We start from the raw sequence: 57,671 nt of genomic DNA, 5'->3' as shown, positions 1-57,671 counted from the left end.
TGACCGGTGTGCTGCGCAATCAGTGGCGGTTCCGTGGCCTCATTGTCAGTGACTTCAACGCCCTCTGGGAGCTGAGCCAGCACGGCATCGCCGGCGGTCCGACCGACCGGGCACGGCTGGCGTTCAACGCCGGCGTGGACATCGACATGGTCAGCCAGACGTACCGCCAATACCTGCCCACCCTGGTGCGCACTGGCCAGGTTTCCCTGACCGCCGTGGATAATGCGGTGCGCCGTGTACTCCAGGCCAAGCAGCGCCTGGGACTGCTTGACGATCCCTACCGCTACAGCGACGAGGCGCGGCAGCGGACCAATGTCCTGACCCCGCAGCACCGGGCACTGGCACGCGAGGCCGCGCAGAAGTCCATCGTATTGTTGAAAAACACCGACGCCCTGCTGCCGCTGCCCAAGCACCTGCGCAACATGCTGGTGGTCGGCAGCCTGGCCACGGACGCCGAGGCCACGCTCGGCCCCTGGGCCTTGGCGGCTCATCCCCAAGATTCGATCACGGTCTTGCAGGGCATACGCCGTGCCGTCGCCCCTGGCACCGAGGTGGTTTACCTGCCCGGCGCTTCGCCCATCAGCACCGAGACGCAGAACCTCAACGAGGTCCGGCAGGCCGCCCGCCGCGCCGAGGTAGTGGTCGCCGTGCTCGGCGAGCGCGCCGATCAGAGCGGCGAAGCCCGCAGTCGCGCGGACCTGGGCCTGCCGGGTGCCCAGGAAGCACTGTTGCGTGCCCTGCTGGACAGCGGCAAACCCGTGGTCATCCTGTTGATGAATGGCCGCCCGCTGGTGCTCTCGCAGAACGTGCGCCAGGCGCCGGCGCTGCTGGAAACCTGGTTCCTGGGCAGTGAGATGGGCCATGCCGTGGCCGATATCCTGTTCGGTGACGTCAACCCCAGCGGCAAACTGCCGATCACGTTCCCCCGCAACGTGGGGCAGATCCCTCTCTACTACGCGCACAAAAGCACCGGGCGTACGCCCAGCGGCGATGAAAGGTATACCTCCGGCTATATCGATGAACACTGGACGCCGCTGTATCCCTTCGGCTTCGGCCTGAGCTATACCTCGTTCAGTTACTCCGCACCGCGGCTCAGCACACAGCGGCTGGCGTCCACCCAAGTGCTAGCTGTAAAGGTCACCGTCACCAATACCGGAGCGCGCCCAGGCGAAGACATCGTGCAGTTGTACCTGCGCGATGACGTCGCCAGCGTGACCCGCCCGGTTCGCCAATTACGCGGTTTCCGCAAAGTGCAACTGGCGCCCGGCGAGGCTCGGGACTTGACCTTCACCCTTGACCAGGCGGACTTTGCCCTGCTGGACAGCAACTTTTCGCCGGTGATTGAGGCCGGCACGTTCACCGTCTTCGTCGGGGCAGATTCGACCACCGAAAACCAGGCCCGGTTTGAACTGACCGATGGCCGCGCCTTGTCTATTTCGGGCCAGTCCGTCCCATCACCGGGATCAAACTGAGTCCACCTGCAGGTTGTCTGGCGTTTCGTTACTGGCGCAGAATGCCGGATCGACCTGAGAGTCCGAACCCAAGGAAACCGTATGAGCCTGTCCTTGCTAAGCCGCTACGCCTTCTTTGCCGTGTGCGTCATTTTCACCCTCGCCAGCCTGCCCTTTATCCAACACGAATGGCTGTGGCCCATCACCCTGGTCACCGGCGTGTTGAGCCTGATCGGTATTTTCGACCTGTTGCAAAGCCCCCACGCCGTACGCCGCAACTACCCGATCCTGGGCAATATCCGTTACCTGGTGGAAGCCATCCGCCCGGAAATCCGCCAGTACCTGCTGGAGTCCGACAGCGACGCCCTGCCCTTCTCGCGCTCGCAACGATCCCTGGTGTACTCGCGGGCCAAGAACGAAACCGCCGACAAACCCTTCGGCACCCTGATCGATGTGTACCAGCTGGGTTTCGAATTTATCGGCCACTCCATGCGCCCCGCGCCCCTGAGCGACCCCAGCGCCTTTCGCGTGATGGTCGGCGGCCCGCAATGCACCCAGCCGTATTCGGCGTCGGTGTTCAATATCTCGGCGATGAGCTTTGGCTCGTTGAGCGCCAATGCGATCCGCGCGCTCAACCAGGGCGCCAAGCTCGGCAATTTTGCCCATGACACCGGCGAAGGCAGCATCAGCCCCTATCACCGCGAAAACGGCGGCGACCTGACCTGGGAACTGGGCAGCGGCTACTTCGGCTGCCGTACCAGCGATGGCCGCTTCGACCCGGAGCGCTTCGCCGCGCAGGCGCAGAACCCGCAGGTGCGCATGATCGAAATCAAGATGAGCCAGGGCGCCAAACCCGGCCACGGCGGCATCCTGCCCAAGCACAAGGTGACTCAAGAGATTGCCGAAACCCGCGGGATCCTGATGGGCGAAGACTGCATCTCGCCGTCGCGTCACAGCGCGTTCTCCACGCCCATTGAGCTGATGCAATTCATCGCCCAATTGCGCGAACTGTCCGGCGGCAAGCCGGTGGGCTTCAAGTTCTGCCTGGGTCACCCCTGGGAATTCATGGGCATTGCCAAGGCCATGCTCGAAACCGGCATCCTCCCGGACTTTATCGTCGTCGACGGCAAGGAAGGCGGCACCGGCGCCGCGCCCGTGGAGTTCACCGACCATATCGGCGTGCCGCTGCGCGAAGGCCTGCTGTTCGTGCACAACACCCTGGTGGGCCTGAACCTGCGTGACAAGATCAAGCTCGGTGCCAGCGGCAAGATCGTCAGCGCCTTCGACATCGCCAGCGTGCTCGCCATCGGCGCCGACTGGGCCAACTCGGCGCGCGGCTTCATGTTCGCCATCGGTTGCATCCAGTCCCAAAGCTGCCACACCAACAAATGCCCGACCGGCGTCGCCACCCAGGACCCATTGCGCCAACGTGCCCTGGTGGTACCGGACAAGGCCCAGCGCGTATTCAACTTCCACCGCAACACCCTCAAGGCCCTGGCCGAGATGCTCGCGGCGGCAGGCCTGGATCATCCGTCGCAGCTGTCGGCCAAGCATCTGGTACGACGCATGTCGGCCACCGAGATCAAGCTGTTCTCGCAGTTGCATGTATTCCTCAAGCCTGGCGAGTTGCTCACCGGCGAAGTGAATGGCGAGTTCTATTCGCGCATGTGGCAGATGGCGCGGGCGGACAGTTTTGAACCCCATGAAGTCGCCGCTGCTTAAAGGACCCAGATTGTGTTGAAAGTCATCGCCGAAGATTTCATCAAACCCGAATACCTCGACACCGTGCGCCCCTGGTACGCCGAACTGGTGGAAAAAACCCGCCAGGAACCGCTGTGCATCGCCTACGATCTGTTTGTCGATCAGAAAAACCCAGGGCACTTCATTTTCATCGAGCAATGGCCCGACCAGGCCGCGCTCGACACCCATTGCCAGACCGAACACTTCACCCGGCTGGTGCCGCAGATCAATGAGCACCAGGCCAAGCCGTGCAAAGTGCTGCTGATGGATGCGTTCTGACCCACCTCTTCCCCGCTGAACCGGAGCACCGACGGCATCGTAGAAACAAGGAGATTCACATGCCGTTACTGGACTTCGCTGCACTCGCCGGGCAACTGCCTGACAGCTGGAAATCGATACGCCTGGGCCAGGTCGGCCCGGCGCGGATCAAGATGCTGCGCGTGGATGAGCAGGCTTACGAAGCAGAAGTGCACGACTACAACGAAGGGCTACTGGTGATCAGCGGCCATTTGCGCCTGAGCATCGCTGATGAAGAGATCCACGTAGAGACCGGCCAGATGTACCTCGTGGAAGCGGGCACCGCTCATGCCGTACTTCCAGGTAGCCAGGGCACCCTGGTGATCATTGACGTCTAGAGACATTCAGTAATACCCAACCTTTGCAATTGCTTACAAATACCGCCAACCTGCGCCCGCCCGACGTGCGGCGTACGACAACCTGCGCGCTCGCCGGTCATTACTAAACCTTTTGTTCAAGAGCCCGCTGCCATGCTGAACGGACGCGACCCACGCATCGATTTTTTTCGGGGCCTGGCGTTGATCTTCATTTTCTGGGATCACGTCCCCCACAATCCTCTCGGCCAGATCACCCTGCGCAATTTTGGTTTCAGCGATGCGGCCGAGGTCTTCGTATTCCTCGCCGGTTACGCCGCGGTGCTGGCCTACGGCAAGATCCTGCAACGCGACGGCTACTGGATTGCCTCGCTGAAAATCCTGCGTCGCGCCTGGGTGTTGTACGTGGTGCATATCTTTTTGCTGGCGATGCTGATGGGCATCGTGTTCTTCGCCAACAGCCATGTGGAAACCCGCGACCTGGTCGAAGAGATGGGCCTGACGCACTTCGTCACCCACCCGCAACAGGCCCTCACCGACGAGCTGCTGCTACGCTTCAAACCCAACCTGATGGACCCGCTGCCGCTGTATATCGTGCTGCTGGCGGGGTTGCCGCTGGTGTTGCCGCTGCTGCTGCGCAGCACCTGGCTGGTGGTGGCCGCGTCGGCGGCGGTGTATCTGCTGGCGCCGTGGATGGGCTGGAACCTGCGGGCGATTGCCGACGGCGTGTGGTACTTCAACCCGGTGACCTGGCAGTTCCTGTTTATCCTCGGTGGCGCGGCGGCGCTGCAGGCCAGTCAAGGGCGACCGCCGGAACAACGCCCACTCAAGCGCCAGCCGTTGTTCTTGGCGGCGGCGGTGTACACCGTGGTGGCGTGTGTGCTGACCCTGTCATGGCGCTGGCCCGAGGTGCATGACGCGTTGATGCCGTCGTGGCTCAGCGACCTGATCTACCCCATCAGCAAGACCGACCTGTCGCCGCTGCGCCTGCTGCACTTCCTGGCCCTGGCCTATGTCACCGCCAAGCTGTTGCCGGGTCGTGGCTGGACGCAAACCTGGTGGGCGCAACAAAGCTGTCGCATGGGCCGCTACTCCCTGGAGGTGTTCTGCCTCGGCGTGCTGCTGGCACCGCTGGCGGACATGCTCAACGCCCAGGTCGAGGATGCCTGGCCGATGCAGGTTTTCAGTGCATTGCTGGGGCTGGCGCTGATGGCCGGGCTGGCGGCGTGGCTGGAGTTCAACAAGCGCCTGGACCTAGCCCTGCGCGGCGAGGCGCCGGCCTTTAAATAGATAGCCCCAGCGCCGGTATGCGTGATGCTTCCATCTGCCTTCCACTTATCGTGAAAGGTAGAGCGCATGCCGACTCATCAATTACTCAACGGCCTGTCCGGCAATCTGCAATCGAGCACCACCTGGGCCCAGCAACAGGCGCTGGAGCTGATCCAGCGCAATATCCTGCAAGCCCTGGAAGGGCTGGACGCCGAGGAAAAAACCCGCTTCCTGCGCCTGCAACGCAACGCCCTGGCGGCCATGGCGGCGGTTGAAGCCGAAAAGGAACGGGTGGTCCGCAGCTTCAAGGCAGATGGCCTGGCGCAGTTGCGTGACCGGATCGGAGGGCGCGATCCGGAGCAGTATCGCTTCGAAACCACCTACCTGGAAAAGATCGAGCAACCGCTGCCCTGGGACCGGCAGCCGGGCAGTCACGTGCGGGTACCGCGGCGCTCCGACAAGGATCTGCGCTTTATCGAACACATCAAAAGCCTCTCGCTGTGGGAGGCCGCCTGCCTGAATTTCGGCTTCACCGCCTCGGTCCGCCAGGACTCCGGCTACAGCCTGGTGGACGCCAGCCGTGTGGTCGGGCCCGGTGACGATCGCAGCCTCACGGCGCAGGCGTTCATCGCCATTGCCCGCGAGCTTGACCTGGGCCACCAGTTACAGGTGAAGATCAAGGCCAGCCTCGATGAAAACGGCACGCTGCGCCGCTTGATGGGCGAGGCGGCGCTGGCACTGCTGCAGTTCGATGTGCTTGACGCCTGGCGCAATCGCGCCCGCAACGGCCTCACCCGCGAGATGTATGACAGCCTCACCGCATCGATCGACGGCAGCGGGTCGCAACTGCCGGTCGACCGCCTGAGTCTGACCTCGGGCGTCACCCCTGTCATCGCCGTGCCCTTCGTCACCTGGGAGAGTGCCATTCCCGTACCGCTGCTGCTGATCAGGGTCGCCAGCCTCGGGGTGCTGTCCTATTTTCCGTTCCGCCCCGGCGGCGCGCTGCGTTACCACAGCGATGCGCGCGCGGCAGAGGTGGATTTTCGCCAGCAGCTGCTGGACAGCCACCAACAAGGCGACCTGGGCTGGTTTTCCCGGCAACTGCCCCTGGTGGGGTTGTCGGTGTTCCAGTCGTTGCTGACCCGGCAACCCCGCCCCGAGGGCATGAGCTGGCTGGCCGAGCGGCTTTACGATGGCTTTCACGCGGCCTTCCCGGAGCGCACCCTCAACGACATTCGCTTCTCCACCGACCCGCACGCCGGCCCCGCCGCAACCCTGGTGCAAGCCTTGACTTACCGGCAGATCCAACGCTGCCAGGCCGACCTCGACACCCTGGCCAACAGCCGTTCCGAAGCCGACTGGCAGGCGGTCCAGGACGCCACCGCCGCCGTTGCCGCCGAAGTCTTGCAAGTGCTGCTCACGCCCTTGCCCGGCGGGGTCACGGGGATGAACCGGGTGATGCAACTGGCCGTGCTGGGCAGCATGACCTACAGCGTCAGCGTGGGCCTGAATGAAGCGGTCAAGGGCGAGGCCAGCAGCTTCGCCTCGACCCTCAGCGATGTCGCCGACCTGGCCATCAGCGGCCGCTTGATCAGCGTCGCCGGCAGCGCCCATCGCCAGCGCATGCTCGGGCACCTGCAACGGCTGGGCAACCCGCGCAAAGTCACGCGTCCCGACGGGGTGGAAGAGCTGTGGAAACCCGACGCACGTCCCTACGCCCATCGCCAGCAGTACCTGCTCGAGGGTCAACGCGCCGACGCCCTGTGCGTGTTCACCGTGCAAGGCCAGCAATACGTCAAGCTGCACCATGACAGCCAGACCCTGGTGGCCGAGGTCGCCCACGACCAGGCCACCCAGCGCTACGTCCTCAAGAACGGCAGCAGCCCCTATAAGCCACCGATTGTCTTCAACCCGGCGCTGCAAGCCTGGACCTTCGACCTGCACAACACCCAGGCCCTGTCGGATGCCCAGTTGCTGCAACAGATGCTGCCCGATGGCTCATCGCTGATCGCGCGAGCCGACCTGGAGCGGATGCTGCGCAGCACAGCCACCTCCCGCGCCACCCTGGAGGACGTGTGGCGCGGCGAACCGGCCCCGTTGAACCTGATCGAAGGCGTGCGCCGCCTGCAAGCCGACCAGGTGATCGAGCACATCATCAACCGCTTTCATGAAGCCGGCTATCTGCCCCCCTATGGCGACAGCGTGGTGTTATGCCTGCTGACCCAACTGCCCGATTGGCCCGCCGCCACCTTGCTGAGCATCAACGACCCGCAACGCAGCGTGATCGAAACCTTCGGCAAGACCGAGCCGACGGTGCCGCGCCCGACAACGATCACCCTCGTGCGCGGCGCCGACCACCGCTACCAGGCCGAAGGCGACGGCGGCCTGCCGCCTTACCGGGCCGACCCCTTGCTGGGCCTGGTCATCAGCCTGCAACCGAGCACCTCGCTGCTGGGGCTCACGGATCAACTCGACGCCACGCTCGAACAGCGGATCCTGGCAGTACGGCGCGACGTCGCCGCCCTGGCACGGCGCGAACGCCTGGCCCTGTTCGCGGCCCTGGTGAACTACGCCGGCTATGAAAAACATGAGCTATTGCCGCCCGCCAATGTGCGGCGTTTCCTGCCGGTCAAGGCGTCGATGCCCTTGGTGGCGGTTACGCCGCTGCTGAAAAAACTGCGCGACCTCAACAGCCCGCTGTCACCGGCCTTGCTGGAGCGCCTGCTGGCGCAGCATCCCCTCACCCCGCGCCAGCAGCAGGCCTATCTGCGTGAAGGCGGGCTGCCCACGGCCTTTGCCGAACTGTTGGACAACCACCGCACCGCCCTGCGCATCGACGCTGCAATCGATGCGCTGTACCACCCGCGCCAGTTCAACAACGATGCCGATCAATGGGCGCGGGAGTTCGCCTCGGCGTTGATACGCCGAAGCCTCAAGCGCGATTTCCTCATCACCGAAGTGGTCGCGGGACGCATCGCCAAACCCTATCGCTCCAGCGGCCCCGAGGACCTCACCGTGGAGCTGCGTCACTACGGCGAGGGCGTCTATGAAGCCTATGACATGCGCAATGCCGGCACGATTGCGGTGACGCCGGCGGTGGACAGTTTCTACCTGGCCATCGGTTCGGTGCTGCAACCCCATGAGCGGCAACAATTGGGCATGCGCAGTGCCACCGACGCCAGGGGCCTGCGCATCACCCTGGGCGACTACATGAGCAACCAGCGCGGCCCGGAAGGCTTCGTCAGGCTGGCCGACGGTTCGCTGGCCCAGTACGAGCACACCCTGGCGCTGCCGACCAGCCTGCGGCCGGATGCCGAGGGTATTTTCCCCCTAGCCGGCGACCACTATCTGCCCCTGTTCGGTTCCTGGTACCGGATCGTCTATGACAAACGGCTGTTCAAGTGGCGGCTCAAACACCCGCAGAAGATCGGTGTCGACACCCCGACCCTGGAGCACAACGGCGAGGGCGCGTGGCGCCTGTCCAGCGAGAACCCCATGGGCTGGGACGACCACAGCCTGCTCTATCGCCTCGGGGGCGACCATTACACATTCCCCCAGGACACCGCCCGCAGCATTCTCGCCCTGACCGACACCCCGCCCCACGTGCTGCGCCAGATACACCGCAGCGGTCGGGCGTCGCCACCGTTGTTGGCCGATACCTGCAAGCGCTTGCGCATCGATCAGGAAATCAACCACTTCATCGAAGCGATGTATGAGCTCCCCAATAATTCCGCCACCGCTCCAGACCCGAACCTGCAACTGCTGGTGGTCTCCAGCCTGCCCGGCTGGCCCGACAGCCACGTGCTGGAGATTGTCGACCGGGATGCCCCGCTCAGATACCCCGCCCGTCATCGGACCGATGCCAAGGTGGTGAGCGCCACCGATAAAGACCTCGAGTCGGCCGGGCTGCTGGAAAAATTCATCGCTGACGATGACCTGACCCGGGCGCTGCTCGGCACGCTGCCGCAGACCGAGGAACAGCGCCTGTTCCAGCTGATCACCCGGATCGTTGGATACACCGACCGCGAGCGCTCGCAAATCCTCGACTCCTTGTACATGCGCAGCGAGACTGCGGGCAGCGAGCCGGAGCGCCGCTTCAAGACCAAGCACCCGGACCTGTCCACCAGCACGGTCAAGGCGATTCTCGGCCAGGCCTCCAAGCGCGAGCTCAAACAGCTGCATGAGCATGACCGCCTGAGCCTGCGCCTGGCCGAACAGGCGCGCCTGAGCGGCCACGAGTTACGCTTGAACCGGGCGTTCGAAGGCCTGTATGTGGATGCCTGCGCCAACGCCGACAGTGACCGGATCACCCTGTACCTGCTGCACAACCTGCCCGCCTGGCCGAAGACCCTGCGCATCGATGTGCGTGAACGGGACAATCAGGGGCGCCTGCTGGAAACCGCCGGCCATCGGCAGGGCTCCTCGCGCCGGACCGTGGCCAGGACCAATCGCGGTTACCAGGCCTACACCCCGCAGGGCGAGCCGCTGGGCCAGCCCTCGAACCGATTGCTGCGGGTGATTCTCAGCAGCTTGTCCGCCGACGAGCAGGCCTTGCTCGAGGTGGACAGCGAAAGCGGTATCGCCCAACTGCGCACCCAACTGGCCGAACTGGCCTTCGCACGCCGCGTGGAAATCAAGGGCCTGCTGGATATCCCCCATCTGCAACCCTGGATGCAACCGGCCATGGGGGTGGATCGTTCGTTCCTGGTGTATCCGTTCTGGCAGCGTATCTGGCCGTTTCGCGGCCCACGGCCGCCGGATCTGGTGGCCAAGGTCCAGGAGCTTTACCCGCACTTCAACAATGACGATGCACGGCGGATGCTCCAGTCCCTGAACATGACCGACCCGGAAAAACTCATCGAGCTGGAGCGCCGCCAGGCCGAGTACCAGGCCATGGACGTGGAATTGTCACGCTGGAGCGAAACCCTGCTGCCGGCCGACAACGAACTCAATGACCCGCTGGGCATGAACCGTGGCCGACGTCGCCATATCGCCTACCAACTGCGGGGCGCATGGCGGCGCGAAAACGCGACGTTCTACATCGCCGGCCTGTTCAACGTACCGTCACTGGAGTTGCAGCTGGACGACGAAGGCCTGCCGCCCGGCTCGTTCCTGACCGGCACCAGCGGCTTCAGCCACATCGAGTACCTGCGGATTTCCGGGAACGCCTTCCCCGCCACGGGGGCAGAGTTCCTGGGCAAATTCACCCAGCTCAAGGCCCTGCGTATCGACTGTCGCCTCACCGACTTGCCCAGCGCGATCACCGACATGACCTGGCTCACCCACCTTGACTTGAACGACAACGACCTGCGCTTGACCGAAGAGTCGGTACAGCGCCTGGCCACTATGGTCAACCTGCAGAAACTCGACCTGAACGACAACCCGGACCTGACCCTCACCCCGGATATCAGCCGGATGCCGCAGCTCAATACCCTGCGCCTGGCCAACACCGGGATCACCCAATGGCCCATCGGCGCCAGCGCGCTGCCGGTGCTGACCGAGCTGCACTTGCAGTCCAACGGGATCAGCACCATTCCCGACGAAGTCTTCAGCAACCCCTGGTTGCAAATGGCCAATCGCAATACCCTGCTGCACGAAAACCCGCTGTCCGCCGAGACCCTGGCAAGCATCGACGCCTACCGTATCGCCACGGGTATCCGCCTGGGCGGTCAACTGCGCACACCGGCCCATGCCCCCGTGGCGCCGAATGACTTCGATACCTGGCTGACCGGCGTCGCGGCGCAGGACGTGGCGGCCCGCCGACAACTGTGGGAGCAACTGAAGACGAATGAAACAGCAAGTGCCGATGATGTGTTCCGGGTCCTGCGCGACCTGAAGAGGACCCACGCCTACCGCAGCAACACCTCAAGAACGCGGCTGACCGAGCGGGTCTGGAGCCTGCTGATGGCGATGGGCGAGTCGACGCAACTGCGCAACACGATCTGCCTCAATACCTACGGCTCAGGCAATTGCGGCGACAGCGTGCTGCTGGCCTTTACCAACATGGAACTGCATCACCGTATCCACCAGGCCAAGCTGCAACCCAGGAGCTACCTGGCCGACCGGGCCTTGCTGGAACTGGCCAAGAGTTGTTTCTACCTCAATCAGCTCGACCACTTTGCCGACCAGTTCGTGCTGGCGCGCGAACGGGCCGACCTGGACGCCGACCCCGCCGAGGTGACCATCTACCTGCGCAGTAAACTGGCGCGGGAATTCAACTTGCCGTTTTATCCACTGGAGCTGCTGTACAGCGTGGATGACTATGTGACACCGGCGGTGATCGACGACGCGCGCCGGACCCTGCGCAGGCTCGGCCAGTCACCGGCCTTGCAGGAAGCGATCCTGGCCACCGAGTTCTGGGTCGAGTACCTGGCCAGCAGTGAGCCGGAGGCGTTTTTCACCGTCAAGGACACCATCACCTACAAAGTCAGCGTGCTCGATCAGGCATTGTCGGACAGGCGTTCGGATGAATACCTGGAGCGTCGCCAGCAATTGGCCGACGAGGAAGCCAACGAACACAACCGCCTGGTGCGGCAGTTGACCGAGGGCACGCAACGCACGTTGCAGCGGGTCTGAGACCGTGCGGGCCGACCTGTCGTAACACAGGCCGGCCCGCGCTCAAGGGATCACGCCGATGGCTGTGAACCCTGGACGACCGTGGTCGGCTGCAGCTTGAACACGTAGAACAACACGGTCAGCAGCACCAGGAACGCCGGCCCCACATACAGTGCCACGCGGGTATCCGGGAAGTACGCCATCAGGCCCACCACCAGCACCAGGAACGCCAGGGCCAGGTACGAACTGACCGGGTACAGCCACATGCGGTACTTGAGGGCTTTCTGTTCGGCCGGGCTCAGGCTCCTGCGGAACTTGAGCTGGGCCAGCAGGATCATGACCCACGTCCAGATCGCGCCGAAGGTGGCGATGGACGTGACCCAGACGAAGACTTTCTCCGGTACCAGGTAGTTGAGCAGCACGCCCAGCAGCAAGGCGAAGATCGACAACAGCAGCGCCTTGCGCGGTACGCCGTTGCTCGAGGTGGTAGCGAACGTGGCCGGCGCCTGGCCGTTCTGCGCCAGGCTATAGAGCATGCGCCCGGTGCTGAAGATGCCGCCGTTGCACGACGACAGTGCCGCAGTGATCACCACGAAGTTGATGATGCCGGCGGCGGTCTTGATGCCCAGGCGCTCGAAGGTCATCACGAACGGGCTGCCCTGGGTGCCGATTTCATTCCACGGGTAGATCGACAGGATCACGAACAACGCGCCCACGTAGAACAGCAGGATGCGCCAGAACACCGAGCCGATGGCGCGGGGAATGGTCTTCTGCGGGTTCTTCGCTTCACCGGCGGTGAGGCCGATCATCTCCACGCCCAGGTAGGCGAACATCACCATTTGCAGGGACATCAACACGCCCTGGACGCCATTGGGCATGAAGCCGCCGTGGCTCCACAGGTTGGAAATGCCCAGGGCCACGCCGTCGTTGCCGAAGCCGAAGGCAATGATGCCGACGCCGCCGATCACCATGGCAATGATGGTGACGATCTTGATCAGCGCGAACCAGAATTCGAACTCACCGAAGGCCTTCACCGCGATCAGGTTGATGGTGCCCATGCTGATCAGGGCTGCCAGGGCCCAGATCCAGCGCGGCGTATCGGGGAACCACACGCCCATGTACACCGCCACCGCAGTGATCTCCGCCACGCAGGTCACCAGCCACAGGAACCAATAGTTCCAGCCGGTCAGGAAGCCCGCCAACGGGCCGAGGTAGTCCTGGGCATAGCGGCTGAACGAGCCGGCGACCGGGTTGTGCACCGCCATTTCGCCGAGGGCGCGCATGATCACCAGGATGGCCAGGCCACCGATGATGTAGGACAGCATGATGGCCGGGCCGGCCATTTCGATGGCCTTGGCCGAGCCGAGGAACAGGCCGACACCGATACAGGCGCCGAGCGCCATCAGGCGGATATGCCGTTCGCCCAGTTCGCGTTTGAGCGGGCCGCCCGAAGCGGTCTCGCCATGGGGCAGGTGGTTGCCGACTGGCATAGGGATACAACCTCGTCTTGTTATTGGATATGAGCCTCCGAGTCCGGCACGCCACGGCGGGTCAGCCATGGCATGCCGTCTCCGGTGAACCTTATGGGTCAACCGGTCTGGCCGGGCCAGATCAGGGGGGTGCAGTATAAAAAGCTCAACCCAGTGATTTTCACTCTATAAACGGCAATATTCAGCGGGAACTCCCGGAGAACTCCGATTGCGCGGTGGGAGTATCGCACGGCAATGGTGCGCGGCTTAAGCCCATTGCCCTGCGTACTGACCCTGGCGGCGCCCACATCGGCACGTCGAAGAACCACGTGCGGGCCATGGGCAGGCTGATTTCGCCGCGATGAATCGCCAGGGGTTGCACGGGGTCGCCCGCACGCCGACAAATTTCTCGGCGGTGCCCATCAGCGTCTACGCTTGAATCAAGTCCGATCAATCTGCCGGGATGGATCAATCGACTATGGGCGCTTTATGGCAAACCGATTCAACCAAGGCTGCGGCCCCCACCGACAGCATGGACGAACAGCCATTGCCACGACGCTCCCGCAAACGGCTGTACCGGTGGCGAATGGCGTGGCTGTTGCTGGTGATCGGCCTGATCGCCGCAGGGTTCGCCGCCCAGCGCGAAATGCGCACGTCCCATTGGCAGGCCCGGGAACTGAGCCGCCTGGCCGCCACCTTGAACTACCGGCTCGAACCCGGCCCCAGCGATGCCGTGGTCTATCCCGGTGACGGGCCTTTCGACAAACGCCTGGGCTACAGCGACCTGGATGAATTCCTGCCGCGCCTGCTCAAGCGCAACTATCTGGTCCAGAGCCAGGTGCGCTTCTCCCCGCCCCTGATGACCTATGCCGAGCGCGGCCTGTTCGTGCCTTATGGGGAGAAAATCCAGGCCGGCCTGTCGATCAGCGATTGCCGCGCCGAGCCGTTGTACCGGTTCACCTACCCACAGCAGTCCTACCAGCGTTTCGACGCGATCCCGCCGGTGGTGGTCAACAGCCTGCTGTTCATCGAGAACCGCGATTTGCTCGACCCGGCCCAGCCCCAGGCCAACCCGGCGGTGGACTGGCCGCGCTTCGCCAGGGCGGCGTGGTCGCAAGTGGCCAAGCTGTTGCACTTGCCCGGGCAGACCGCCGGCGGCAGTACCCTGGCCACCCAGCTGGAAAAATACCGCCACTCCCCTGACGGGCTGACGCTGTCCGGCGGCGAGAAACTGCGCCAGATGTTTTCCGCCAGCGTGCGCGCCTATCGGGATGGCCCGCAGACCTTGCAGGCGCGCCAGGACATCGTGCGCGACTACCTCAACAGCGTACCGTTGTCCGCCGTGCCCGGTCACGGCGAAGTGCATGGCATGGCCGAAGGGTTGCGTGTGTGGTACGGCGCCGACTTCGACCGCACCAACGCGTTGCTCGCCGACGCCAGCCCGCAGGACCTCGCGCAAAAGGGCCTGGCCCTGCGCGAAGTGTTGTCGTTGATGATTGCCCAGCGCCGGCCTTCCCATTACCTGTCCAAAGGCCACGCGGAACTTTCGAACCTGACCGACAGCCACCTCCGCCTGCTGGAGCGGGACGGGATCATCGACCCTGCCCTGGCAAGGGCCGCCCTGGCCAGCAAAGTAAGTTACCGCGACTGGCAGCAACAGCCGACGCTCCAAGCGATTGACACCAACAAAGGCATCAGCATGGCCCGCAGCCGCCTGGCCGCCCTGCTCAACCGCCCGCTGTATGACCTGGATCGCCTCGACCTGTCCGCCACCAGCACCTTGCACAATGAGCTGCAAACCCAGGCCACGGCCTACCTCAAGCACCTGGCCGATCCGGCCTTCGCCGGGCAACTCGGCCTGCTCGGCCCGCGCCTGCTGACGCCCGCCAGCACCGCCCAGGTGCGCTACAGCTTCACGCTGTACGAGATGACCGGCGACGGCGCGCGGGTCCGGGTGCAGACCGACAACACCGACCAGCCGTTCGATATCAACGAGAGCAGCAAGCTGGAACTGGGCTCCACCGCCAAGCTGCGGGTGCTCACCACCTACCTGCAAATCATCAGCGAACTGCACCAGCGCTACGCCGACCAGACACCGGCTGCACTGAAAAAAGTCGATATCGATGAGCAGGATCGCCTGTCGCGCTGGGCCGTGGACTACCTGGCGCAAAACAGCGACAAGAGCCTGTCGAAGATGCTCGAGGCCGCCCTCGACCGGCCGTATTCCGCCAGCCCCGGCGAGAGTTTCTTTACCGGCGGCGGCCTGCATCGCTTCCATAACTTTCGCAATGAAGACAACGGCCGCAACCCGACGTTGCGCGACGCCCTGCGTGAGTCGATCAACCTGCCATTTATTCGCCTGATGCGTGACCTGGTGCGCTACAGCACCTATCACGCAGACAACAACAGTGCCGAGTTGCTCAAGGACGACAGCAACCCACGGCGCCAGGAATACCTGGCCCAGTTCGCCGACCGCGAAGGCACGACCTTCCTGCTGCGCTTCTGGAAAAAGTACCGCAACAAGGACACCCAGGCGCGGCTCGCCACCTTTCTCGACAGCCTGCACCCTACCGCCATCCGCCTGGCCGCCGTGCACCGCTACCTGTTGCCCCAGGCCAGCCAGGCGAGCTTCAACAGCTTCGTGCGCTCCCACCTGACCGGCGCCAAAGCCGCAGAAAAACTGACCGACGAGCGCCTGGCCAGGCTCTACACCGACTACGGTCCGGGCGCCTATGACCTGCCGGACCAGGGCTATATCGCCAAGGTCCACCCTCTGGACCTGTGGCTGCTCGGCTACCTGTTGAACCACCCCGACGCCACCTTCACCCAGGCCGTCGCCGCCAGCGAGCATGAGCGCCAGGAAGTCTATGGCTGGCTGTTCAAGAGCCGCCACAAGAGCGCCCGCGACAGTCGTATCCGCACCATGCTGGAGGTCGAGGCGTTCCTGGATATTCACCAGCGCTGGCAGGCGGTGGGCTACCCGTTCGACCACCTGGTGCCGTCCCTGGCCACGGCCATCGGCAGCTCGGGGGACCGCCCGGCGGCGCTGGCGGAACTGGTGGGCACGATCCTCAACGACGGCGTGCGCGAGCCGACGCTGCGCATCGACAGCCTGCACTTTGCCGTCGACACCCCCTATGAAACCCGCCTGGTGAACAACCCCGACAAAGGCAAGCGGGTGATGCCCAGCGAAGTCGCCACCGCCTTGCGCGGCGCGTTGTCCCAGGTGGTGGATGCGGGCACGGCCAAACGCGTGTCGGGCAGCTTCAAGTTGCCCGACGGCACACCGCTGGCCATGGGCGGCAAGACCGGCACCGGGGACAATCGCATCGAAGCCATCGGCGCCGGTGGGCGCATCCTCAGCTCCAAGGCGATCAACCGTACCGCGACCTTTGTGTTCTATATCGGCGACCGGCATTTCGGCACGCTGACGGCCTTCGTGCCCGGCAGCGGCGCGCAGAATTTCACCTTTACCTCGGCGCTGCCGGTGCAGGTGCTCAAGGGCATGGCACCGGTGCTGATGCCGTACCTGCAACCGGGCGGCCATACCCTGTGCAACCCGCCTCGTGCCGTGACCTCAACAGACTAACCGTTGATTTCGATGATGCGTTCGGAGGTGCCCTCCACCAGATAGAACCGATACGTCCGCCCGGGCTGTTTTTCAAAGCTGAACACCCGGCCAGGGAAGATATGGTTCTTGGTGGTCGGGGCGCAGGATGTACGGTCCTTTGCCGCGCAATCCTTGAACTCATCCACCACCACCACGGTGTTGCCGGCATTGCGCAAGGTGTAACGCTGCCCGCCGTTTTCGACCCGGGTGTCGAAGCGGCTGTCCTTGGGCCGCACGAAGAACACCGTGCCGTAGCCGGCCATCACCTGCACGCCTCCCACCAAGGTCTCTTCGTAGGCTTTGCGCTCTTCGTCGCTGAGACCAAAGCCGTCTTCGGTCTCGGGCGCGACCGGCAGGTAGCGTACCCGGAAGTAGCGCTCGCGGTCGCGATCGCCGATAAACACAAAACGCGTGCTCTGCATGCCGTCCGCCGGCACGATCAGGCGCGCCGGGCTGGCCACCAGGCCGTTGCGCACGCTGCCATCGGCTTCGAGCTTGAGCGGCACCTCGTCGTAGCTGCCGTCGGGCTTGTAGAGCATCTCGGTGACATTGACCTTGACGAAGGCCGTCTTGGTGCCGCCGTTGAATACCCGCTTGAGGTAGGTGCTTTTATCGCCGCGCAAATAATCGTAGAAGTCACCGACGTTGATGTTCGGCCCGGCCTGGGCATTGAGTGAACACAGCATCAAACCCAGCATTGCATATAAAGCCTTCATAACCACTCCTCTGCCCATCATCACGGCCGTACCGCATCGAACAGCAGCTCGACGCTGCCGTAGTACTCACCAGGGGTAAAACCATCCGCCGGCTCGACCGCCGAGATATCCAGCAGCACGCGCTTGCCCTGGCGCGCCTCGTCGTGCGGCACCACCAGGGTGTCATCGAGGCCCAGCACCTGGCCGTTGAAGGTGACGTTCAAGTCGATATAGGTGCGCCCGCCATTGAACAGCGTGGGCAACGCGCCCAGACGGGCGTTGATGCCGCCGGCGGAACTCTTCACGTCAAAGTGCTCGCGCAGCGGGCGCAGGCGCCCGGGTACCAGGTCCCAGACCATTTTTTGCTCGCGCTCCAGGAACCCGGGGTTGATCGGCAGGACGTAAAAGTCTGCGGTCGGGATGGTCACGGACACATCGAACACCTGTTCTTCACGGATCGCCAAGGCCTGGGTACTCAGCAATGCGCCCACCATCAGCAGCAGCGCCGCCAACACGAGCTTGCAATGTCTGCACGACTGGCGCGCGCCCCCTGGGGCTATTTCACTGACCATCAGCCTTTGACCTCATATGGTTTTTTTTCGCTGCCCTCGATCAGGGTGAAGCGGTAGGTACGCCCGGCCTGCCTGGCAAAGCTGAAGGCACGCCCCGGCAGGATGTGATGCTTGGTGACGGGCAGGCAGTCCTGGCTATCGCCACTGGCGCAGTCCTTGAACTCATCGACCACCACCACGCTGTTGCCGTCGTTATGCAGCCCGTACTCAACGGGTTGCTCATCGATGCGGGTGGCGAAGCGGGTGTCCTTGGGCCGCACGAAAAACACCGTGCCGAACCCCGCCAACACCGTGACCCCGGCTGACAGTTGGTTCTTGTAGGCCTCGCGCTCTTCGCTGGAGACCACGAAATCGTCCTCGGGCTCGGGCATCACGGGCACGAAACGCAGGCGGAAATAGCGCTCGTTTTGCCGCTCGCCCAGGTACAACAGGCGTGTGCCCTGCATGCCATCGGGCGGCACGATCAGGCGGGCCGGCGTGGCCATCAGGCCATCGCGCGCGGCATTCCCGGGGTTGTTCTTGAGCTCGACCTCCTCGGCGCTGCCATCGGCGTTGTAGAGGATCTCCATCACCGAGACCTTGATGAACGCCGTACTGTCGCCACCGTTGAATATCCGTTTCAGGTAGGTACTTTTGTCACCGTCGAGGTAGTCATAGAACACCCCGACGTTGATGTTGGGAGCCGCTGGCGCCGACAACGGCATCCAGCACAGCGCACACAGCGCCAACAGATGTTTCATCGCCATAAATCCCCGTTAGAGTTCCGAATCCCAGACCACCGTGACCTGGCCTGAATAGGTGGTGCCGCCACGGCTGAGCATCTGGTCGGCGTAATCTTTCTTGACTTCGAAATGCAAGGTACCGGGCCGGCGATTGACGTAGAAACCAGGCTTGAACAGCTCGGTGCCGGCACCGCTGAGCAGCAGCGGCTGGCGGTTCACGGCGGCGCCGTCCTCACGGGTCAGGCCGTAGGGCAGGCTGACGCTGACATCCACCGGCACTTGGTGGCCGTCGCTGGTGTTTTTCAACGCGCAGGTGTCACCGATGACCCACTCGCAGGCCATCTGCATCTTGAAACGCGACGATGCGGACATGTTGAAGGTCTGGTCACGGAACAGGCGCGCCGGTTTGCGGCCCTGATTCAGCCAGGCTTGCCAGCCGCCTTTAGGGACCAGTTCAATACGGTTTGCACCGGGAGGAACTTCGACCTTGAGTTCATGCAGCACAGACAGGGTGAAGTTCAGGGTCAGCGTAGGACTGCTGGGCATCATCATGTTGCCCAGGTCAAAGTCCTGTCCGGGCCCCACGGTATATTGATGACTGCCGGTGTACTCCCCTGAAGACATGCCTAAAGGGTTAGGCGTGCTGAGTTCGTAGGCAAATTCCAGATGGCTGAAACGCATCGTGGGGATATCGAACCTGGCCTGCTTGGCACATAGCGAACCAACGGGGGCTCCCCAGAAAAATGCAAACGACACGCCCCAATAGGCGCTCACCCCGGTACCTCGGCAAGGACTCGGCGCGTACACCCAATTAGAACCGGTCCACAAGCGTTCATGCGCCTGCAAAGGAGTAACGCCGCCCCCCACCAGGTTGACCAGATTCGGTACCGAATACGTCGAACCGATCCCCAGGATCCGGACCCTGACCGTTTCCACTTCCTGGGTCTGTCGATGGATAACCGTCAGGTCCTGCCACTCCGTCGGGAGTTTAAACATTGCTCCTTGCCGGGGATCCGTATGAAACGCAGGAATCGTCCCAATGGATTCAGACGAAATACCAGCCCTGAGGCTGAATAGATTCAGGGCGGCACATTGAGCGGGATAAACCACGCAGTAACCCGTGTTCGGGGTTTTATTCTCGAACTTGTTCAAATGCGGATTTGCAGGGTCCGGCCGAAACTCAGCCTGGATGTTCATGTGTACCGCCATTGCGGGCATTGCCAGCAACGCCAATAGCGTACAGGCGGCAACGCTGGAGCAACGTCCTATCCGTTTCCACACCTTCATGTCTTTACTCCAACACTACGTAACTGACGGCGCTTCATACTTGCGAATCCCAGACCACCGTGACCTGGCCCGAGTAGGTGCTGCCTCCCCGTTCGAGCATCTGTTCGGCGTAGTCTTTCCTGACCTCGAAGTGCAAGGTGCCGGGCCGTCGGTTGACATAGAAACCCGGTTGAAACAACTCGGTACCGGCACCGCTCAGCAGCAACGGCTGGCGATTCACCGGCGCACCGTCCCCGTGGCTCAAGCCATGGGGCAGGCTGACGCTGACATCCACCGGCACTGCGTGGCCGTCGGTGGCGTTTCTCAAGGCGCAGGTATCGCCCATCGTTCGCTCGCAGCCCAACTGCATCTTGAAGCGCGACGAGGCGGAGATATTGAAAGTCTGGTCACGGAACAGCCGCGCGGGTTTGCGGCCCTGGTTCAGCCAGGGCTGCCAGCCGCCCTGGGGCACCAGTTCAATGCGATTGCCCCCCGGCGGTACTTCGACCTTGAGGTCGTGCTCCACGCTCAAGGTGAAGTTGAACGTGAGGGCGTTCTTGGAGGGCATCATGACGTCGCCGAAATCGTAATCGCCGCCAGGGCCCATGGTGTAGGTGATGCTGCCGGTGTATTGCCCGCTGGACATGCCCAAGGGGTTGGGCGTGCGCAGTTCGTAGGCATACTCCATGGTGTTGACGTTCATCCTGAGCAGGTCCTGTGACGGTTTCCGGCTGCAAGGGCCGGCCCCTTCAGGCGTCAGCCAGAAGTACGAAGCGGACGCGGTACCCGCTGCAAGATGGCTGGTGCTTTGGCAAGGGGAAGGAGCGTACCGCCACTGTGTTGACCAGGCGATCCCTGGCTGCCCCCATGCCGAAACGCCTGGAGGCCGGGGGACAGACCAATACCCGCCGATGCCAGCGATCCGGACTTGAACGATCTCTGTTTCCTGGGTGGTGGCATGGGTCACGACCAAGTCACGCCAAGCGGACGGCACCTTGACCATGAAGCCCTGACGCTCCTCCTCATGATTGGCAATGATCGGTGCGACGCTGTTAATCCTGAGGGTAGTGTCCCGCAGGCTGAAAATACCCAACGCCTTGCAACGCGCCGGAATATGCGCGGCGCAGATCGAGCTGATCGGCGTGGTGTTTTCGAATTTGTTCACCATGGGGTTGGACGGGTCGGGGCGAAACCGCGCGGTGATGTTCTCGTCGGCCGTTGCGCCAGCGGAACACAGCAGGACGGCCATGCCCAGGGCGAAACGGCGAGGCGGGCGGGCCCTGGGGTTTTTCATAACGTTGTTTAGTCTCGTCATCATGCTCAACCGGCAATCTGTTCGGCGGTGGTGGAGTCGGCCAACGTATCCGGCGTGCAACGCAAGTCACCGATCATCAGCACGCTGTTTTCGCTGCGGGCCTTGGAGGGGTCGAGCCGGAACTGGCAGAGCAACTGGTTGTTACGGCGCACTTCGAGGGTGGGTGAACTGGCGTTCATTTCCAGCGAGAAGAAGCCGTCAACCTCGCTCACCCCACGGGTGGCGTGATTGATCACGTGCAAGCCCTTGAGCGGTTTGCCCTGGGGATCCACCAGGCGACCGAGAACGGTCACGGTTTGCATCACACTGATCTTGCGATACTCCACGCCCCCCTTGTTCAAGTGGTAGCGCGTGCGCGGCGGCTGGATCGTGGCCGAGGGTGCATGGTTGCCTTCGAAGTCGAAGCTCACCGAGCTGCCCTTGTAGGCGGTGATCGGGATGAAGTTGCGGCCGGGGCGCAGGGCCGTGCTGCCGCCGCTCAGGTCGTCGGCGCGCAGGGCGATGTCATCGACGTCGGTCTCCACGTCCACGATCAGGCCGGAACCGGTGCCGTGGTATTGGCTGGTGAGCACCATCTTCTGCTGGCCCAGGGCGAAGGTGCTGTCCAGGTTGAGGCCGCCGGACAACTCGTTGTTGAACGACGAGCGCTGGGCATAGCCATCACCACTGACAAACTCGTTTTCGAAACTGGCCATGCCGGACAAACCGACGCCGTAGGTGTCGGTGGTTGCCGTGGCGGACACGCTTTGCAGCATGTGGTCCTGCAGGTCCTTGCGGTAGGTCAGCGAGGCATTGTTGTCGCGGGTCCCGTCGCGGGAAGTCCGCGTGCCGATACTGGCGGACCATTGCTCGCCCGGCGCGCCAAGGGCCAGGCTGACGCTCAGGTCAATCCCGCGGTTGCGCCGGTCGCCCGTGCTGGCGCTGGCGGGCCGGTCGAACACTGACAGCCGCCAATTGGCGTCGTTGCCGAACAGGTGGGTGCGTTCGGTCCAGCCCAGGTCCAGGCCGACGCCTTCGTTATTGCCCTCGCTGTAGAACAGCCGGCCATTGATCGAACGCAGGTTGCTCAGGCGATGGTTGACCGAAATCGACGAACTGCTGGTCTGGCCGACAAAGATGTCGCGCTGGCGAATACGCGTGCCATCGGGCAGGTTTTCGTAGGTGTTGCGGGTGTCGAGCCAGCTGCGGGTGTGGTTGAACACCACGCTGCCCATGCCGTAGTTGTATAAGCCGTTGAGGTCGAGACCGGTGCCGTACTTTTCCGACCAGTACACGTTGGCGTACAGGCTGGCCTGGTCGGCCAGGGTCCAGTCGATCGAGGAGCCGTACTGCATGTTGTCCTTGACCTGGCGCCCGGATACACCCAGCACCACACGGGGATGCGCCAGGTAATTGAGGGAGACGCCGGCAGTCGGACTGCCGCTGCTTTGTTCGTCGAAGTTACTCAGCAGTTTGCTTTCCTGGCCGGCGAACAGGTTGTAGCGCCAACGCTCGTCGTGGTTGCGCCAGTTGTTGGGCTTGTACACCAGCTCCTGGGTGGTGCTGGTGATCTGGCCGTCTTCCACCAGGCGCACTTCCACTTCATAGATGCCGCCGGGCAGTGGTCGGGTGTCCAGGCTGTGCAGGCCGCTGCCGACCGGCTGGGTGTTGATCAGCAGGCCATTGCGGTAAATCTCCACCGATGCCTGGCGGCTGGCGGTGACATAGATCGGGTAGACCGCCGGTTTGGAGTTGTTGATCACCAGGCTGTCGGAACTGCCGTACATCATACCGACCGCGGTGTCCGGGCTGGCGCCGAAGGTGCGCAGCTGGCGGGTCAGGCCTTCGGCGTTGGGGGTGAAGTAGCCCAGGCGCAGGAAGTTGCCCTGCAACTCGCGCTGGGTATAAAGCGCATACACCGCGTGGTTGAGGTCGTCGTCATCGGGACCGCCGAGGCGCGAGAACTGCATGTTCAGGGTCTGGCTCCACAGGCCCAGGCTGCTGCTGGCGTCGATGCCGAAGCGCCCGCCCAGGTCCTGGCCTTCGCCGCCGCTGAGGTTCAATTGGTTGCGTACGATCAGGCCGGTGCTGCCACCGGTGGGCAGGAAATAGTACCGCTGCGCCTGCTCATCACGCTCGGCGTTCTCGGTCAGCAGCGACACCGTGGAATTTTCCAGGTTGTAGTGCACGGCCATGAGCCCGTCCGGGCAGTTGCTGGCGCAGGCACCCAGGGCCACACCCTGTTTCAGGTAATCGGCCCACTGGTCGCGCTCTTCGTCCTTGATCACGCTGCCGTCGTGGTCGGTAAAGTCGAGCAGGGTCATGCGGTCATCACGGGTCAGGACAATCATCGCTTCGGAGACAAACTCCTGATCCAACTCAACCCTGACCGCCAGCGGCACGTCGAAAAAGTGCTCTTCAAAGTCCGCCGGCAGTCCCTTGGCCTGGGACAGCAAACTACGGGGGGTTGTACCGTCGGCGGTACCTGCCGCCAACGCGCCCGCACAAAACAACAGGGCGAGCGCTGCCGCGATGGGAGTCATCGGGAACATGAACGGAATACTCTGAATTCGGACGTCAAAACAGGGAGACCGATCGACCGACAAACGCTGCCTGCCGACCGGTACCGCTACCCAACAATAAGCCGCGGCTTATTGAGTCAACGGGCTTGGCGTTACGGAGTAACGCGTGGCTCGTGGTCGAACACGATGGTGTAGTTGGTGGTGAAGAGGCCGGAAATGCCATCCGCCGGCTTGGCTGCGGCCACGACCAGATCCGCCTGGGTACCTGGGGTGGAACTGGCGTCGTCGACCACTTCCAGCGGCGAACCGGTCAGCACCACACCGTTGAAGGTGTTCGTCAGTGCGATCGACGAAGTGCCGTTGGTCAACGAAGCAGGACCGCCTTCGATGTAGGCCTTGATCGAGCCATCCGTGTTCTTCACATCGTAGGTAGCGCGCAGCGAACTCAGTTCACCGCTGACGGTGTTGTAGGCCATGGTTTCATCACGACCGAAGTTGGGATCACGCGGCTGGACATGAAACTGCTTGGTAGGAATGGTGGCCTTGATGTTGATGACGCTGGTAGCTTCGCCGGCAGCGAACACGCTGGAAGAGCCAATAGCCAGAGCGATCAGTGGCAGCACGAAAGCGGTCTTTTTAAGCATTTTAAGTACCTGTAGTGACATCAGTCTTTAGTTGAGAAACGGTTTCTCGCGCCGCAAGCAATCGCGTAATGCGTGTCTTGCGACGCCGGTAAATACTCCCTCGAAAACCCATTCAACGATGCCAGCACATTCGTTTAACCGCGTAATTAATCACGACTGGGCAATACAGAAAAAAACAATATTATTCAATACGTTGAATATTAACTGTCATCTATGTATTACCTTTTCAAGCACTCGATACTACTTAGTTTATTCATTTATCTGTAGGACATTAACTACACGCACCGCAGACTCTAACTATTCAAGCGTTTCGCCTAAAGACGTACTTAATAAGTTTATTCCCCATTCATGAAATCGCCATTTAACGGTCAAATAAAGGATGGTAGCGCCGGAACGGATTGTGGGTCGTGACGCTCCTTCAGAAGCAGCTCTCGCCTGCCGGCACCGCTCGTCAGAAGATTTTGCATCGCTCATAAGATATATCTTAAGTTGTATCGAAATCAGACAAGAGAACATCACCATGAGAGACCCTCATCACCACCGAGACCACGGTGAGCGCCACGATGGCTTTGAAAAGCGCGCCGGCCGCGAACGCGGTGGGCGTGGCCCGCGTGTCTTCGCACCGGGTGACCTGAAACTGCTGCTGCCGGCGCTGATTGCCGAGCAGCCGTGCCACGGCTATGACTTGATCCGCCGCATCGAAACCCTGTTCGACGGCGCCTACAGCCCCAGCCCCGGGGTGATCTACCCCACGCTGACCTTCCTGGAAGAAAGCGAATTGATCGCCGGCGACGCCGAAGGTGGAAAAAAACGCTACACAATCACCGAGGCCGGTCGTCTCTTCCTAAGCGAACAGGCAGTGGCTCTCGACGGCATTCGCCTGCGCATGGACGTGAGCAAACGCTCGCTGCGCGGCCATGACCGCCCAGCGGAAATCCACGAGGCCGTGCATAACCTGCGCCATGCCTTGCATTCGCACCACGGGCGCTGGAGCCCGGAAGAAATCGTTCGTGTCGCGGCGCTGCTCAACGGCGCCGCCCAAGCCATTGCCGACGGGACAGCTCAATGAATACGCAAGCCATCCACCGCGTGACCCACGAAATCAAACGGCGCCGCCTCGAAGTCGTGCGGGTAGTCGACCTCACCCCGCGCATGCGCCGCATCACCCTGGGCGGCCCGGAACTGGCGGGCTTTATCAGCCTGGGCAGTGACGATCACATCAAGCTGCTGTTCCCGCAGAACGCTGCCGAACAAGCGGCGCTGGAAAGCCCGACCTTCAACATCAAGGGCGACGGCCCGCAACCGGCGATGCGCGACTACACGCCACGGCGCTTCGACCTGGACATCGGCGAGCTGGACATCGACTTCGTGCTGCACGGCGACGGCCCCGCCTCCACCTGGGCAGAACAGGCCACGGTCGGCCAGCACCTGTACATCGGCGGGCCACGGGGCTCGATGATCGTGCCGGATATGTTCGACAGCTATTTGCTGATCGGCGATGAGACGGCGATCCCGGCCATTGCTCGGCGCCTGGAAGAATTGCCGGCCGGGCGCAAGGTGCTGGCGGTGATCGAAATCGCCAATGCGGCGGAACGGCAGGCACTGGCAAGTGCTGCCGATGTGGAGGTGAAATGGGTCGTGCGCGGCCAGGACGACCTGCTCGACACCGTGCAGAAACTGACGCTGCCGAGCGGTTCGTTGTACAGCTTTGTCGCCACCGAAACCAGGCTGTCGCGCCAGGTACGCCGGGTGCTGCTGGACACCCACAAGGTCAATGAGGCGTTCCTCAAGGCGGTGGGTTACTGGCGTGCGGAAGGCAGCGAAGAGGAGTAAGCCTCAACAAGGACACCGCTGCCGCTGACAACCCCAGCGGCAGGCGCGTATCGAACGACGAGGCAGTACCTTTGCAGGTGATGGTGATCGGCGTGGTGATCCCACCGTCCGGGCATGAATAGGTGAGCCGGCGGTTGCTGCGGTGGATCGTGTCGGCGGATCGGTACCTATTGCTCTTTGGTGCACATTGCCGAATGTTGATATCGATCGGGTTGTTATGTTGATCGTGCAGGTTAAATTCGGGGTGATTTCAAGGTCCTGTCCAGGCCGACCGCCGCCAGGGCAACCAGCACGAACCCCAGCAGGATCCCCCCGGCATTCACAAACACATGTGGATAACCCAGGGTGCCGACATCGATGAACGGGTACTGGTACTGCCCGAGCAAATCCCCACGCAGCAGCACATAGCCGAAGTACACCAACGGGTAGATGACCCACAGGCCAATGTGCTTGAGGCGCAACTGGCCCTTGGGCACGCAGCGCCACCAGTACAGCACGAACAGCAGCGGCATCACGTCGTGCAGCAGCTCATCAGCGATCCATTGAAAACCTTCGGGCTGCCACAGATGCCGCAGCAACAGGCTGTAGGCCAGGCCCACCACCACGATGCTGACGGCGATGCCGCTGCTGACACCGGGGGTGAGGAAAAACCGCCTGGCTGCAGAATCGCGCTTCACCCACGCATAGCTCAGCACCACCGCTGCCAGGGTATTGGTCAGCACCGTGAAGAAACTGAAGAAGTTGATCAGCCCGCCGAGCAGGCTGGCGCCGGACTCCCAGCGCGAATAGAAAATCAGGTATTGCTGAATCGCCAGGCCCACCCAACCGGTCAGCGCCGCTGCCGCCACATACCGCTTCATGAGGTCAATCCAGCGGGCGTTTGGTGCGCATCAGCTTGACGTACAAGCCTTCGACCTTCTCCCGCGCCCATGGGGTCTTGCGCAGGAAGGTCAGGCTCGACTTGATGCTCGGGTCGCTCTTGAAGCAACGGATATCAATGCGTTCGGCCAGGCCTGCCCATTCGTAGTGTTCCACCAGGGTGGTGAGGACGTGTTGCAGGGTCACGCCGTGGAGGGGGTCGTTGTTTGTCGCGGTCATGCCGGGCCTATGAAAAAGTGCTCACGAAGGCGCACACCTTATCACTCCGCCCTGGCAGGTAAAAAAAGTTCCCGCTTCCGGCAAAAAAAGAGATGTTATATTGTAACTATACATCCCAAATCTTTTCGTCGTTTTGCCAAGGAATGTCCGATGTCCCTCTCCTCCCTGTGGCGCTTGTCGCCGCTCGCCGCCGCCCTGTTGATCAGCTCGGAAGCCCACGCCCTGGAACTGCAACCCCAAGTCATCACCGGCAACCCGCTGGGCAGCGAGCAACTCGCCTCGCCGACCACCGTGCTGGAGGGCGATGAGCTGACCCTGCAACAAAAAGGCAGCCTCGGCGAAACCCTGAACAAGCAGCCTGGCGTGTCGTCTTCGTACTTTGGCCCGGGCGCCAGCCGGCCGATCATCCGTGGCCAGGACGGCGACCGCATTCGTATCCTGCGCAATGGCGTGGGGGCGTTGGATGCCTCGTCACTGTCCTACGACCATGCGGTACCGCTGGACCCGGTGAATGTCGAACGCATTGAAATCGTACGCGGCCCGGCAGCGCTGTTGTATGGCGGCAGCGCCATCGGTGGCGTGGTCAACACCTTCGACAACCGCATCCCCACCGAAGCCATCGAGGGCATCCACGGTGCCGGTGAACTGCGTTACGGCGGCGCCGACACCACGCGCAGCAGTGCGGGCAAGCTGGAAGCCGGCAATGGCACCTTCGCCTTGCACCTGGATGCCAACGCGCGGGAATTCAACGACCTGAAAATCCCCGGCCAGGCCCGCAGCCGCCACGCCCCGGACAGCGATGACGCACCCGGCAGGAGCGGCCGCCTGGGCAACAGCGACGGGCGCCAGGACGGCGGCGCGGTAGGCGGCTCCTACACCTGGGACGACGGTTACGCCGGGCTGTCCTACAGCAACTACGACAGCAACTACGGCTCCCCGGCCGAGCAGGATGTGCGCATCCGCATGCAGCAGGATCACTACGGGTTCGCGTCCGAAATCCGCAACCTGCAAGGCCCGTTTACCTCGGTCAAGGTCGACGCCGGCTACACCGACTACGAGCACCGCGAAATCGAAGGCGGCGAAACCGGTACGGTCTTCAAGAACAAGGGCTACGAAGCCCGCGTCGAAGCCCGTCACCAGCCGCTCGGCCCATTCGACGGCGTGGTCGGTGCGCAGGTGACGCGCAACGAGTTCTCGGCCTTGGGCGAAGAAGCCTTCGTGCCGCAGACCGATACCAACGCCGGCGCGCTGTTTATCCTCGAAGAAATGCAAGCCACCGACCGCCTGAAACTCAGCCTCGGCGGGCGCCTGGAACACACCCGCGTCGACCCCGACGCCAAGGGCAACGAACGCTTCGCCGGCGCCGACAGGAGCAACCACTTCACCGCCGGCAGCCTGTCGTCGGGCGCGGTGTATACCCTCACGCCGATCTGGTCCGTGGCCGCGACCCTGGGCTACACCGAGCGCGCACCGACCTTCTACGAGCTGTACGCCAACGGTGCCCACGTCGCCACCGGCACCTATGAGTTGGGCGACGCCAACCTGAAGAAAGAGAAAGCCGTGTCCAGCGACCTGGCCCTGCGCTTTGACACCGGCACCCACAAGGGCAGCTTCGGCGTGTTCTACAGCCACTTCTCCAATTACATCGGTTTGCTGGGCACCGGTCGTACGCTGAACGACGAAGGCGAAGAAGACGCTGGCGGCATCCCCGAGTACGAATACTCCGGTGTGCGCGCACGTTTCGCCGGCTTCGAGGCCCAGGATCACTGGAAGCTCGGCGAAGGCGCCTACGGCAAGTTCGCGCTGGAGCTGTCAGGCGACTACACCCGCGCCACCAACCTGGACACCGGCGAAGCCTTGCCACGCATCGCGCCGCTGCGCTTGAACAGCGGCCTGCTGTGGGAACTGGACCGCTGGCAGGCGCGCATCGACGTCGAGCACGCGGCCGGGCAAGGGCGTGTGCCGGATAACGAGAGCGGTACCGATGGCTACACCACCCTGGGCGCGAGCGCGGGCTATCGCTTCAACGTCGGCGGCAGCCAATGGCTGGCGTTTGTGAACGGTGAAAACCTGACCAACCAGACCGTGCGTTATGCCAGCTCGATCCTGCGTGATATCGCGCCGGCACCAGGGCGCAGCGTGCAATTGGGCATCCGCACCACCTTCTAAATACACTGAAATGCCCCTGTGGGAGGAGGCTTACCCCCTCCCACCGTTATTGGGCAGCGACGATCTGTCACTGTTACCAAATCTGAAATGATGCATCTTGCGATTCGTGCTTTCTCTTGGTGCGCCAGCGCTTTATCCTTGTCGGCAATAACCTGAAACGTTTCACTCCCCCGGCCGACCCCACTTTGCTGATTATTCCTACCCGCCAAGACAGCGCTGTCTTACGCCGACCTGCGCACGGGAATAAATCTCCCACCTGTGGATAAGTCCGTTATCCACAGAAAAACGTAATTAACGCTGAACCAAGCCCGTGTCGAATCGTCATCTACAGTGAAGAAACACGGGGATACATAATTCCAACGTAACGGAGAAACACAACTATGAGCACTGACGGTGCTTCACGTCCGAGCCGCCTGCTGCCGAGGCTGCTAGGCGTCTTGCTGCTGATCATGGGCCTGGCCTTGCTGGCCGGCGGCGTCAAGCTGAGCCTGCTCGGCGGATCGCTGTACTACCTGCTGGCCGGTATCGGCATCACCCTGACCGGCCTGCTGCTGCTGGCCACCCGCCGCGCCGCGCTGGGCCTGTACGCGCTGGTGCTGTTCGCCAGCACCGTATGGGCCCTGTGGGAAGTCGGCCTGGATTGGTGGCAGCTGGTACCGCGCCTGGCGCTGCTGTTCGCCCTGGGCATCGTCATGCTGCTCCCGTGGTTTCGCCGTCCGTTGCTGCGCGGCCAACCTGCCCCGCTGGGCACTGGCGCGCTGAGCGTGGCCGTGGTGCTGGCCGGTGCAACCGCCCTGGCCAGCCAATTCACCAACCCCGGTGAAATGGTCAAGACCGGCCAACTGGACCGCGACGCGGTACCGGGCATGGCCAGCGCTGCACCGTCCCAGGCCGATGGCGACTGGAACTCCTACGGCCGCTCGGCCTACGGTGATCGTTACTCGCCGTTGGCGCAGATCACTCCGGAAAACGCGCACAAGCTGGTACCGGCGTGGACCTATCGCACCGGCGACATCCCCGGCCCGAACGATCCAGGCGAAACCACCGCGGAAAACACCCCGCTGAAAGTCAACGGCATGCTCTACGTGTGCACGCCCCACAGCCAGGTGATTGCGCTGGACCCGGACACCGGCAAGGAAATCTGGCGCTTCGATCCGAAGATCAGCAGCCAGGGTGCCGAGAACTTCAAGGGTTGGGCGCACATGACCTGCCGTGGCGTGTCGTATCACGATGACGCCGCCTACGCTTCCGAGCAGAGCCCGACCGGCAGCGCCAGCCCGGCCGCCGCGCCGAATGCCTGCCCGAAACGCATCTTCGTGCCGACCGCCGACACCCGCCTGATCGCCCTGAACGCCGACACCGGCAAGATGTGCGAAGACTTCGGTGACAAAGGCCAGGTCGACCTGCGTGCCAACATCGGCAGCTTCGCCCCAGGCGGTTACTACTCCACTTCGCCACCGGCCGTGACCAAAAACCTGGTGGTGATCGGTGGCCACGTCACCGATAACGTCTCCACCGACGAGCCCAGCGGCGTGATCCGCGCGTTCGACGTGCACACCGGCAAGCTGGTGTGGAACTGGGACAGCGGCAACCCGGACGACACCACCCCGTTGGCCGAAGGCAAGACCTACACCCGCAACTCGCCGAACATGTGGTCCATGTTCGCCGTGGATGAAAAACTCGGCATGCTCTACCTGCCGATGGGCAACCAGATGCCCGACCAGTACGGCGGCGACCGTACCGACGATTCCGAGAAATACGCTGCGGGCCTGACTGCCCTGGACATCGACAGCGGCCACGTGAAGTGGACCTTCCAGTTCACTCACCATGACCTGTGGGACATGGACGTCGGCGGCCAGCCGTCGCTGATCGACATCAAGACCGAAGCCGGCGTGAAGCAAGCGGTGATGGCGTCGACCAAGCAAGGCAGCATCTACGTGCTGGACCGCGCCACCGGCCAGCCGGTGGTGCCGATCCACGAAGTGGCCGTGCCCCAGGGCGCTGTCGCGGGCGACCGTACTTCCCCGACCCAGCCGAAGTCCGAGCTGAACTTCATGCCACCGCCCCTCAAGGAGCGTGACATGTGGGGCGTGACGCCGTTCGACCAGATGCTGTGCCGCATCGATTTCAAATCCATGCGCTACGACGGTCCGTTCACCCCGCCATCGCTGCAAGGTTCGATCGTTTACCCAGGTAACTTCGGCGTGTTCGACTGGGGTGGCATTTCCGTCGACCCGGTACGCCAGATCGCCTTCGTGAACCCGAGCTACATGGCGTTCAAATCCAAGCTGATCCCGGCGGCCGATATCGCCAAGCAAGGCCCTCGTGTCAGCGAAACCCAGGGCGTGCAGCCGAACAAAGGCGCGCCGTACGGCGTGATCCTCGAAGCACTGCTGTCGCCCCTGGGCCTGCCGTGCCAGGCACCGGCGTGGGGTTACGTGGCCGCGGTCGACCTGACCACCCACCAGACTATCTGGATGCACAAGAACGGTACCGTGCGTGACAGCTCGCCGGTCCCGGTTCCCCTGACCATGGGCGTACCGAGCCTGGGCGGCACCTTCACCACCGCCGGTGGCGTGTCGTTCCTCAGCGGTACCCTCGACCAGTACCTGCGGGCCTATGACGTGAAAAACGGCAAGCAGTTGTGGGAAGGCCGCCTGCCCGCCGGCGCGCAAACCACCCCGATGACCTACACCGGCAAGGACGGCAAGCAGTACGTGCTGGTCATGGCGGGTGGTCATGGATCCCTGGGGACCAAGCAGGGTGACTACGTGATGGCGTTCAAACTGCCGGATTAAGCTTTATCGGCGGCAAAACCAAGGCGGCTCCCCTCACAGGTAGCCGCCTTTTTCATGGGGGGAGCAGGATTCACTGTGGGAGGGGGCTGGCCGGGATCAGTGTTCGATCACTTCGCCACGCATTGCCGCCAGGCGCGCGATCAAGCGATTCTGCACCGGTACTGCGATCCCTTCGCTGTCCATCGCCTTGATCAAATCCTCCACCAATGCGTTGAAGTCACTGCGGCTGAGGTTCTGGCCCTTGTGGCTCTCGGCCATGCTGTCGCCGGTGTAGGTGCACGGCCCACCCGCTTCCACGCAGAACTGTTCGATCAACTTGTTACGCAGGCGCTGGATATCGATGCGCCGGAAGCGCTCGACAATGCGTTCATCGCGGGCAATGTTGAGCAGCATGCCTTCGACGATGCGGGTAATGCCGGGCATGGCGCCAAGGTCGCGATACAGGCTGTCGTCCCTGGGCGGTTGCTGGGCACAGGCGCTGAGCAACAACGCCAGGCATACGGGTAACAGGCGCATCAGAAACTCCCCTGCACAGACAAGTAGGTGCCGTTCTGGTTATCCAGCGTGGCGATCTCCCCGAGGCGCGCGTAGGCCAACACGAAGGACACGTGCTTGTTGGGGAAGTAGCCAATGAACAGGTCCGCCCAGTCGCTTTCACCGGCAAACGAAAGATTGTCGGGCTTCTCGCGATACTCCACGCCCACCGCCCAGCGCGGGTTGAGCAGCAGCGCCACGGAGCCTTCCTTGAGCAGGCTGCGGCTGTCACGACGATCACCGCCAAAACCGAGCAGGCCGGTTTCATTGGCTCGGCTGTAGCGCAGGCTGGCGTTGACCAGCACGTTGTAGCCAAACGCCGCGCCCATGAACAGGCGGCTGGCAGCCAGGTAGCCTTCGACATCACTGTCACGCCTGGCACCGACCAGGCTGGGAATATCAAAATGGGTGTGGTGCTTGTATTCCAGGCCCAGCGCGACCTGGGGCAAGCGGTCGTAGATCACATCGCCGAACAGCCGCACCTTGAGCCCGAGCACGTCCTGGCCGAGCGTGTCCTCGGGCAGGTTGAGCCTGTGCACCAGCGTGCCGAGGTCGAAGCGCTGGCGGGCGAAAGACAGCTCGACCCGGTTGTCATAGGCCAGCGCCAGCCCCGCCACATCAAGGCGATAGTCCGGCAGGTCGACCGTTGTCGCGAACGCCGTGGCGCCCCATTCGTGCTGCTCGCCATAGCCGGCCAGCACCGCCCACGGCGTGATACCGCCGCCCGCCGTGCCCTCGATACTGCTGGCACCGCCCGTAGCGATCAGGCGACCGTTATCGGCCAGGGTCGTTTGCACGGTCAGGGCGGCCAGGCAGCCGATCAAGAGAGAACGTCGCACGTCAGCCATTCAATGCACCAGGGAAGTCTGCACGCCGAGGGGCAACGCCACCCAGGCTTCGAAAGCGTCGGCACTCAAGGGCCGACTGATCAGGTAACCCTGGGCCGTATCGCACTGCCAGCGCTCCAGCAGGCGCAGGCTGTGGACGTACTCGACGCCCTCGGCGACGACCTTGAGGCCCAGGTTATGGCTCATCTCGATGGTGGAGCGCACGATCACCGCGTCTTCACTGGTTTCATCGAGGTTACGCACGAAGGATTGGTCGATCTTCAACTCCTGTACCGGCAGGCGCTTGAGGTGCGCCAGCGACGAGTAACCCGTGCCGAAGTCATCCACCGACAGGCTGATGCCGCAGTCGCGCAGCAGGTGCAGGACCTTGAGGGCTTTTTCCGGCTCGCGCATCACCGCGCTCTCGGTGATCTCGAACACCAGTTGTTCTGCGGGCAAGCCATAACGCCGCAGCAACGCCGAGACCTGGTGCGCCAGTTCATCGCCAAGCAAGTCGTCCGCCGAGATATTCAGCGACAGCTGCAGATACAGCCCACGCCGGTTCCACTCGCACAACTGGCGAATGCCCTCCTCGATCACCCATTGGGTCAGCAAGCGGATACTGCCGGAGCGCTCGGCCAGGGGAATGAATTCTGCCGGCGAGACCATCCCGAACTGCGGATGCTGCCAGCGCAACAACGCTTCGGCCTGGCGCACATGGCCTTGGCGAATGTCCAGCTTAGGCTGGTAATGCAGCAGCAGTTGGCCTTGGCCGGGCGCGTGGCGCAGGTCGCGGATCAAGGTAATTTGCCGACGGTGCGCCAAGTCGCGACCGTGTTCATAGACATGCAGACGGCCGGGCATTTGCGTGGCGTCTTTCATGGCGATCGCCGCGCGCTCAAGCAAGGTGTGGGCACTGTCGCCATCGGCCGGGAAGGCGGCGATGCCCAGGCGGCAGTCCAGCGCCAGGTCATGGCCGTTGATACGCTGGGGCCGCAGCAACAGTTGTTGCAGCTTGTCGGCCAGGCCTACCGCCTCCTCACTGCCCGCCCCTTCGAGCAGCAGCAGGAATTCATCGGCGATCAGGTGCGCCAGGGTATCGCCGGCGCGCAAGGTGGCTTGCAGGCGATTGCTCACGTTGAGCAGCAATTGGTCCACGGCCTCCGGCCCGGCGGTTTCGCTGGCGGCGCGCAGGTTATCGATGCCCAGGTAGATCAACGCCATCGGTCGTTGCAGGGCAATCGCACTGCCCAGGCGCTCCATGGCCAGCGCACGGTTCGGCAGGCCAGTGAGGCGATCGTGCAGGGCGTTATGTGCCAGCTGTCGCTCGCGCTCGGCGATGCCGCTTTGCATGGCGTTGACCGCGTAAGCCAGACGGCCCAGCTCATCGCTGCGCTTGAGCACCACCGGCGTCTGGTAGTCGCCCTGGCCGATGCGTTCGGCCGCCAGCGCCAGCGCCTGGACCGGCCGCGACACGGTGCGGGCCAGCAGCAAGGCACCGAGCAACGAGGCCATCAGCGCCACCAGCGCAATGCCGAGGATCTTTTCATCCAACGGAATAAAGGCCTGCATCGCCGCATCCAGCGGGCTCTGCAGCAGGGCCAGGACCTTGCCGTTCTCATCGCTGGCCAACACCAGTGATTGGCTGAGGAAACGGCGCTCGACGTGGTCGGTGGTGGACACGCCACGGCGCGGCGAGTCGCCCTGCATCAGTTCGATAACGCTGCCATGCAGTGCTTGGGGCTGGGTGCTGACCAATTCGCCGGGGTGGCCATGATCGATCGCCAGGAACGACACTTCCAGGTTACTCAACGAGCGCAACTCTTCGGCAAATGCGCCGTCCATGCTGAAGCCCGTCACCACCCGCGCAATCGGCAGAGGCGCCAGCACCGAGGCTTCCACCAGCAGGTGCGGCTTGCCTTGCAACGGCACCATCAGCGTGGCCTGGCGATTGCGCCGGGCTTCGCGCAGTGCCTGGTCGTAGCGGAACGTCGAGCCTTCGGGCACTTCGTCGAGGGTGCTGGCCAGGACTTTGCCGTCCATGCCGAGCAGGATCATGTCGCTGGCGTTGATGCGCTTGCCATGGTTCAGCAGCACCGAGCGCATCGTCGCCGAATCGCCACTGGCCACTGCGTCGCGAAAACCGAAATCGGCGGCGAGCAGCTGCACACCATCGGCCAGGCGCCGGCCACGTACATCCAGCAAGCGTTCAAACACCCGCGAACCGACGTCCAACTGGGCCATGGCCTGGCCGCGCACCGCCGAACTGGTCACGGCCTTGACGCTGAAATACACCGCGCCGATGACCACCAGTGACAGCAGGATCAGCACGCAGGCGACCCGCGCCTGGAAGCTATTGCGCAGTTTCACGGGCAGCTCGATTGAAGGCATCGCCAAAGGCGGTAGGCGTCGGCGGAAGGTCTTCCGAAACCGGCTCCAGGCTCAGGACCACACGGTGGCTCAGGCCCGCAGCGGGCACGTGCAGGGTGCCGCCATCCACGGGCTGCATATCCGCCAGTTGCGGATGCCACAGGGTGGCGTGGTAATCACCGGGCGGCAGTTGTTCCAGGCGCACCCGGCCCTGGGCATCGCTGACGCCGAAGCGGGGGTCGTCGGTGACGTAGATGTAGCCGAGCATCCAGTCATGGATATTACAGCCCAGCACTACCACGCCGGGCTTGTCGAACAACAGCGGCTCGGTGGGCGTGCCTTCGTAGAGGCGCAGTTCGAAACGCTTGGCGGCGGAAAAGGAATAGACCTGGTGGCGAATATTGTCGCTGTTGGGAAAGCGCACCTGGGTACCGGTGTGCACCGCCAGCACATGGGGGGCAAAACGCTGGCCGCGCTGGTCCATGTCAGCCCTGGGTACGCCGGTGGGCACCCCGGCCGGACCTTGCAACGTCACCACCGCATCGGCGACCGGGCGGCCATCGGCCAGATGCATCAACACCTCGAGCGTCGCCGCCGAGGCCGGGAAAGCCACCGCCAGCAACAAGGCAACGCGCGGTAACAGGTTAACAAGTGAGGCCATGGGGGATCCGGGAAAAAGCGGCCAGCCTTGGCAAAAAATAAAACCAATGAACAGTATGATGCCGCAAATAAGGCAAAACGCCATCACTGAACACCCGTGCAGGCATCACCGTTGGTCGGTAAAAACTATGCAACCGGTCAAGCTCTGTAGAGGTTATCGACGCCAGCCAAAAAAGCTGTAGTCCGCCGGCGCGTTTTCTAGACCAACTGCCGCTCGCGCCGCATCCACATCTCGAACGCCATGGCATTGAGCGGCCGGCTGATCAGGTAGCCCTGGGCCGTATCGCAGTTCCACTGCTTGAGCAGCTTGAGGCTGGGCTCGAATTCCACGCCTTCGGCCACCACCTTGAGCCCCAGGTTGTGGCTCATTTCGATGGTCGAACGCACGATCACGCCGTCGCCGCTGGTGCTGTCGAGGTTGCGCACGAAGGATTGGTCGATCTTCAACTCCTGCACCGGCAGGCGCTGCAGTTGCGCCAGGGAGGAATAGCCGGTGCCGAAGTCATCCACCGACAGGCTGATGCCGCAGCCGCGCAGTTGCTCCAGCACGCTCAAGGCTTGCTGCGGGTTGTGCATGATCGCGCTTTCGGTGATTTCGAAAATCAGCTGCCGGGCCGCCACGCCGTACTGCATCAGCAAGGTGCTGACGCGGATCGCCAGGTCGTCATCGGCCAGGTCATCCACCGAGATGTTCACCGACAACTGAATGTGCATGCCGCGCTGCGACCACTCGCCGATCTGGCGGATGGCTTCTTCGATCACCCACAGGGTCAGGCCGCCCATGCTGCCGGTGCGCTCGGCCAGGGGGATGAACTCGGCGGGCGACACCAGCCCCAGGGTGGGATGCTGCCAGCGCAGCAGGGCTTCGGCCTGGCACACCTCGCCATGCTTGAGGTCGAGCTTGGGCTGGTAGCACAGGTACAACTCGCCTTCGACGACGGCCCGGCGCAGGTCGCGGATCAGGGTGATCTGGCGCTGGTGGGCGAGGTCGCGGTCCTGCTGGTAGATCTGCAGATAGCCCGGCAGCGTCGCCGCATCGTGGCGTGCGATGGCGGCGCGACTGATCAACTCTTCCACCTGCTGGCCATCGGCGGGGTAGGCGGCGATGCCGATGCTGACCTCGTGGCGCACTTCATCATTGCCGATGCGCTGGGGCTCGGTAAGCAGCGCGTAGAGGCGGTCGGCACGGGCCACGGCGCGGTCGATCTCGGTGTTTTCCAGCAACAGCAAGAACTCGCTGCCGGTGATGCGCGCCGCCGTGTCGCTGGCCAGCAGGCTCATGGACAGGCAGCGGCTGGCTTCGCGCAGCATTTCATCCACGCCCTCGGGACCGAAGCCCTCGTTGATCACCCGGTAGTTCTCGATGCCCAGGTACAGCAGCACTACCGGCCGCCGGGCACTGATCGCACTGCCCAGGCGTTCCATGGCCAGGGCTCGGTTAGGCAGGCCAGTGAGCGGATCATGCAGGGCGTTATGGGCCAGTTGCCGTTCGCGCACGGCGATGCCGCTTTGCATGGCGTTGAAGGCGCGGGCCAGCAAACCGAACTCATCGTGGCTGCGCACCCGCACCGGCGTGCGGTAATCACCGGCGCCGATGCGCCCCGCCGCCTCCACGAGGGCGTTGAGCGGGCGCGACACCCGCCGCGCCAGGAACAACGCGCCGGCCAACGACACCAGCAGCACCGCCAGGGCAATCCCGAGAAACTGCCGGTCCAGCGGCGCAAAGGATTCCAGCGCATGGTCCAGCGGGCTTTGCAGCAATACGCGCACGTCATCGCCGTCGCCGGTATTGGCCAATGGAAGCACGCGGCTGAGCACGCGCTGACCGTGGAACCCATGGATCTGTGCCTCAGGGTTGAGCGGAGCGTCGTGCAGCAGGCTGAGGGCGGTGGCCCGGTACGCGTCGGGCTGGGTGCTGAACAGCGGACCGGGCGTGCCGTCCTGCACACTGAGAAACGACACTTCCAGGTTGCTCATGGAGCGCAGTTCATAGGCGAACAGTTGGTCCATGGCAAAGCCCATCACGATGCGCGCGATGGGCAACGGGTCGCGCACTTCATCCTGAACCAGCAGGTAAGGCCGCCCATCCAGGGCCACGATCACCATGTGCAGGCCACTGCGCCGCGCATGGCGCAAGGCGGCGTCATAGGGGAACGGCTGGCCGCGGGTGAGGATAGGGAGTGTGCTGACCATGACCTTGCCATCCAGGCCCAGCACAAACACTTCGCTGGAACGGATGCCGGTGCCGTGGCGACGCAGTGCCGCCAGGATCGGCGCAGGCTTGCCCTCGGCCACGGCCAGCTTGAACGGACCATCGCCGGCGAGCCAGTCGAGCCCGTATTGCAGGCGCCGCCCGCGCAGGTCCAGCAGACGCTCGAATACCTGGGTTCCGGTTTTCAGTTGGACTTGTGCCTGGTTCTCCACGGCACGGCGGGTGGCGCTCTTGACGGCGAAATAGGTCGCGGCGACCACCACCAGCAGCAACAGCGCCAACACCCCGGCAATGCGGGTTTGAAAGGTATGGCGCCATGTCATGGCAGTGCCCTCCGGCAGCGTTCGCCGCTCGCTGCCGCTGCGTCCCTTAGTCATGTGCATTCCTTGCGCTCTGACCCGCCGTCAAAAAAACATCCATTCAGACCGGAAATTTTGTTTTAGCAGATTAGCTGGGACAGAGCAGAAGCGCACCGAATAAAACCGGGGATTTCACTGTCATTTTATTGGCGACAACCGCTTGACCATGCCTCCCTGTCAGCTGCGGGCGCGCATGAAGTCCCCCCAACGCCGCACCAGATAGTTGTGCTCATCCATGACCGAGTTCCACACCGCAATATGCCCCATGCGCTGCTCATAGGAGCCGCCATCGCGCACCTCGCCGATATCGATCAACGGCAACCCATCACTGCCGAGCAGCTCCTCCCGTGCAGGCTTGCCGGCGTACCAGTAATCCCACTCGGCACTGCTCAGGTGATCACGGCTGCGCGCCGGGTTGCCGATGTAGTAACCCTGGCGCGCCATCACCGCGCCCGGCCAGCCGGACAACCACCAATTGAGGTACGCGTAGGCCGCGTCCAGCACCGGCCCCTGGGCATGGCGCGACAATGACAAGCCGCCGAACCAGGCGCGATAGCCTTCGCGGGGGACCGCCAGGCGGTATTTCACCCCGGCGCGGTGCAGGCGCATCAGGGTTGGCGACCACAGGCTCTGAATATCGATGCTCGGGCTGAGCATCAGTTGCGCGGCCTCTTCATCGTCGGACCAGAACGCGGCGAAATGCCCTTCCTTCTGCTTGCGCACCAGAATATCGGCGAGCACGTCGATCTCTTCGATGCTCATATTGCCGATGTCGTTGAAGCGCGCCAGCCCCGCGCCCTGCACCGCCAGCGCAGCATCCAGCGCGCCGATGGCAGCATCGCTCTGCAGCGCCGTGCGGGCGCTCCAGGCCGGGTCCAGCAGCCAGCCCCAGCTTTCGTTACCGTGGCAAAAACCCTCGGGCAGGCGCTCGGGGCGGTAGGCGAAGCTGTCGGCATTGTGGGTCAGGGGCAGCATGCTGATGCGCTCGGTGACGGTGCTGCCGAGGCTGCCGTCGTGCTGCACGAACAGGCGCTCGCTGGGCACGCTGCCGCTGCCCAGGCGGTCGTTGGGCGACAGCCGACCACGCTTGGGCAGGTCGTTGATCTCGTGCCACAGCGCGATGCGCCGCGTGTCGATGGGCTGGATCGCCCGGGCCGGCCACACGAAGTCGACGTTGTGAAACCATTGGTCGTACAGGTCATAGCTGTCGGGCTGCATCACTGCGATGCGCTGGGCCTGCTCCACATCGTGCACCTGGTACACCAGGCGAATCCCCAGTTCCTGTTCGGCGCGCACCCGCAGGCATTCGAGCAAAGTGACCGAGGTGCCGAGCACCCGTAAGGTGATCATCCGGCGAACCGCCGTGAGAACACCTCAAAGGAGCGCCGCAGCAACGTTGGGTCGAGACCGCGCAGGATAAACACCAGGCGCGATTGCCGCTCGGTGCCTGGCCACGCAGGCAGATGGACCGGGGCATGCAGGCAATGCTGCACGCCATGAATGACGATGGGGGCGTTACTGGCGTTCACGTTGAGCAGTCCTTTGACGCGAAGGATTCGTTCGCCGTGGCATCTTAACAGCATCGACAACCACACCCCGAAGCCGACCCAGTCCAGCGGCCGGTCGAAGGTCATACTGCACACCTGGGCCGTACCGTGGGTGGCGCTGGTGGTCTGGTGCAATTGCCAGCGGCTGACTTCCAGGGCGGGTTCGGCACTGCGCAGGCCTTCGCCGAGCAACAGTTGGTCGCCACTGTGGATGGCGTGGGTATCGAGGACCGGCGTACCGGCGTTGAGCGCTTGCAGGTGCGCACGCAGCGGTTCGCAGTCATCCACAAGATCAGTCTTGCTCAGCAGCAAACGGTCTGCCGCCGCGACCTGGGCCAGCCATTCCGGGTGCAGGCGTTCCTGCAACGCGGCGTGGCTGGCGTCGACCAGCGTCACCACCAGGCCGATATGAAAACGCCCGCGCAGTTGCACGTCGTTGTTCAAGGTGGCGAGGATCGGGGCCGGGTCGGCCAGGCCGGTGGTCTCGAGGATCACCCGTTTGAACGCAGGAATTTCGCCACGCTCGCGGCGTTGCAACAGGCCGAGCAACGCGTCCTTGAGCTCGCCACGGATGGAGCAGCAAATGCAGCCGCTGGGCAGCAGCACAGTGTCCGGCGCGACTTCTTCCACCAGCAGATGGTCGATGCCGATATCGCCGAACTCGTTGATCAGCAACGCGGTATCGCCCAGGCTTTCGCCTTGCAGCAGGCGCTGGAGCAAGGTGGTCTTGCCGCTGCCGAGGAAGCCGGTGATCACATTTAGAGCAATGCTCATATTTACCTCCACGCCCAGTAGGAGCGAGCTTGCTCGCGAAAAATCCGAGAGCGCCACGTACATCCAGACAACACGCGTTATCGTTGACGTTTTTCGCGAGCAAGCTCGCTCCTACAGTGGGGTGTTTTCCAGGTGGTCAAGTAGACGCGGGTCAAGGGGATCCAGCGGCCGGCCGAGCATGGTTTCAGCTGCCTGCCACAGTTGATCCAAGCCGCTCGCCAGTGCCTGTTTACCGGTGGCGCCCACCAGCAGATAAGACGCACCCTGGAAGTCTTCGACCTTGAGCCGGAACACCGCCAGCACCTGGTTGATCGCGGCGATACGGCGCAGGCGTTCGCGGCGCCGGGGCAGTTCATCACCCAAGGGGTCGCTCCAGTGCAGGTCTTCGCCGAGCAATCCGCAGAGTCCGCACATGGCTACACCCCGCTCATGGCATGACATCGCCGGAGTTCGGGCCCAGCGTCTGGCCGACGAACAGGTTGCCGCCCGGTTCACTGGCCAGCAGCACGGCGGTGGGCGCCACCTCGTCCGCCAGGCCGAAGCGTCCCAAGGGCAATTCAGCGGCCTTGGCGCGCTTCCAATCGTCGCTGATACCGCCCACTAACGGCGTCTCGATCGGCCCGGGGGCGATGGCGTTGACCAGCACATTGTCCTTGGCCACTTCCAGGGCCAGGGACTTGGTAAAACCGATGACCCCGGCCTTGGCGGCCGCGTAGTGGGTGAGTTCGGCGCCGCCCTTGATGCCCAGTTGCGACGCCACGTTGATGATCCGCCCCCAACGCTGCGCCAACATATGCGGCAAGGCGCGCTGGCTGGCGACGAACACACTGGTGAGGTCGACGCGCAGCATGTCGTTCCACATCTCGATGGACAGGTCGACGCAACGCGCCTGGGTGAGCATCCCGGCATTGTTGACCAGGATATCGATGCCGCCGAAATGTTCGACGCAACGGTCGACACTGGCCTGGGCGCCTTCGACCGTGCCCACATCGGCCACGCACTCGACCACTTCGGCGCCCAGGTGGCGGCAGGCGGTCGCGGTTTCGGCGAGGCTGGCGGCGTGGCGGTCGGCCAATAGCAGACGCGCGCCTTCAACGGCATAGGCGCGGGCAATGGCGGCACCGATGCCGCTGCCGGCGCCGGTGATCACGGCCCGGCGGTTGGTCAGTTGGTTCATGCAAAAACTCCTGAAAAATTTTACTTCCAATGTGGGAGGGGGCTTGCCCCCTCCCACATTTGGATTGAGTACATCAGTCAGTCAGGCCAGCGCACGGTGAGGCCGCCGTCGATGACGATGCTCTGCCCGGTCAAATAACTCGACGCTTCACTGGTCAAGAACTGCACCAGCGACGCCACTTCATCCGCGCGCCCTACCCGCCCCAACGGAATCGCTCGCGCCGCTTTTGCCAGACCTTCCGGCCCCAGCGAGTTCTTCGCATCCAGCGACTGCGGCGTCTCGATCAACCCCGGGATTACTGCATTGCAGCGAATGCCCAGGGGCGCCAGTTCCACCGCCAGCGAACGGCACAACCCCGGCACACCGGCCTTGGCCGCCGCGTAATGGCTGTGGTCCTGCCAGCCATACACGCCGCCGGCAATCGAGGAGATCGCCACCAGCGCGCCGCCTTCGTTCATATGCCGCGTCGCCGCGCGGAAGGTGCGCATCACCCCGGTCAGGTCGACATTGAGCATCTCGTTCCATAACTCGTCGGTCATTTCCAGCAGCGGCGCACGGCGCAGCAAACCGGCGTTGGCCACCGCGTAATCCAGCCGGCCGAAATGCTGCACCGCCTGCTCGGCGAGGGCGTCCACCGAGTCGGTATCGCCCACGTCCAGCGGCAACATCAGGCACTCGCCCCCCGCCTCTTCCACCCACGACACGGTGGTGCCCGGGTCGTGGGGATCGGCCGGGTAATACCCGCCCACCACCGCCACGCCGCTGCGGGCATAGGCCACGGCGAGGGCTTGGCCGATGCCACTGGCGGCACCGGTAATCAGGGCAACTTTACGGCTCATCACATTCTCCTTACTGAACGGTTTCCGGACGCACATGGCGTGCGGCAAACATCAGGGCGCCGGACAAGAAGCATGGCAGCGCGCCGAACCACAGCGCGGCGGTCTGCCAGTCACTGCCGGCGGACAACACCTGGGTCGCACCAAAGCCCGCGACCACGGCACCAATCGGGCCCATGGCATGGATGATCGCGCCGCCGGTGGCGCGGATGCTGGTGGGAAAGCTTTCACTGATAAAGAACAGTGCCGCCGAGTACGGCCCGATCAGGAAGAACAGGCCCAGGCTGTACAGCCCGACCACCATCGGCATATTGCTTGGGCCAAACAGCATGCCGGCAAACGCCAGGCCGCCGAGCATCCAGCCCAGGCCGATCACATTGCGGCGGCCGATCTTGTCGCCCATCCAGCCGTGGCTGAGGTAGCCGCAATAACCCACCAGGTTGGACAGCACGAGGATGATCAGCGAGTTCTCGAACGAGATGTGGTGCACGCTGACGATCACCGAGGTGCCGAGCACACTGAACACCTGGATCGCTGCCCAGTTGAGCAGCAGCGCAGCGCCGATCACCAGGGTGGCGCGACGGGCCGGGCCACGGAAGGCCGCCTTGAGGCCGGCCTTGCTGTGTTCGTCGTAGTCCACGCCGTAGGTCACGGCAACGTTTTGTGCTTCTTTCACCGCGCCGCTTTTACGCAGTTGGCTGATGCGCTGGTGGATCTGGAACTGCGGGCTCTCCTTGAGCTTGCGCGCCATGATCGCGATGACGATGGCCGGGATCGCGGCGAAGATAAAGCAACCCTGCCAGCCGATGATCGGCAGCAACAGCGCGGTCAAGCCGGCGGCGATCAACGCACCGACCGGCCAGCCGCCCTGCACCAGGCTGTAGATGAAGCCGCGGCGCTTGGTCAGGCGCGGGTCTTCCGAGGCGCCATACAGCTCGGTCAAATAGGTGGCGTTGACGGTTTCTTCGGCATACCCCAGGCCGCCCAGCGAACGGATCAGGATCAGCGGCGACTTGCCCCACGCGCCGCCAATGGCGGTCAGCGCCGAGCACAGGGCGGAACCGGCCACGGTGAAAATAATCCCTTTGCGCCGCCCCAGCTTGTCGACGATCGGCCCGATGGCCAAGGCTACCACGGCGGTACCCACCGCCACCCAGGTCGCGATTTCAGCCTGTTCCACTTCACCCCAGCCGAAGTGTCGGCCGATCTCCGGCAGCAAGGTGCCGAACAGGATGAAGTCGTACACCGCAAACACCCAGGCGAAAAACGCGATCCAGGTGGCGAAGCGCACTTCCTGGGACGTCAGTTGCCGGGGTTTCCAGCCAGTCAGGTCAAGCTTGTTGTAGATGGACATAATCGCGCCTCGGGAGGTGGGGGCTGCTTGGGTTGGGATCAGGTACGCGGTTGGCGGCGGATAAAGTCGTCGGCGATTTCGTCGAAGGTGACAAAACGCACGCCGGCATGGCTCTGGATGTGTTCGATCAAGCGCTCGAGCATCAGCAGCACTTGCGGGCGGCCGGACACGTCGGGGTGGATGGTCATGGTGAACACCGCGTGTTCGTGCTCGCGGTAGACCCAGTCGAACTGGTCGCGCCACATCTCCTCGAGGTGGCGCGGGTTGACGAAGCCGTGGCTGTTGGGGGCTTTCTTGATGAACATCATCGGCGGCAGGTCGTCGAGGTACCAGTTGGCCGGGATCTCCACCAGATCGGTTTCTTCGCCGCGCACCAGGGGTTTCATCCAGGTGTCGGGGTGCTGGCTGTAGTCGATCTTGGTCCAGCTGTCGCCCTTGCGTACGTAGTAGGGGTGGAAGTCGTTGTGCATCAGGCTGTGGTCGTACTTGATGCCTTTTTTCAGCAACAGCTCGTTGGTGACCTTGCTGAATTCCCACCACGGCGCGACGTAGCCGGTGGGGCGTTTGCCGGTGACTTGGGTGATCAACTCGATGGATTTATCGAGAACGATTTCTTCCTGCTCGGCGGTCATCGCAATCGGGTTTTCGTGGCTGTAGCCATGCACGCCGATTTCGTGGCCGGCGTCGGCCACGGCCTTCATCTGCTCGGGGAAGGTTTCCATCGAGTGGCCGGGGATAAACCAGGTGGTGCGCAGGCCGTAGCGTTCGAACAGTTTGAGCAGGCGCGGCGCGCCGACTTCACCGGCGAACAGGCCGCGGGAGATGTCGTCGGGCGAGTCTTCGCCGCCGTAGGAACCGAGCCAGCCGGCGACGGCGTCGACGTCGACGCCAAATGCACAGAGGATGTCTTTAGCCATGGTGTTTCTCCTTAAAGGTTGAGGACGGATTCGACGGACAAGGCCGCGCGCAACAGCCGCGCATCTTCTCCGCTCGGGGCGCTGAGCAGCAGCCCGGTGGGCAGGCCCTGGGCATCGCGGCCGCTGGGTAAGCTGATGCCCGGCATGTCGAGAAAACTGCCGGGCATGGTCAGGCGCAGGGTGGCGAGGTTGGTTTTCACGAACAGTTCGTCGTCGGCTTCAAGCGGTGCCAATGCCGGGGCGACATGGGCGACGGTGGGGGTGATCAGGATCGCGCCGTCGAGGTCATCGAGCAGTTGCTGTTGCAGGCGGCGACGTGCGTCGGTCAGGTGGATCAACTGGCTGGCCGGCAATGTGCGCGCGGCTTCAAGGCGGCGGCGCACGCGGGGGTCGAGGTGCTCGGCGTCAGCACTGTCGAGCAGGGCCTGGTGCAGGGCGAAGGCTTCGAACGCGCCGAGCCAGCCTTGGTGCTTGATCAGCTCCAGGGTGGCCTGGAACGGGGTGCTGTCACGCTCTTCAATCAGCGCACCTTCGGCCTTCAGTCGCTCAACGGCACGCAGCAGGTTGTTGCGCACCGCAGGCTCCACGTCGGCCAGCACCCCCTGTTCCAACACAAAACGCTGCCCTTTCAGGCGGCGGGCACTGTGCTGCCGGGCACGGCCATGGAGCAGGTCGTCGATGGCCAAGGCATCGCGCACGCTGCGGGTCAACGGGCCAAGGCTGTCGAGGGAACGGGCCAGGGGAAACACACCGTCGCGGCTGTAGCGTCGGCTGCTGCTGCGGTACCCCACCAGGCCGTTGAGCGCTGCCGGAATGCGGATGGAGCCTGCGGTGTCGGTGCCCATGGCGATCGGCACGATACCGGCCGCGACCGCCACCGCCGAACCGGACGACGAGCCGCCGGGAATACGCGCCTGGTCGGTGCCATGGGGATTGTGCGGCGTGCCGAAATGCGGGTTCAGGCCCAAACCGGAATAGGCGAGTTCGCTGAGGTTGGTCTTGCCGACACTGACCATCCCGGCACGGCACAACAGGCCCACGCTGGGGGCGTCCAGCAACGCGGCGGGCGCAGTGCGGCGGTAGGCGGCACCGGCGGTGGTGATGCTGCCGGCCACATCGAACAGGTCTTTCCAGGCCAGGGGCACGCCATCGAACACGCTCAAGGGCTGGCCGGCACGCCACCGGGCGGCGGACGCTTCGGCTTCACGGCGGGCGCGTTCGGCGGTCAGGGCAATAAATACGCTGGTCGAGCGGCTCGCTTGATCGAGTGCCTGCTCAAGGACTTGCACCGGGTCGCTGCGACCGTTGGCGAAATCCTCGGCCAGTGAAGTGGCGTCTGACATCAGGGGAAACCTCATAAAACGTACATATTAATAAAATGTACATTTTACAAAGGCAGCTTTCGTGCCAGTCTCTGCGTAGCGCTCTTGGCGCGATTACGCATTCTTACCCATAGCTACGGGATAGATGGTGTTGATCGATGGAAAAAAAACGTGCGCCACGCTTGCGAAGCGCCTTCAATGAAATAATGTACCTTTTATTAATAAGTACATTTTGGTGCAGAAAAGTAACATTCCTACGTTCAAGGCCCCAAAAAAGTGCCACCGACGTGGCGCAGAGTGACAGGCGCAACTTATGAGAGAATCCCCGGCCATCGTCCTACATGCCTTTGAGAAATCGATGAAAGCAGTGTCCGCTTCGGCCTCCCGTTACGCGATGATTCACCAGGTGTTGCGCGACGCGATCGTCAATGGCACCGCCCGCCATGGCCTGGTATTGCTGGAAGCGCCCCTGGCCGAGCTGTTCGGCACCAGCCGCGTGCCGGTGCGCAAGGCGCTGGACCTGCTGCACACTGAGGGCTTGATCTGCCGCTTCAACGGCCGGGGTTACCTGATCAACCCCGACGGCCTGGCCATGGAGCCGCTGCGCCTGCCCTTGAGCCATGCGCACCTGGGCCTCAATGGCGAGGCCGAACTGGTGGACACCCGGCCGCTGGGCGAGCGCATCGTCGAGGAAATCGGCGCGGCGCTGTCCACCTGTATCGCCTTTGGCCATTACCGCCTGGATGAGCAGGCCGCCGCCGACCACTACGGCGTCAGCCGCGCGGTGGTGCGTGAAGCGCTGATGCGCCTGCGCGACCGTGGCCTGGTGGAAAAAGAGCCCTATTCCCAATGGCTGGCGGGGCCCCTGACCGCGCGGGAGGTCACCGAAGATTACGAACTGCGCGCCTGCCTGGAACCCGAAGCCCTGCGCCAGAGTGCCCCGAACCTCGACCGCGACATGCTGGAAGCCATGCTGCAGCGTGTGCTGGATGCCCAGGACAGCCCCCAGTGCAGCCTGGAAGCCATCGAGCAGATCGAAGAGGACCTGCACCAGCGCTGCCTGGCCGGCCTGCAGAACCGCAAGATTGCCGCGCTGATTCGCCAGGGCCAGAGCCCGATGATCATCAGCCGGATTTTTTACCGATTGCTGGGGATCGGCGCCGATCCGGCGATGCTTGCCGAACATCGCTTGATTCTGGAGCTGCTGCTGCATGGCGCATTCGATGCCGCGGCGTTGAACCTGCGCGAGCATCTGCAACGGGCCCGGCAGCGGATGTTGCAGCGCTTGAAAGTCCTGTCGGTGCTGCCAGAGCAGCCACTCCCCGCCTACCTTCACAAAATCAGCTGATCCAATGCGGCAGGGTCGCCGCAGTAATTTCCTGCAATATGTTGCTATCTCACCCCCACCATTGAAACCACTGCTGCCCCGCCCCATCTAAGCTGCATACTTCCTTATGCAGGTGCCCCATGAGCGACCAGCAAGAATTCCCTGATTACGACCTCAACGATTACGCCGACCCCGAAAACGCTGAAACCCCTTCGTCCAATACCGGCCTGGCCCTGCCTGGGCAAAACCTGCCGGACAAGGTCTACATCATCCCGATCCACAATCGGCCGTTCTTCCCGGCGCAAGTGCTGCCGGTGATCGTCAACGAAGAGCCGTGGGCCGAGACCCTGGAGCTGGTGAGCAAATCCGACCATCACTCCCTGGCCTTGTTCTTCATGGACACGCCGCCCGAAGACCCGCGCCATTTCGACACCTCGAGCCTGCCGCTGTACGGCACCCTGGTGAAGGTACACCACGCCAGCCGCGAGAACGGCAAGCTGCAATTCGTCGCCCAGGGCCTGACCCGCGTGCGCATCAAGACCTGGCTCAAGCACCACCGCCCACCGTACCTGGTCGAAGTGGAATACCCGCACCAGCCGAGCGAGCCGACCGACGAGGTCAAGGCCTACGGCATGGCGCTGATCAATGCGATCAAGGAACTGCTGCCGCTCAACCCGCTGTACAGCGAAGAGCTGAAGAACTACCTCAACCGCTTCAGCCCCAACGACCCGTCGCCCCTCACCGACTTCGCCGCCGCGCTGACCTCGGCCACCGGGAACGAGCTGCAGGAAGTGCTGGACTGCGTGCCGATGCTCAAGCGCATGGAAAAAGTCCTGCCGATGCTGCGCAAGGAGGTGGAAGTCGCGCGCCTGCAAAAAGAACTCTCCGCCGAGGTGAACCGCAAGATCGGCGAGCACCAGCGCGAGTTCTTCCTCAAGGAACAGCTCAAGGTCATCCAGCAGGAACTGGGCTTGACCAAGGACGACCGCAGCGCCGACGTCGAGCAGTTCGAGCAACGCCTGGAAGGCAAGGTGCTGCCGGCCCAGGCGAAAAAACGTATCGATGAAGAACTGAACAAACTGTCGATCCTCGAAACCGGCTCGCCGGAATACGCCGTCACGCGCAATTACCTGGACTGGGCCACCTCGGTGCCCTGGGGCGTGTATGGCGAGGACAAACTCGACCTCAAACACGCACGCAAGGTGCTGGACAAGCACCATGCCGGCCTGGATGACATCAAGAGCCGCATCCTCGAGTTCCTCGCGGTGGGCGCCTATAAAGGCGAGGTCGCCGGCTCCATCGTGCTGCTGGTGGGCCCGCCGGGCGTGGGCAAGACCAGCGTGGGCAAGTCCATCGCCGAGTCCCTCGGGCGGCCGTTCTATCGCTTCAGCGTCGGCGGCATGCGCGACGAGGCCGAGATCAAGGGCCATCGCCGCACCTACATCGGCGCCCTGCCGGGCAAGCTGGTGCAGGCGCTCAAGGATGTGGAAGTGATGAACCCGGTGATCATGCTCGACGAGATCGACAAGATGGGCCAGAGCTTCCAGGGCGACCCGGCTTCGGCACTCCTGGAAACCCTCGACCCGGAGCAGAACGTCGAATTCCTCGACCACTACCTGGACCTGCGCCTGGACCTGTCCAAGGTGCTGTTCGTGTGCACCGCCAACACCCTGGACTCGATCCCCGGCCCGCTGCTGGACCGTATGGAAGTGATTCGCCTGTCGGGCTATATCACCGAAGAAAAAGTCGCCATCGCCAAACGCCACCTGTGGCCAAAACAGCTGGAAAAAGCCGGCGTGTCGAAAAACAGCCTGAGCATCAGTGACGGCGCCCTGCGCGCACTGATCGACGGGTACGCCCGTGAAGCCGGGGTGCGCCAGCTTGAGAAACAGCTGGGCAAACTGGTGCGCAAGGCGGTGGTCAAGCTGCTGGATGAGCCGAACTCGGTGATCAAGATCGGCAACAAGGACCTGGAAAGCTCCCTCGGCATGCCGGTGTTCCGCAACGAGCAGGTACTGTCGGGTACCGGCGTGATCACCGGCCTGGCCTGGACCAGCATGGGTGGCGCGACCCTGCCGATCGAGGCGACCCGTATCCACACCCTCAATCGCGGCTTCAAGCTCACCGGGCAGTTGGGTGAGGTGATGAAAGAGTCCGCCGAAATCGCCTACAGCTACATCAGCTCCAACCTGAAGTCGTTTGGCGGCGACCCGAAGTTCTTCGACGAAGCCTTCGTGCACTTGCACGTACCGGAAGGCGCCACGCCGAAGGACGGCCCGAGCGCCGGGGTGACCATGGCCAGCGCGCTGCTGTCCCTGGCGCGCAACCAAGCGCCGAAAAAAGGCGTGGCCATGACCGGTGAACTGACGTTGACCGGGCATGTGCTGCCGATTGGCGGCGTGCGCGAGAAGGTGATTGCGGCGCGGCGCCAGAAGATCCACGAGCTGATTCTGCCGGAGCCGAACCGTGGCAGTTTTGAAGAGTTGCCGGAGTACCTGAAGGAAGGCATGACGGTGCACTTTGCCAAGCGCTTTGCGGATGTGGCGAAGGTGTTGTTCTGATAGAACGCTAGCGCCTGAACTCGCCTCATGGGGGCAAGCCCCCTCCCACACTTGAATGTGTTCACACATCAACATGTGGGAGGGGCTTGCCCCCATGAGGCGTGAGTGGCCGCAACCTGTATCCTGCTTGTAACACCCTGTCTTATCTTCGGTTATGCTCGGTCTTCGTCGCCAAACAACGGAGCCCTCATGACCGCTGCCCGCCTGCTTCTCCCCCTGAGCCTTTGCCTGCTCGCCGCCTGTGCCAGTGCGCCGAAGCAAAACGTCACCGTGGACAACCAGAGCGCCTGCCCGCTGCAACTCAAGACCGGGCAAAACCTGATCCTCACCCTGCCGAGTAACCCCACCACCGGCTACCGCTGGGCCATCCAGGATTCCGCCGGCGGCGTATTGCGGGCCCTGGGCCCCGAGGTGTACAGCAGCTCGGAATCCGGTGTGATCGGCGGCGGCGGCCAGTCCACCTGGCGCTTCCAGGCATTCGCGGCCGGCCAGGGGCGGTTGCGCCTGACCTCCCAGCAACCCTGGGAACCGGAAGCCGAACCCGCCGAGACCTTCGACTGCGCCATTACGGTGAACTGATATGCCATGGCTGATTCTTGCGTTGATGGGCGCCGGCACCTTTATCTACGGCCTGAGCACCCATGCCACGTTGCTGTGCCTGCTGGTCAAGCCGCTGCCGGTGCTGGCGCTGCTGGGCTGGCTGCATGATGCGCCGCCGACCGAGTATCGACGCTGGATCAGCCTCGGGCTGATTTTCTCCCTGGTCGGCGATGTATTGCTGGCCTGGCCGGGCGACCTGTTTATCTTCGGCCTTGGCGCCTTCCTGTTTGCCCACCTGGCCTACCTCAAAGCCTATTGCAGCGACTGCCGCCGCCTGGCGCTGCTGCCGTTGGCGTTGGCGCTGGGCGTGGGCGCGGCCCTGCTGAGCATCCTGATCTCCCATGGCCTCGGTGAACTGCTGATACCGGTGGTGGTTTACGCACTGGTGATCAGCGCCATGCTCTGGCGTGCGCTGGCACGCGTGGGCAGCGATGTGCCGAAACGCTCGGCGCTGCTGGCGGCGGCGGGCGCGGTGTCGTTTGTGTTTTCCGACACGCTGATCGGTATCAATCGGTTTGTGCTGTCGTTCGACGCCGCGCCGTATTTGTTGATCGTCACCTACTGGCTCGGACAGTGGGGCATCACCGCCTCGGCTTTCCATCAGACAACCCGCGCACACGAGGGCCAACTTGGCTAAAATGCCGGCCTTTCCCCCTCGTCGCCGGAACAACCGTGAGCAAAGAACCCGATCGCCTATTCGCCCAGCCCCTGCCCCAGGTGCCGGACTTCGCCTTTAACGAGGACGTGGTGCGGGTGTTCCCGGACATGATCAAGCGTTCGGTGCCCGGTTACCCGACGATTGTCGAAAACCTCGGCGTGCTTGCGGCGCAGTTTGCCCAACCGCACAGCGTGCTCTACGACCTGGGCTCGTCCCTGGGCGCGGTGACCCAGGCCTTGCGCCGTCATGTGCGCACCGACGGTTGCCGCGTGATCGCGGTGGATAACTCGGCGGCCATGGTCGAGCGCTGCCGCGAATACCTCAATGGCCAGGACTCGATGTTCCAGGAGCTGCTGCCGGTGGAGGTGATCGAGGGCGACATCCTCGCGCTGCAGTTCCAGCCGGCCTCGGTGGTGGCGTTGAACTTCACCCTGCAATTCATCGCCCCGGATGAGCGCCTGGCGTTGCTCGGGCGTATCCGCCAGTCGTTATTGCCCGGCGGTGCATTGATCCTTTCGGAAAAGCTGCGCTTCAATGACCTGGAAGAGCATGCGCTGCTCACCGACCTGCATATCGCGTTCAAACGCGCCAACGGCTACAGCGAACTGGAAATCGCCCAGAAGCGCAGCGCCATCGAAAACGTCATGAAGCCCGACAGCCTCGAAGAACACCGCGAACGCCTGCTGGCGGCCGGGTTCTCGAAAGTCGTGCCGTGGTTCCAGTGTCTTAACTTTGCCTCGTTGATTGCCTTGCCATGATTGATCTGTCCCCCCTCGCCCGCCATCTGGTCGGCACCCCGCTGGCCGTATGGGCCCAAGGCCTGCAAGCGCAGCTCGATAACAAGATGGAAAAGGGTCATGGCGACCTGGAGCGTTGGCAGAGTGCCTTGCACGCGCTGCCTAAGATCCAGCCCAGCGAAGTCGACTTGCTCAATGGCCTGGTGCTGGACACCGATTGCGACGACGCCACCCGCGCGCAGATGCACACCGCGCTGATGGGCTTGAGCCCGTGGCGCAAGGGCCCGTTCCACCTGTTCGGCGTGCATGTGGACACCGAATGGCGCTCGGACTGGAAGTGGTCGCGTGTGGCCCCGCACCTGGACCTGAAGGGCAAGCGTATTCTCGATGTCGGTTGCGGCAACGGTTACTACATGTGGCGCATGCTCGGCGCCGGGGCCGACAGCGTGATTGGCGTCGACCCGAACTGGCTGTTCTTCTGCCAGTTCCAGGCCGTACAGCGTTACCTGTCCGAACCCAAGGCCTGGCACCTGCCGTTCCCGTTTGAAGACCTGCCGGCGAACCTGGAAGGCTTCGACACGGTGTTTTCCATGGGGGTGTTCTATCACCGCCGCTCGCCGATCGAGCATCTGCTGGCGCTGAAGGACACCCTGGTCAAGGGCGGCGAACTGGTCCTGGAAACCCTGGTGGTGGAAGGCGACCAGCAACAGGTGCTGGTGCCGGAAGACCGTTATGCGCAGATGCGCAACGTGTGGTTCCTGCCGTCGGTGCCGGCACTGATGCTGTGGCTGCGGCGTGCCGGGTTCAGTGATGTGAGGTGCGTGGATGTGAGCGTGACCACGGTGGAGGAACAGCGCGGAACGGAGTGGATGAAGTATCAATCCCTCAGCGACTTCCTCGATCCGCAGGATCACAGCAAGACGATTGAAGGGCTGCCGGCGCCGATGCGGGCGGTCATCATCGCTAAAAAGTAAGCCCCCAAGCTCCCTGAAAAAATGAAGCGTTCTTTAGAGCGGGGGCTTGGCTCGGCGGGCCTTGAAGAATTCGCTCAACACCGTGCCGCACTCCTCGGCCAGCACACCGCCTTCAAACAACACCCGATGGTTCAGAAAGCCCTGGGTAAAGAACTGCCCCTGGCTTTGCACAATCCCCGCCTTCGGCTCCAACGCGCCATACACCACCCGCGCGATGCGTGAATGCACGATCAGCCCGGCGCACATGCTGCACGGTTCCAGGGTCACGTACAGCGTACTGCCCGGCAGGCGGTAGTTGCTGACAGCCTGCGCGGCGGCGCGGATGGCGACCATTTCGGCGTGGGCACTGGGGTCATTGCCACTGATCGGGCAGTTGAAGCCGCGACCGATGATTTCACCGTCCTGCACCAGCACCGCGCCCACCGGCACTTCGCCCAGCGCCGCGCCTTGGGCGGCAAGGGCCAGGGCTTCGCGCATGAAATCCTGGTCGCGGCTGCGGTCGATGATCGCCGTGGGGCGAAACTGGCGCATCACGCCACCTCGATGGCGGCCATCAGGCCGGTTTCCATATGGTCGATCACGTGGCAGTGGAACATCCACACCCCGGGGTTATCCGCCACCAATGCCACGCGGGCGCGTTCGTTCTTGCCCAGCAGGTAAGTGTCGGTGAAATACGGGATCACCTTGTGGCGGTTCGAGGCGATCACCTTGAAGCTCATGCCGTGCAGGTGGATCGGGTGCTGGTACTGGGTCATGTTCTTCAATTCGAAAATGTAGCTCTTGCCTTTTTCCAGCTTGGCAATCGGGCGGTCGGCGCAGGTCTTGTCGGTGATGTCCCAGGCCTGGCCGTTGATCTGCCAGAGGCTCGGCGGCTTGCCATTATCGACATTCACCGACACTGAACCGACCCACTCGAAATTGAAGTTGAGTTTCTCCGCATTGGCCAGGTCCGGCTCGGCAATCGGGTTGGCGGGCAATGCCGGCGGCCATTCGGTCGGTGCGTCGGTGTTGGCGACTGAGCGGAAAGTGCCCAGGCGCACCGGGCCGTTACGGATCGACAGTTCTTCACCCGCCGGCGGCGCCTTGATCGCGAGGCAGATGCGCATGCCCGGACCCAGCCAGTATTCCTTGCCCAGCGGGCGTGGTTCGACGGGGTTGCCGTCCAGGGCGTAGATCTGCGCTTCGACGTCGGGGATGTTGATGCGATAGGTCAGGGTGTTGTCGAGGTTGAGCAGGCGCACACGGGTGATCTGCCCGGCAGGCAGGTCGATCACCGCCTGGGAGACGCCATTGATGGTCGACAACCGCCCGGCCGTGCCCCCTCGCGCGGCCTCACGGGGAATGCTGAAGGCGACAAAGGCGCCCTCTTCGTCCACATGCCAGCTCTTCAGGCTCAGGGTGCGCTCGTGCTTGAACCCGGTGGGTTCGCGTTCTTCGATGATCAGCGGGCCGACCAGGCCGCGGCCGAGTTCTTCGCTGCTGTTCACATGGGGGTGATACCAGTAGCTGCCGGCGTCGGGCACGCGGAATGTGTAGTCGAAGTATTCGCCGGGCAGCACCGGCAATTGCGAGACGTAGGGCACGCCGTCCATTTCCAGCGGCAGGCGAATGCCGTGCCAGTGGATCGTGGTGGCGACCGGCAGGTGGTTGATAAAGCGCACCCGCAGCCACTCACCCTGGCGCACGCGCAACTCGGTGCCCGGTGCCGAAGGGCCGAAGGCCCAGGCCTGGGTCTTGTGCCCCGGCACCAGTTCTACGTCGAGCGGCGCGGCGATCAGTTCGTAATCATGCCCCGCTTCGGCTTCGGCGACTTTCCCCAGCCAGTAGCGGTAGGCGCCACCGGCGCCGACGCCCACTACGGCCAGGCCTGCAAGACCACCCAGGATTTGTCGACGGGAAAAGGATCGGGACACAACAACCTCACGTATCTGCCGCAGGCGCAGGGCCTGCAAAGGGCGGATACGATACACCTGCATTGGCTAAACAGTAAGGCTTCGCATTGCCGCGGATCTGCGATCAGCGCTTGGCGGCCGCCAGGATCAGGGCTTTCATCTCGGCCACCGCGCCTTTGAAACCGACGAACAGCGCGTGGGCCACCAGCGCGTGGCCGATGTTCAGCTCGTTGATGCCCTTGATCGCGGCCACGGCTTCGACGTTGTGGTAGTGCAGGCCGTGGCCGGCATTGACGATCAGGCCTTCATTAAGGCCGCAGTTCACACCGTCAATGATGCGCTGCAGTTCATCCGCCACTTCGGTCGGTGTGGTGGCGTCGGCGTACCGGCCGGTGTGCAGTTCGATGGCCGGCGCGCCGACACGGCGGGACGCTTCGATCTGGCGCTCGTCGGCGTCGATGAACAGCGAGACTTCGCTGCCGATCTTCGACAGGCGCTCCACGGCGGCCTTGATCCGCGCTTCCTGGCCGGCCACGTCGAGGCCGCCTTCGGTGGTCAGTTCCTGGCGGGTTTCCGGGACCAGGCAGATGTGCGCCGGACGGATGCGCTCGGCGAAGGCCATCATTTCTTCGGTGACGCCCATCTCGAAGTTCATGCGGGTTTGCAGCACGTCCTTGAGCAGCAGCACATCGCGCTCCTGGATGTGGCGGCGGTCTTCGCGCAGGTGCACGGTGATGCCGTCGGCGCCCGCTTCTTCGGCGTCCAGCGCGGCCTTGACCGGGTCAGGGTAACGGGTGCCCCGGGCCTGGCGCAGGGTAGCGACGTGGTCGATGTTGACGCCAAGAAGAATGCGATTGCTGGTGGTCACGGAAGCGCTCCTGAAAAGGGGAAAGAAACGCTGCACAGCATACACGGGGATGTCAGGGCTTTCGAAACAACTCGCGACTGACCAGCGGCCGTCCACCCAAGTGCACGGCCAGCGCCTGGCGCATCAAGCGCTTGGCAGCGGACAAGGCGCCCGGTGCAGTCCAGTCGGCTTCACTCATGGCCAGCAGCTCGGTGCCCTGGAACAGCCCCGGTTGCAGCAGGTACACACGCTCCAGACCCGCATCCACCTGCAGGCGATACATGCCGTCGGCGGCGATGGGGTCGCCGTGCAGGTCGTTGTGCAGTTCGAAGCCGTAGCCCAGGTCGTCAAGCAGGCGCCATTCGAAGGCGCGCAACAGCGGCTCCAGGGGGCGGCCCTCGGCCAGGGCCAGCAAGGTGGCGGCGTAGTGATCGAAGACCGCCGGGTGCGGGTCTTCGGCGGGCAACAGGCGGATCAGCAGTTCATTGAGGTAGAGGCCGCTGAACAGTGCATCGCCATTGAGCCAGGCGGACGTGCCGACGCTTTCCAGGCGGCCGACGTTTTTCAGCTCGCCCTTGCCGCGAAACTCCACGTCCAACGCCACGAAAGGTCGCGCCAATGTCCCCGCCTTGCCCCGCGCGCTACGCAATACCGCGCGCAGACGGCCTTGGGGCGTGAGGAAATCCACCAGCGCGCTGGTCTCGCGGTAGGCGCGGCTGTGCAGCACGTAGGCGAGTTGGCTGGTGGGTGGGGATTGGGACATGGGTTCTCTATCTTGAAAACAACACAAACCTAATGTGGGAGGGGGCTTGCCCCCGATGGCGGTGGCTCAGTCACTTATTTATTAACTGATCCACCGCTATCGGGG

General features: G+C 63.3%; 44 protein-coding genes and 1 pseudogene (1 of these 45 running past the window's edge). 17 read left to right on the top strand and 28 right to left on the bottom strand.

Going from position 1 to position 57,671, the window contains the following annotated elements; genetic code table 11:
* The 6 genes from J1N02_RS19220 to J1N02_RS19195 form a co-directional block, all read left to right on the top strand.
* Window positions 1-1,472, top strand: partial view of a glycoside hydrolase family 3 N-terminal domain-containing protein gene (locus tag J1N02_RS19220; protein ID WP_421147591.1) — the 3' portion only. It extends 793 nt beyond the left edge of the window; only the last 1,472 of its 2,265 coding nucleotides appear in the window; the start codon falls outside the window, past its left edge; it ends in the stop codon at window positions 1,470-1,472.
* A gap of 81 nt (window positions 1,473-1,553) precedes the next feature.
* Window positions 1,554-3,173, top strand: coding sequence for an FMN-binding glutamate synthase family protein (locus J1N02_RS19215; protein WP_065926551.1), 1,620 nt, complete (start codon window positions 1,554-1,556; stop codon window positions 3,171-3,173).
* 12 nt (window positions 3,174-3,185) lie between these two features.
* Window positions 3,186-3,470 (top strand): putative quinol monooxygenase, encoded by a 285-nt coding sequence (locus J1N02_RS19210; RefSeq protein WP_098480316.1) that lies wholly within the window; start codon window positions 3,186-3,188, stop codon window positions 3,468-3,470.
* A 59-nt stretch (window positions 3,471-3,529) separates the two neighbouring features.
* A complete protein-coding gene (locus J1N02_RS19205) occupies window positions 3,530-3,826 on the top strand; it encodes a cupin domain-containing protein (RefSeq protein ID WP_421147590.1) in 297 nt (98 codons plus the stop codon).
* Between the two features lie 132 nt (window positions 3,827-3,958).
* Window positions 3,959-5,092 carry an OpgC family protein gene (locus tag J1N02_RS19200; protein ID WP_043293421.1) on the top strand — a complete coding sequence of 378 codons (1,134 nt, stop codon included), beginning with the start codon at window positions 3,959-3,961 and terminating at the stop codon, window positions 5,090-5,092.
* A 66-nt stretch (window positions 5,093-5,158) separates the two neighbouring features.
* Window positions 5,159-11,647: an NEL-type E3 ubiquitin ligase domain-containing protein gene (locus tag J1N02_RS19195; protein ID WP_421147589.1), complete on the top strand. Its 6,489-nt coding sequence runs from the start codon at window positions 5,159-5,161 to the stop codon at window positions 11,645-11,647.
* A gap of 50 nt (window positions 11,648-11,697) precedes the next feature.
* On the opposite strand, the gene J1N02_RS19190 is transcribed toward J1N02_RS19195, so the two are convergent.
* Window positions 11,698-13,116, bottom strand: a complete 1,419-nt coding sequence (locus J1N02_RS19190; RefSeq protein ID WP_421147588.1) for an amino acid permease — start codon at window positions 13,114-13,116, stop codon at window positions 11,698-11,700.
* A gap of 457 nt (window positions 13,117-13,573) precedes the next feature.
* Between J1N02_RS19190 and J1N02_RS19185 the strand changes: the two genes are divergently transcribed.
* Window positions 13,574-16,684: a transglycosylase domain-containing protein gene (locus J1N02_RS19185; protein WP_421147587.1), complete on the top strand. Its 3,111-nt coding sequence runs from the start codon at window positions 13,574-13,576 to the stop codon at window positions 16,682-16,684.
* On the opposite strand, the gene J1N02_RS19180 is transcribed toward J1N02_RS19185, so the two are convergent.
* The 7 genes from J1N02_RS19180 to J1N02_RS19150 all read right to left on the bottom strand — a co-directional run bounded on the left by J1N02_RS19180 (window position 16,681) and on the right by J1N02_RS19150 (window position 24,420).
* On the bottom strand, window positions 16,681-17,421 hold the full coding sequence (locus J1N02_RS19180; protein WP_092356285.1) for a pilus assembly protein: 741 nt from the start codon (window positions 17,419-17,421) through the stop codon (window positions 16,681-16,683). The two genes, J1N02_RS19185 and J1N02_RS19180, sit on opposite strands and share 4 nt — an antisense overlap.
* Before the next feature lie 20 nt (window positions 17,422-17,441).
* Window positions 17,442-17,972 carry a CS1 type fimbrial major subunit gene (locus J1N02_RS19175; protein WP_223841661.1) on the bottom strand — a complete coding sequence of 177 codons (531 nt, stop codon included), beginning with the start codon at window positions 17,970-17,972 and terminating at the stop codon, window positions 17,442-17,444.
* Entirely contained in the window at window positions 17,972-18,712 is a 741-nt protein-coding gene (locus J1N02_RS19170) for a molecular chaperone (protein WP_421147586.1), read from the bottom strand. The genes J1N02_RS19175 and J1N02_RS19170 overlap by 1 nt, the downstream gene beginning before the upstream one ends.
* 15 nt (window positions 18,713-18,727) lie before the next feature.
* Window positions 18,728-19,690, bottom strand: a complete 963-nt coding sequence (locus tag J1N02_RS19165) for a hypothetical protein (protein ID WP_223841662.1) — start codon at window positions 19,688-19,690, stop codon at window positions 18,728-18,730.
* Between the two features lie 325 nt (window positions 19,691-20,015).
* Window positions 20,016-21,254 carry a hypothetical protein gene (locus J1N02_RS19160; RefSeq protein ID WP_421147585.1) on the bottom strand — a complete coding sequence of 413 codons (1,239 nt, stop codon included), beginning with the start codon at window positions 21,252-21,254 and terminating at the stop codon, window positions 20,016-20,018.
* Window positions 21,255-21,280: 26 nt separating this feature from the next.
* Window positions 21,281-23,806 carry a CS1-pili formation C-terminal domain-containing protein gene (locus J1N02_RS19155; RefSeq protein WP_421147584.1) on the bottom strand — a complete coding sequence of 842 codons (2,526 nt, stop codon included), beginning with the start codon at window positions 23,804-23,806 and terminating at the stop codon, window positions 21,281-21,283.
* 122 nt (window positions 23,807-23,928) lie between these two features.
* Window positions 23,929-24,420 carry a CS1 type fimbrial major subunit gene (locus tag J1N02_RS19150; protein ID WP_027604636.1) on the bottom strand — a complete coding sequence of 164 codons (492 nt, stop codon included), beginning with the start codon at window positions 24,418-24,420 and terminating at the stop codon, window positions 23,929-23,931.
* Between the two features lie 520 nt (window positions 24,421-24,940).
* On the opposite strand from J1N02_RS19150, the gene J1N02_RS19145 reads away from it, so the two are divergent.
* Together J1N02_RS19145 and J1N02_RS19140 are read left to right on the top strand one after the other, a co-directional pair.
* On the top strand, window positions 24,941-25,489 hold the full coding sequence (locus J1N02_RS19145; protein WP_027604637.1) for a PadR family transcriptional regulator: 549 nt from the start codon (window positions 24,941-24,943) through the stop codon (window positions 25,487-25,489).
* Window positions 25,486-26,253 carry a siderophore-interacting protein gene (locus tag J1N02_RS19140; protein ID WP_092356270.1) on the top strand — a complete coding sequence of 256 codons (768 nt, stop codon included), beginning with the start codon at window positions 25,486-25,488 and terminating at the stop codon, window positions 26,251-26,253. Before J1N02_RS19145 ends, J1N02_RS19140 begins: the two co-directional genes overlap by 4 nt.
* 40 nt (window positions 26,254-26,293) lie before the next feature.
* On the opposite strand, the pseudogene J1N02_RS19135 reads toward J1N02_RS19140, so the two are convergent.
* From J1N02_RS19135 to J1N02_RS19125, 3 genes and pseudogenes are all read right to left on the bottom strand, one after another.
* Window positions 26,294-26,487, bottom strand: a pseudogene (locus J1N02_RS19135) (fimbrial protein); the annotation flags it as partial.
* Window positions 26,487-27,113, bottom strand: a complete 627-nt coding sequence (locus J1N02_RS19130; RefSeq protein ID WP_027604639.1) for a Pr6Pr family membrane protein — start codon at window positions 27,111-27,113, stop codon at window positions 26,487-26,489. The gene J1N02_RS19130 and the pseudogene J1N02_RS19135, both read right to left, overlap by 1 nt.
* A gap of 4 nt (window positions 27,114-27,117) precedes the next feature.
* The gene (locus J1N02_RS19125; RefSeq protein WP_027604640.1) at window positions 27,118-27,351 is read right to left on the bottom strand and encodes a VF530 family DNA-binding protein; all 234 of its coding nucleotides are present in this window, start codon (window positions 27,349-27,351) and stop codon (window positions 27,118-27,120) included.
* Between the two features lie 150 nt (window positions 27,352-27,501).
* Here J1N02_RS19125 and J1N02_RS19120 point away from each other — a divergent pair, with 150 nt between their 5' ends.
* Together J1N02_RS19120 and J1N02_RS19115 are read left to right on the top strand one after the other, a co-directional pair.
* Window positions 27,502-29,520 (top strand): TonB-dependent receptor, encoded by a 2,019-nt coding sequence (locus tag J1N02_RS19120; RefSeq protein WP_421147583.1) that lies wholly within the window; start codon window positions 27,502-27,504, stop codon window positions 29,518-29,520.
* A gap of 380 nt (window positions 29,521-29,900) precedes the next feature.
* Window positions 29,901-32,318 (top strand): glucose/quinate/shikimate family membrane-bound PQQ-dependent dehydrogenase, encoded by a 2,418-nt coding sequence (locus J1N02_RS19115; protein WP_092356264.1) that lies wholly within the window; start codon window positions 29,901-29,903, stop codon window positions 32,316-32,318.
* A gap of 96 nt (window positions 32,319-32,414) precedes the next feature.
* On the opposite strand, the gene J1N02_RS19110 is transcribed toward J1N02_RS19115, so the two are convergent.
* The 13 genes from J1N02_RS19110 to J1N02_RS19050 form a co-directional block, all read right to left on the bottom strand.
* Window positions 32,415-32,834 (bottom strand): group I truncated hemoglobin, encoded by a 420-nt coding sequence (locus J1N02_RS19110; protein WP_098480321.1) that lies wholly within the window; start codon window positions 32,832-32,834, stop codon window positions 32,415-32,417.
* Complete coding sequence (locus tag J1N02_RS19105; protein ID WP_405126177.1) at window positions 32,834-33,700, bottom strand: DUF3034 family protein; 867 nt, start codon at window positions 33,698-33,700, stop codon at window positions 32,834-32,836. The genes J1N02_RS19110 and J1N02_RS19105 overlap by 1 nt, the downstream gene beginning before the upstream one ends.
* Window positions 33,701-36,049 carry a putative bifunctional diguanylate cyclase/phosphodiesterase gene (locus J1N02_RS19100; RefSeq protein ID WP_098480322.1) on the bottom strand — a complete coding sequence of 783 codons (2,349 nt, stop codon included), beginning with the start codon at window positions 36,047-36,049 and terminating at the stop codon, window positions 33,701-33,703.
* Window positions 36,033-36,710 carry a methylamine utilization protein gene (locus J1N02_RS19095; protein ID WP_098480323.1) on the bottom strand — a complete coding sequence of 226 codons (678 nt, stop codon included), beginning with the start codon at window positions 36,708-36,710 and terminating at the stop codon, window positions 36,033-36,035. Before J1N02_RS19095 ends, J1N02_RS19100 begins: the two co-directional genes overlap by 17 nt.
* Before the next feature lie 197 nt (window positions 36,711-36,907).
* Complete coding sequence (locus J1N02_RS19090) at window positions 36,908-39,244, bottom strand: putative bifunctional diguanylate cyclase/phosphodiesterase (RefSeq protein ID WP_421147593.1); 2,337 nt, start codon at window positions 39,242-39,244, stop codon at window positions 36,908-36,910.
* Window positions 39,245-39,457: 213 nt separating this feature from the next.
* Window positions 39,458-40,630 (bottom strand): ABC transporter substrate-binding protein, encoded by a 1,173-nt coding sequence (locus tag J1N02_RS19085; protein ID WP_421147582.1) that lies wholly within the window; start codon window positions 40,628-40,630, stop codon window positions 39,458-39,460.
* Window positions 40,627-41,601: a CobW family GTP-binding protein gene (locus J1N02_RS19080; protein ID WP_421147581.1), complete on the bottom strand. Its 975-nt coding sequence runs from the start codon at window positions 41,599-41,601 to the stop codon at window positions 40,627-40,629. The genes J1N02_RS19085 and J1N02_RS19080 overlap by 4 nt, the downstream gene beginning before the upstream one ends.
* Window positions 41,602-41,712: 111 nt before the next feature.
* A complete protein-coding gene (locus J1N02_RS19075) occupies window positions 41,713-42,015 on the bottom strand; it encodes a hypothetical protein (protein ID WP_065948895.1) in 303 nt (100 codons plus the stop codon).
* 13 nt (window positions 42,016-42,028) lie between these two features.
* Complete coding sequence (locus J1N02_RS19070) at window positions 42,029-42,778, bottom strand: SDR family NAD(P)-dependent oxidoreductase (RefSeq protein ID WP_027604647.1); 750 nt, start codon at window positions 42,776-42,778, stop codon at window positions 42,029-42,031.
* Window positions 42,779-42,855: 77 nt separating this feature from the next.
* Window positions 42,856-43,617 (bottom strand): SDR family NAD(P)-dependent oxidoreductase, encoded by a 762-nt coding sequence (locus J1N02_RS19065; protein ID WP_027604648.1) that lies wholly within the window; start codon window positions 43,615-43,617, stop codon window positions 42,856-42,858.
* A 10-nt stretch (window positions 43,618-43,627) separates the two neighbouring features.
* Window positions 43,628-44,968: an MFS transporter gene (locus J1N02_RS19060; RefSeq protein ID WP_027604649.1), complete on the bottom strand. Its 1,341-nt coding sequence runs from the start codon at window positions 44,966-44,968 to the stop codon at window positions 43,628-43,630.
* Window positions 44,969-45,006: 38 nt separating this feature from the next.
* Window positions 45,007-45,885, bottom strand: a complete 879-nt coding sequence (locus J1N02_RS19055) for a polysaccharide deacetylase family protein (protein ID WP_010212857.1) — start codon at window positions 45,883-45,885, stop codon at window positions 45,007-45,009.
* Window positions 45,886-45,896: 11 nt separating this feature from the next.
* Window positions 45,897-47,228 (bottom strand): amidase, encoded by a 1,332-nt coding sequence (locus J1N02_RS19050; protein WP_368962147.1) that lies wholly within the window; start codon window positions 47,226-47,228, stop codon window positions 45,897-45,899.
* A gap of 337 nt (window positions 47,229-47,565) precedes the next feature.
* Here J1N02_RS19050 and J1N02_RS19045 point away from each other — a divergent pair, with 337 nt between their 5' ends.
* From J1N02_RS19045 to cmoB, 6 genes are all read left to right on the top strand, one after another.
* On the top strand, window positions 47,566-48,555 hold the full coding sequence (locus J1N02_RS19045) for a GntR family transcriptional regulator (protein WP_098480327.1): 990 nt from the start codon (window positions 47,566-47,568) through the stop codon (window positions 48,553-48,555).
* A gap of 119 nt (window positions 48,556-48,674) precedes the next feature.
* Window positions 48,675-51,095 (top strand): endopeptidase La, encoded by a 2,421-nt coding sequence (gene lon, locus J1N02_RS19040; RefSeq protein WP_027604652.1) that lies wholly within the window; start codon window positions 48,675-48,677, stop codon window positions 51,093-51,095.
* A gap of 189 nt (window positions 51,096-51,284) precedes the next feature.
* Window positions 51,285-51,674 (top strand): protease inhibitor I42 family protein, encoded by a 390-nt coding sequence (locus tag J1N02_RS19035; protein ID WP_092356250.1) that lies wholly within the window; start codon window positions 51,285-51,287, stop codon window positions 51,672-51,674.
* Between the two features lies 1 nt (window position 51,675).
* Window positions 51,676-52,332 carry a lysoplasmalogenase gene (locus J1N02_RS19030; protein ID WP_098480328.1) on the top strand — a complete coding sequence of 219 codons (657 nt, stop codon included), beginning with the start codon at window positions 51,676-51,678 and terminating at the stop codon, window positions 52,330-52,332.
* A gap of 35 nt (window positions 52,333-52,367) precedes the next feature.
* Entirely contained in the window at window positions 52,368-53,111 is a 744-nt protein-coding gene (gene cmoA / locus J1N02_RS19025) for a carboxy-S-adenosyl-L-methionine synthase CmoA (protein WP_027604655.1), read from the top strand.
* A complete protein-coding gene (cmoB, locus tag J1N02_RS19020) occupies window positions 53,108-54,064 on the top strand; it encodes a tRNA 5-methoxyuridine(34)/uridine 5-oxyacetic acid(34) synthase CmoB (protein WP_421147580.1) in 957 nt (318 codons plus the stop codon). Before cmoA ends, cmoB begins: the two co-directional genes overlap by 4 nt.
* A 33-nt stretch (window positions 54,065-54,097) precedes the next feature.
* On the opposite strand, the gene tadA is transcribed toward cmoB, so the two are convergent.
* The 4 genes from tadA to recO form a co-directional block, all read right to left on the bottom strand.
* A complete protein-coding gene (tadA, locus tag J1N02_RS19015; RefSeq protein ID WP_053133694.1) occupies window positions 54,098-54,595 on the bottom strand; it encodes a tRNA adenosine(34) deaminase TadA in 498 nt (165 codons plus the stop codon).
* Window positions 54,595-55,977, bottom strand: coding sequence for a multicopper oxidase family protein (locus J1N02_RS19010; RefSeq protein ID WP_027604658.1), 1,383 nt, complete (start codon window positions 55,975-55,977; stop codon window positions 54,595-54,597). Before J1N02_RS19010 ends, tadA begins: the two co-directional genes overlap by 1 nt.
* A 103-nt stretch (window positions 55,978-56,080) precedes the next feature.
* Window positions 56,081-56,824 (bottom strand): pyridoxine 5'-phosphate synthase, encoded by a 744-nt coding sequence (gene pdxJ, locus J1N02_RS19005; protein ID WP_027604659.1) that lies wholly within the window; start codon window positions 56,822-56,824, stop codon window positions 56,081-56,083.
* A 52-nt stretch (window positions 56,825-56,876) separates the two neighbouring features.
* Window positions 56,877-57,566, bottom strand: coding sequence for a DNA repair protein RecO (gene recO / locus J1N02_RS19000; protein ID WP_092356244.1), 690 nt, complete (start codon window positions 57,564-57,566; stop codon window positions 56,877-56,879).
* Between the last annotated feature and the right edge of the window lie 105 nt (window positions 57,567-57,671).

The organism is Pseudomonas sp. NFX5 (assembly GCF_049132125.1).
Lineage (GTDB): Bacteria > Pseudomonadota > Gammaproteobacteria > Pseudomonadales > Pseudomonadaceae > Aquipseudomonas > Aquipseudomonas marginalis.
The sequence above is the reverse complement of the archived record's forward strand: the minus strand, read 5'-3'. Positions and strand labels throughout refer to the sequence as shown.

What these genes read in the sequence shown, in the direction of transcription:
- J1N02_RS19215 (WP_065926551.1), top strand. Translation starts at nt 1,554, where the DNA reads ATGAGCCTGTCCTTGCTAAGCCGCTACGCCTTCTTTGCCGTGTGCGTC.
- J1N02_RS19140 (WP_092356270.1), top strand. Translation starts at nt 25,486, where the DNA reads ATGAATACGCAAGCCATCCACCGCGTGACCCACGAAATCAAACGGCGC.
- J1N02_RS19120 (WP_421147583.1), top strand. Translation starts at nt 27,502, where the DNA reads ATGTCCCTCTCCTCCCTGTGGCGCTTGTCGCCGCTCGCCGCCGCCCTG.
- J1N02_RS19060 (WP_027604649.1), bottom strand. Translation starts at nt 44,968, where the DNA reads ATGTCCATCTACAACAAGCTTGACCTGACTGGCTGGAAACCCCGGCAA.
- J1N02_RS19080 (WP_421147581.1), bottom strand. Translation starts at nt 41,601, where the DNA reads ATGAGCATTGCTCTAAATGTGATCACCGGCTTCCTCGGCAGCGGCAAG.
- J1N02_RS19200 (WP_043293421.1), top strand. Translation starts at nt 3,959, where the DNA reads ATGCTGAACGGACGCGACCCACGCATCGATTTTTTTCGGGGCCTGGCG.
- J1N02_RS19130 (WP_027604639.1), bottom strand. Translation starts at nt 27,113, where the DNA reads ATGAAGCGGTATGTGGCGGCAGCGGCGCTGACCGGTTGGGTGGGCCTG.
- J1N02_RS19195 (WP_421147589.1), top strand. Translation starts at nt 5,159, where the DNA reads ATGCCGACTCATCAATTACTCAACGGCCTGTCCGGCAATCTGCAATCG.
- J1N02_RS19085 (WP_421147582.1), bottom strand. Translation starts at nt 40,630, where the DNA reads ATGATCACCTTACGGGTGCTCGGCACCTCGGTCACTTTGCTCGAATGC.
- J1N02_RS19055 (WP_010212857.1), bottom strand. Translation starts at nt 45,885, where the DNA reads ATGGCTAAAGACATCCTCTGTGCATTTGGCGTCGACGTCGACGCCGTC.
- J1N02_RS19065 (WP_027604648.1), bottom strand. Translation starts at nt 43,617, where the DNA reads ATGAGCCGTAAAGTTGCCCTGATTACCGGTGCCGCCAGTGGCATCGGC.
- J1N02_RS19150 (WP_027604636.1), bottom strand. Translation starts at nt 24,420, where the DNA reads ATGCTTAAAAAGACCGCTTTCGTGCTGCCACTGATCGCTCTGGCTATT.
- J1N02_RS19160 (WP_421147585.1), bottom strand. Translation starts at nt 21,254, where the DNA reads ATGAAAAACCCCAGGGCCCGCCCGCCTCGCCGTTTCGCCCTGGGCATG.
- J1N02_RS19105 (WP_405126177.1), bottom strand. Translation starts at nt 33,700, where the DNA reads ATGGCTGACGTGCGACGTTCTCTCTTGATCGGCTGCCTGGCCGCCCTG.
- J1N02_RS19070 (WP_027604647.1), bottom strand. Translation starts at nt 42,778, where the DNA reads ATGAACCAACTGACCAACCGCCGGGCCGTGATCACCGGCGCCGGCAGC.
- J1N02_RS19115 (WP_092356264.1), top strand. Translation starts at nt 29,901, where the DNA reads ATGAGCACTGACGGTGCTTCACGTCCGAGCCGCCTGCTGCCGAGGCTG.
- J1N02_RS19035 (WP_092356250.1), top strand. Translation starts at nt 51,285, where the DNA reads ATGACCGCTGCCCGCCTGCTTCTCCCCCTGAGCCTTTGCCTGCTCGCC.
- J1N02_RS19030 (WP_098480328.1), top strand. Translation starts at nt 51,676, where the DNA reads ATGCCATGGCTGATTCTTGCGTTGATGGGCGCCGGCACCTTTATCTAC.
- lon (WP_027604652.1), top strand. Translation starts at nt 48,675, where the DNA reads ATGAGCGACCAGCAAGAATTCCCTGATTACGACCTCAACGATTACGCC.
- J1N02_RS19145 (WP_027604637.1), top strand. Translation starts at nt 24,941, where the DNA reads ATGAGAGACCCTCATCACCACCGAGACCACGGTGAGCGCCACGATGGC.
- J1N02_RS19175 (WP_223841661.1), bottom strand. Translation starts at nt 17,972, where the DNA reads ATGGTCAGTGAAATAGCCCCAGGGGGCGCGCGCCAGTCGTGCAGACAT.
- recO (WP_092356244.1), bottom strand. Translation starts at nt 57,566, where the DNA reads ATGTCCCAATCCCCACCCACCAGCCAACTCGCCTACGTGCTGCACAGC.
- J1N02_RS19190 (WP_421147588.1), bottom strand. Translation starts at nt 13,116, where the DNA reads ATGCCAGTCGGCAACCACCTGCCCCATGGCGAGACCGCTTCGGGCGGC.
- J1N02_RS19125 (WP_027604640.1), bottom strand. Translation starts at nt 27,351, where the DNA reads ATGACCGCGACAAACAACGACCCCCTCCACGGCGTGACCCTGCAACAC.
- J1N02_RS19180 (WP_092356285.1), bottom strand. Translation starts at nt 17,421, where the DNA reads ATGAAGGCTTTATATGCAATGCTGGGTTTGATGCTGTGTTCACTCAAT.
- J1N02_RS19185 (WP_421147587.1), top strand. Translation starts at nt 13,574, where the DNA reads ATGGGCGCTTTATGGCAAACCGATTCAACCAAGGCTGCGGCCCCCACC.
- tadA (WP_053133694.1), bottom strand. Translation starts at nt 54,595, where the DNA reads ATGCGCCAGTTTCGCCCCACGGCGATCATCGACCGCAGCCGCGACCAG.
- cmoB (WP_421147580.1), top strand. Translation starts at nt 53,108, where the DNA reads ATGATTGATCTGTCCCCCCTCGCCCGCCATCTGGTCGGCACCCCGCTG.
- J1N02_RS19165 (WP_223841662.1), bottom strand. Translation starts at nt 19,690, where the DNA reads ATGTTTAAACTCCCGACGGAGTGGCAGGACCTGACGGTTATCCATCGA.
- J1N02_RS19205 (WP_421147590.1), top strand. Translation starts at nt 3,530, where the DNA reads ATGCCGTTACTGGACTTCGCTGCACTCGCCGGGCAACTGCCTGACAGC.
- J1N02_RS19170 (WP_421147586.1), bottom strand. Translation starts at nt 18,712, where the DNA reads ATGAAACATCTGTTGGCGCTGTGTGCGCTGTGCTGGATGCCGTTGTCG.
- J1N02_RS19095 (WP_098480323.1), bottom strand. Translation starts at nt 36,710, where the DNA reads ATGGCCTCACTTGTTAACCTGTTACCGCGCGTTGCCTTGTTGCTGGCG.
- J1N02_RS19090 (WP_421147593.1), bottom strand. Translation starts at nt 39,244, where the DNA reads ATGACATGGCGCCATACCTTTCAAACCCGCATTGCCGGGGTGTTGGCG.
- J1N02_RS19045 (WP_098480327.1), top strand. Translation starts at nt 47,566, where the DNA reads ATGAAAGCAGTGTCCGCTTCGGCCTCCCGTTACGCGATGATTCACCAG.
- J1N02_RS19075 (WP_065948895.1), bottom strand. Translation starts at nt 42,015, where the DNA reads ATGTGCGGACTCTGCGGATTGCTCGGCGAAGACCTGCACTGGAGCGAC.
- J1N02_RS19155 (WP_421147584.1), bottom strand. Translation starts at nt 23,806, where the DNA reads ATGTTCCCGATGACTCCCATCGCGGCAGCGCTCGCCCTGTTGTTTTGT.
- J1N02_RS19110 (WP_098480321.1), bottom strand. Translation starts at nt 32,834, where the DNA reads ATGCGCCTGTTACCCGTATGCCTGGCGTTGTTGCTCAGCGCCTGTGCC.
- J1N02_RS19050 (WP_368962147.1), bottom strand. Translation starts at nt 47,228, where the DNA reads ATGTCAGACGCCACTTCACTGGCCGAGGATTTCGCCAACGGTCGCAGC.